The sequence below is a fragment of the Rhizobium sp. BR 317 genome (assembly GCF_047445835.1).
GTDB lineage: Bacteria > Pseudomonadota > Alphaproteobacteria > Rhizobiales > Rhizobiaceae > Rhizobium > Rhizobium paranaense.
In genome coordinates, this window is sequence record NZ_JARWLB010000031.1 from 1 (window position 1) to 46,982 (window position 46,982).

A 46,982-nucleotide genomic window follows, 5' to 3' on the forward strand; every position below is an offset into this window, starting at 1 on the left:
TCGCCGTCATAGGTGACGGATGGAACCTCTTGTTCCGTCACATAGGTCCTGACTTCTCCGGGAATAACCACCGTCGTGCTGCTTTGAGCAAAAGCTGTCCCGGATGCGAAGAGTGCCGCGCTCACGGCAACGAGAATCCTTTTCATCATAACCTCCGTTGATCCAATGGAATTCCCTAACTGTCGCCGGCCGCGAAGGTTCCTGAGTCGGGCGCGCTCGGTGGCGCACGGGTAGACGGGAATTCGAAAGGATGGCTCCAGCCACCTGCGCGACGGTTCCCTGATGCATCGAAGCGAGGAGCGACTGAAGGGTGGTAGTTTCGCATACTTGCTGGATCGTTCTGATCTCAAGAATTCCGTTGGAACTATTTGGCATTTTGCAGCTTTTTTCAGCACGCCTTTGCCGGCAGTGAAAGGCTCAAAACTACGCCGTCTATGCTTGGCTGAAGAAGCGGGAGCATGTCTTTGACTGAGACGACGGAGCGACAGGGGGCGATGGCAGGAAATGGGATCTTTCGCCGGTTCCTAAAGATTTTGGGACCGGGCTTTATCACCGGTGCTTCGGATGATGATCCCTCCGGAATAGGAACATACAGTCAGGCGGGGGCTCAACTTGGATATGGCATCGGATGGACAATGCTGCTGACATATCCGCTGATGTCGGCAATTCAGGAGATTTGCGCGCGGGTCGGACGCACGACCGGACATGGCATCGCCGGAAATGTATGCCGGCACTACCCGGCTTGGCTGCTCTACTTCATTGTGGGACTGCTTTTCATAGCGAACGCGATCAATATCGGAGCCGACCTCAGCGCGATGGCCGATGCGTTGCAACTTTTAATCGGCGGGCCTGAGACGCTTTATGTCGTCGGTTTCGGAAGCGCTTGCGCGATTGCCAGCGTTTTTGTCGAGTATGATCGTTATTCCGCCGTGCTCAAATGGATGACGCTCAGCCTTTTTGCTTATGTTGCCGCCATGTTTGCGGCCAACATATCCTGGGGCGAGGCAACGGCGGGCCTTTTCGTGCCCAAAATCGTCTGGAATGCTGAATTCTTCACGACCATCGTCGCCATATTGGGCACGACGATTTCACCCTATTTATTCTTTTGGCAGGCTTCCCAGGAAGTCGAGGATGAGCATGTCAATGGCGACAAACATCCACTGGTCGAAGCGCCAAGAGAAGCGCCCGCCGCGCTCAGACGCATCCGCGCCGACACTTTGATCGGCATGGGGTTTTCAAACATTATAGCTCTTGCGATCATCGCGACAACTGCGGCAACAATCCATAAGACCGGTGTCGCCAATATCTCATCCTCGGCGCAGGCAGCCGAAGCCTTGCGGCCAATCGCGGGCGATGTCGCGTTCATCGTGTTTGCCGTTGGCATATTAGGCACCGGGTTGCTTGCGGTTCCGGTACTTGCTGGCGCAGCCGCCTACGCCGTCGGTGAGGCTTTCAAGTGGCCGGTCGGCCTCTCGAGAAAACCAAAACATGCAAAAGCATTTTTATGCGACCTTGAGCATGGCCTGTATTCTCGGAATGGGCATATTGTTCACGCCCGTCAATCCTATCTCGGCCCTGTATTGGAGCGCGGTAATCAACGGGGTCGTAGCCGTGCCGGTGATGACAATCATGATGCTGATKACTGCGAAAGAGCAGGTCATGGGAAAGTTTATGGTTACCGGCTGGCTGCGCTGGCTTGGATGGACGTCGACGGCAGTCGTGGCCGCATCCGTTCTTGGGATGGTGGCGACGTGGTTTTTTTAGCGCGGACTTCGATAGTGCGGTGTGATGAATGATGCTTGCTTGAGCACGAACATCCAGCTCCGCTTCAAAATCAAGCTACGGCAAATTTTAAATGTCTTCCGGTGGTCGCGGGATGTGCCAGTCCAAGCCGCGCTGCAAGTGCCTTTGCATCCGCAGGGGCTCGCACTTTCACGTCGTTATCGAAATAAACATAGACGTCGCGGCCATTGCGMGCCGGCTTCAGCGGCTCAAGCACGCGGTTGCCGTTTGCCGGCTCGCGGCCATGTGCCCAGGCATCGATCCTGCCCGCCCAGATATCCAGTGCCTTGTCGTCATAGCCGCTGATATAGAGCTCTTCAGAGCCGTGGAGGCGGCAATAAACGAAGTCAGCCGTCACATCCATCAGCAGCGGCCATTCGACGGTATCAGCACAGACGAGCCCGATTTCATGCTCGCGAAGCAGGTTGATGAAATCTGCGTCGACGAAGCTTTCGTGGCGGATTTCGAATGCATGGCGGATCGGCCTCTTGCCATCGGCCTGCAGCCAGTCGCGACCGTTCAGCCGTTCGTCGTGCCGCGCGGCAAGCTTTGATGCGGCGGTGGTATCTTTCGGCAGCATGCGCATGAAAGCGGCAAACAGATCGCGATCGAAACGTTGTCTTGCCGGAAACTGCCAGAGGATTGGTCCAAGCTTCGGACCCAGGCGCAAAACGCCAGAGGCGATGAAATTGGCGAGCGGGGTTTCCACCTCGCGCAGCCTGCGCAGATGGGTGATGTAGCGGGAGCCCTTGACCGCGAAGACAAAATCGTCCGGCGTCTCGTCGCACCACTTGGCAAAGACTTCTGGCCGCTGCAGGCCGTAAAAGGTGCCGTTGATTTCGATGGAAGGGAATTGCTGCGAGGCATAGGCCAACTCACCTTTCTGCGCCACGTCATCCGGATAGAAGACGCCGCGCCAAGGGGCGTAAGTCCAGCCCGAGATACCGATACTGATTGTGCCTGTCTTTGCCATTCAATAGGAACCACGCGGCTGGTGACTTGTTCCTCAACCTTAAAAAACCACGCATCATCAAGCGTATCTCGACGGAACCTTGGAAAAATTCAGGCGTTTGCGTTTCGGTGGGGCGAAAGCGACAAGGACCTGTCGGAGCACGATCGGCTGTCGGAAACAGAGAGGAGCAAGCGGTTCTGCCATGTCGCCGAAAGCCGAAGATATGCGGTTGGAAGGTATTGCGGCAAGAACAGCCTTTCTTATCAATGGCAGTGCCTATTTCTCTCGGTTGGCCCACATTTTGCGCCATGCGCGAAAGCGGATCTGGATCATCGGATGGGACTTCAATCCCGATATCCGCCTGCAGCCTGAGAATTCCAAGGAAACGCTGGGTGATCTTCTGCATGCTCTGGCGGATGCCAATCCCGATCTTGAGGTCCGAATTTTGATCTGGGCTTTGGGACCGCTCTATTCCGACAAATCCTTGAAGGTGTTGCGCAAGCAAAACTTTCCGAAGAACAGTCGCATCGATCTTCGCTTTGCCATCCAGCCCGCCATACGCGGATGTCATCATCAGAAACTCGTCTGTATCGACGATTCCGTGGCATTCATCGGCGGAATCGATCTGACATCGCGGCGCTGGGACACCTGGGGCCACAGGGTTCGTGACAAGCTGAAGCGTGATTCCGAAGGCTTGTTCTACGAGCCCCTTCACGACCTGCAAGCCATGGTGACGGGGGATGCGGCAAGGCTTATCGCCTCTGTGGCGAGGCGACGATGGATGGATGCCGCCGGCGAGGATTACAGGGCCTTGCCAGCGCAGGCGGCCGTTGGCTGGCCGAACGATCTCGTCGCATCGCTGGAGAATGTGCCCGTCAGGCTCGCGACGACCGAACCGGCGACCTTCTTCAGGAATGGCCTGCATCAGGGCATTGCCATGACAAAGGACGTGATCGCCAAGGCAAGACATCAGCTTTATATCGAAACGCAATACCTTGCCTCCTTTAATGTCGCGGAGGCCATTGAAGCTCGCCTGCGGGAAGGCAACGGGCTGGAGGTCGTCATCGTCTGCACGCACAAATCCCATGGCTTGATCGAGAACTTTGTCATGGGAAGGAATCGCGACAGGATAATCCGGCGTCTCATGGATGCGGACAGTCATGGTCGGCTGCGCGTCTTCTACCCCTTGGTTCCCGATGGTGAAAAGCAAGTCGAACTGCTCGTTCACTCGAAACTGCTGATCGCCGATGACAATGTGCTTCGCATCGGCTCCTCCAATCTCAACCACCGGTCCGAGGGGCTTGATACCGAATGCGATATTCTCTTTCAGGCACTTAAGCCCGCTCACCGTTTGGCGATCGGTGAGCTGCGCAACACGCTCATAGCGGAATATCTAGGCTGTGCGGCCGGTGCCGTTCGAAATGCTTTTCAACGGACCGGATCGCTGATCGAGGCGATCACCGAGCTGAATGTCGGGGCCCGGTGCCTCAAGCCATTTGCAACGACCTGCGAAAAGACGGAGCCGATTGTGGGGACCGCGCTGCTMGATCCCGTCCGGCCGCTAGGACGACTGGGTTCTCGTCGTCTGGTCGGTCACCTTCTCCGCATTCTTCGCTCGAGCTGAGCGATGCCGAAACGCCAGTTCGCTGGTGATCAGAAGGGTCGTTCCCAGCACGAGCGGGATGAGGAAATAGATGCAGCGAAAGGCGATCAAGGCGCCGATGGAGGCCGCGTCCGGCACGCTATAGGCGACAGTCGTCTCAAGGATGCCGAGGCCGCCCGGAACCTGGGTTGCCAGCACGGCGGTGTTGGCCAGCACGTAGGCCGTGACCGATCGGAAGAAGGCGACGTCCGCGAAAGCCGAAAGCAACTCGTGCAGGCAGCCGAGGCGCCGAAACAGAATGTTCAACAGCGAGTTCCTGATGTCATCAAAGCTGTATTGGTGGAGAATGCGATACAGGAGCCAGAATGCCAGGCATATCGCTGCGATGAGCAGGCCATTCCAAATCAGGCGTTTCAACCTCATCCGCGATCCTTCTCCAGGGGTGTGAAACACAGTCCCAAGGATGCGGAACGATCGGGCGAGTTCGGTGTTCCCAGGCAATGCCCTACGGAAGATCGATCAGAATTCTGACTTATAACGTGCACAGTTGCATTGGTACGGATCGCAAGATCGACCCTGCCCGGATCGCCGCGGTTATCGCGGAGGCGCAGGCAGACATCGTGGCATTGCAGGAGATCGATGTTCGCCGCCACAGAACTGGCGGCGTCGATCAGGCGAGCATGATCGCCTCTCTTCTGAAGATGGAGGCGCATTTCAATCCGGCCCTGACCGTAGCCGACGAGCAATATGGAGACGCGCTCATAACGGCTCTGCCGACAAAGGCGATCAAGGCTGGGCCCTTGCCTTCGCTGGGCGAGCCGCGTGGGGCGCTTTCCGTCGAGGTCATGATAGGAGACAGGCAATTGCACCTCGTCAACACACATCTCGGCCTTCGGGGGCGCGATCGCGTGCAGCAAATGTCGGCGCTTCTCGGGCCAGCCTGGCTCCCGGCGGGCGGCAAGGACCTAGCCTCGACCATTCTCTGTGGGGATTTCAATGCTGTCCCGGTTTCCGCAGCCTATCGGCTTGCCACCCGCGTCTTGAAGGACGTCCAGCTCTCAGGCAATCAGCCGGCGAGACCGACTTTTCCGTCACGCTATCCGCTGATGCGGCTGGATCACGTCTTCGTCAGCGCCGATCTTGCGGTCCTCGGCGCGAGCGTGCCTCGAAATCGTCTGACGAGCCTGGCTTCCGACCATCTTCCATTGATTGCAGAAATCGGCCTCGGCGATTAGCTTCATCCTGGCAACAACGAAGCGGCCCAAATCCGCAAGGATGCGAGAGGCCAATATCGTCGGCTCGACGATGCAAAGTGAACAAGAAGACGCCCGGCGAGAAGAGACCGGAGACGGACCGAGATTTTGAAAGCCTCTAGGGAACAAGCTGAAGGCAGGGCCGTTTGTCACTGGATGCGAAAAACGCTTGAGGAGGTTTGACGGGGTTCAGGTGCTATCGCGGCAACTCGTTCAATAAATTGTTGGAATGATCCGACCCGGCATCCGCAAGGTGCCGAGCCGGTAACCGTTTGCACTTGCGGGGCGATGCAAACATCGCGTCAATGACGCGGTTGGAAGGAGAGCGTTGTGTTCGACACGTCCCGATCTGCCGACTTAGAGGCGGAAATCGTCAATCTCATTCCCGCTCTTCGTGCTTTCGCCAGGACCTTTCACAGGAACTCTGCCGATGCCGACGATTTGGTTCAGGAAACCTTGACCAAGGCGCTCGCCAATCTTGGACAGTTCGATCCAGGTACACGGCTGAAATCCTGGCTGTTCACCATCATGCGCAACACGTTCTGCACAAAGTTTCGCATAGCCAAGCGCGAGTCGCCCGGCAGCAAGAAGTGCGTCTCGGGCTTTGGCGTGGAAGCGCCATCGCAGGAGTGGACGATCCGCGCCAAGGAGCTGGAACGGGCCTGCAACCTGTTGCCGRAGCCTTACCGGGCGGTGCTGGAATATGTGGTCATCGAAGGCCGCTCCTACGACGACGCGGCAGAAAAATTCGGCTGCGCGATCGGCACGGTGAAGAGCCGCATCAACCGGGCGCGCCAGCAGCTCGCCGCACAGCTCGATGAGGACTTTAGCTGACATCGTCCAAACCGTCGCGGCGCAATTCCAGTCACTTAGTGGGCGTCGAAGCTTTAACAAGTTTCATCGACGGCTTTCGCTTTCAGACACGCAACGTGCCGAGTGACGAAGATGTTTTCGAGGTCATGGTACGGTGCCGAAGAAGCACAAAAAGCCGCCCGTTGAGCGGCTTTTTGTGAGACCTGCCTAGGTTTCAGGCGGCCTTGCCCTGAGGGTTGGCGGCGGACTGCGCAAGTTGCGTCAGCTTCTTGTCCGTGGCTTCTTCTTCAGCGAGGCTCGCCTGAAGGAGCGGCACGGCGTCCTTGAGGCCAAGCTGCTTGGCCCATGCGATCAACGTGCCGTAGCGCGCGATCTCATAATGTTCGACCGCCTGTGCGGAAGAGATCAGCCCAGCGTCGAGAGCCTTCGTGCCCTTATACTCTTCCATGATCTCTTCACCCTCGGCGATGATGCCCTGGATCGCTTCACAGGTTTTGCCGCGGGCTGGCTTGCCCAAAAGTTCGAACACTTGATCAAGGCGCTCGATCTGGGCCTGTGTCTCGTCACGATGCTTGATGAATCCTGCCTTGCCTTCCTCAAGCTGGGCGGCGCGGGCCATTTTCGGCAAAGCCTTCAGGATTTGTTTTTCGGCAAAATAGATGTCCTTGACCGTGTCAAGGAATAAGTCGTTCAGCGTTTTCTCGGTAGCCATTGGATCCTCCTGGCGCCTGATTGCGTCGTCACCGAACATGGAGAGTCCCTGAATGTTCCGGGAGGTGCCTCGGGTCAGAGCGTTGCAAGCCTTGGGAGAGGGCGCTCGCATGTGACGGCGCGCCTTCGGCTGGCTTTCAAACCGTACGGCGGTCCGTGACCAGCAGGTCTTCCTCCTCGTCACGTTGCATTCCACCGAGAGCGGCGGCCGCCGCGGCGATGAACGCCCCGACACGTATTCTCCGATCTGGACCGGATCCTTGTTGTTGACCTTGAATTCCAACCACGCGCTTTCGATCGGTTCTTCAAGTAATCGATTGAGCAGAGCGCATGGGTCGTGAATCGGCACTGTGGGTCCTCTTTTATCTCCCTCATATCAGATTCGGCCGTTCCAGAACCTCGTGGTGGGAAAACTTCAAGTGGAAACAAGGCGATGGCGCGAAGACAAAGACGCGGATTTTTATCCGCGTTTTGTTGAATTGCGCGCAACATCGCTCCGCCGATGCAGAAATTAAGTCGCCTGGTTATATCCTGGTTTTATCAAAATTCGGAAACAACGTTTAAATCCATATCAATGAAAACAATCGGATAGCAGCCAAATCAAGGCACCAGTTATATCAGGCAAAGAACGGAATGGCCGACGAGTGGCCGGGTATTCTGCTCCACCCCGATTTCGATCCGGGCTTCAGCGGCATCATCGAAGAAAACATGGTGTTGAACGTCGAAAGCCTGACTGCGGAGGAAGGATCCGAGAGCATCAAGCTTGAGACACAGGCTCTTGTCATCTCGGCAGGTGCCCAAAGACTTGATAGTTTCCCCTGGGAAGAGTGTTGAGCGAAGCCATAAAGACGCTTCCGACGTTTAAACGTCCCTTCGGCCAAAGGGTTCGTTCTGGGGCGCTCGCAAGCGCCCCAGAAGCTCGGCTTTAGCCAAGGCCTCGGCGAGCGGCACGGCAGACGCTGGGCTCTGGCCCATCATCAGGACGCCATCGACCACGACATTCGGTTCCCAATTCGCCTTGCTCTGGTAATTGGCGCCACGGTTCTTGAGCTCATCCTCAAGCGAGAACAGCAGGTGGTGGAGCAGTTCGATTTCGGTGTCTTCGGCATTCTTGAAGCCGGTGACGTTCAGGCCCTTCACCAGATACTGGCCATCGTCCTTCTTGACGTCGCGCAGGATGGCAGGTGCATGGCACACCATGGCGATAGGACGACCCGCCTTGTGGAAGTCGCGGATCAGCTCGCCGATACACGGATCGCTTTCTCGAAGCTGTGGATCAGCAGTTGGTCGTCGGTATTGATATTGTTGAAGCTTGGCGGCAGGTCTTTCGCGTTGCTCTGCAACGCGACGGAAGAATGTGCTTATGCGGCGCTCGCAGCGACGGCGCAGGATTTGGCCGGTGAGGTTCTGGACGAAGTGCAACGCTTCTTCCTGCTCGGAATCGATAAATCGACGAAGGCAGGGTTATCTCGAAACAGCGCATTGCAGGTGCTTGCTACGCTGGAAGGCGCGATGCTGACGGCAAATGTTCTCGAAAATCCCTCCTTGTTCGACGACGGAACCGCAGCTCTTGCCTCGCCGGTAGGAAGTTTCGCCGAGGATCGCCATTTTTTGATCCCGTATGATCAAGCCATGGGTTTACCGTGGATGCCTCAATGAGCATCGCTGAGATCACCGCTGAAAGGGCGAACTTATCCACATACGACCAAACGTGGCTCAAGCATATTACAAATGACGCTCAGATCCTGCTAGTGTCATCCGGCGGGGGGCGCCAGGCGGGTAAACATAAACAATGGCAAGATCTGGGATTTGGCTTGACTGAAATTTTCGTCGCAAAACTTGAAGAGGCGTCGCTAACAGCCGAGGAAATCGCATACTGGTTATCCGACAACAAGGAGCGAGATAATCATGTCCCTCTCAACCGGGGGGCGCGCGATCTTTTTGCCTTCAGTATGCAAGGCGTCGACGGCTTTGTAGGGTGGAGTGGATCGAGCGAAACAAAGCGGGATTTCTCGGTCACCGTTGAGCGCGACGATTTCATGTTCTTTTTTGAACATTCCACCTACTGCCAACTGACGACCGGAAACATCCGTCATATCGTCTGCCCTGGTTCCGGCGTGCTGACGACGGCAGATCGGTACTCGGGAATAGAAATCGGAGAGAAGTCGATTGGGGAAGGATTCGTCGTCAGTCGAAACGCGGTGATGAGCGCACTTACCAACACTTATGAGTGTTTTGCGCCGGCAGACTTCGAATTCGTGGCGCAGCACGCCGCAGTTGACGGAGCAATGCCGCAACTTCTGACACTGATGCGATTTTTTAGAGATGAAATCTGCGCGAACCAGAATCTGAAGGCATCACCCATCGCACTGGCCAGTTTCCAGGAGGCATTGGCTTTGCTGATGGTGCAGAACCTGCCTCATTCTCTGTCTCACCGAAAATCGCCCGGATGCTCGATTGCGCCAAAACAGGTGAGAAGGGCGGTCGAGTTTGCCCGGACCCACGCCAATGCACCAATAACCCTTGCTGACATGGCTGCTGCGGCCGATGTAAGCGTTCGAGCTTTGCAGACCAACTTTCGTCGCTTCTACAACGAAACACCAATGGAGCATCTTCGACGATTGCGGCTCGAAGGCGCGCGAAACGACATAAAGAATGCACCGCCTCTTGCAACGATTGCCGAGATCGCGAGCCGCTGGGGCTTTACTCATCTCGGTCGCTTTTCCCTCCAGTATAAAGAGGCTTTCGGAACCCTGCCCTCGTTGGATTTGAGGCGCGAACGCAAGAAATAGGTTGCGTGCCGGTGCGATCAGCGTTCCCATCCGTTTTCGCCACCATCAGCACATCGCCCGAAAAGTTCCGGTCAATGTTTCCGGCGAAACGCGCTTGTAGCCGATCCTGGATCACATCTCTGCAGTTAGCTCCGAATATCTGAAGCGCGTAGTTCTGGACGCCTGTGCACTTGAGATAGAGCCGAGTGCACCTCGCGCTGCCGCCCGCTGCTTGATGAACGCGCGGCCGTTGAATAGACGTCGATATCTCTTGCTCCGGTGTATATCCCATCAAAACGACGTTGATAAGATTTACCTTTATTTCCCGATTATCGACGGGGTTGCCCTATTGGCGTTCGTTCCAAAGAGTGCGGGCGGAAAGATAGTTGATGGCCTGGGATGGGGTGTCACTGGCAAGGGTTGACTGTCGGAGGCATCAGGCTTTCCGGCAGCTAGCCGTGATTACAGCATGAGCAATCACGGAAATATGCATCAGTCATTCGTCAACAGAGGAAATTCCCTTGCGTAAGATAATTCTCTGCGGTTTTGCATTTGGCGTCCTCTCCTTCACGCCTGCAGCAGCCAGCGTATGTTCGCAGCACTATCAAAGCAGCGGCGTTCCCCTCGTCACGGCTGTGACCTACAAAACCTGGATGGAGTTCCCGTCCGTCAACCCAACGGCTGCGTTCGATAAGGTGTCGAGGGCCGTTCTTGCCGAAGGTTTCGCGGATGTGAACGTTGAGAAGCAGCTCGGCACGCTGACAGCTCAACAGGAAACGACGGGGTCGGGGCGCCCGCAGACTTTGCGCGTCGTCGTCCGGAAGAGCGGCAAGGGCAGCCGCGTGGACGCCCTTTTTATGGTGCCGCAGGGACAGGTTGCCCCCAGCATGAGCGACAATCTTTGCCGTGTCGTCAATTCGGTCGCTGAGTAAGCGCAGCTTGCCAGTTCGATGCCGATAGCTAGGCGCCCGCCATAATGACGTGCGCCTGAATTTTGGCAGCAACCTCGCCGGTACCATGTCTGGCTGCGATCGCCGACGTAGCGTAGTCGGTCGCAGCCTCTAGGCTTCCCGCCTCTCTGGCCTCGATTTCGTTGCGAAGAAGCGTTCCCTGACAATAGGCGACCGCCGGAAGACGCGGCGAGGATGCACGGCTTTGTTCGGCTCGCGTTTCGATCACCACGTGCGAGAAACCAGCGCGCTGAAGGTCGGTACGGATCAGCTCCCGGTCATGATAGCCGTGCGGCGTGCGCGCCAGAAAGCGCGGTGGATCGTTCGGGAAAATCTCGGCGAGCGCATTCGTCACATCATCCGCAAATACATTCTCCTCGATGCGATCCCACACGCTGAACAAAAAATGCCCTCCGGGCTTCAGGACTCGTCTTGCTTCACGATAAGCAGACGAGCGGTCGGGAAAGAACATCGCCCCGAACTGGCAACAAACGAGATCGAAGGCCGCATCGTCAAACGGCAGCGCCATAGCATCTGCCTGGCGCCACTGGATGCGAGCGTCGGGCGCTTGTTGCGATGCGGCGTAGTCAATCATCGGCTGGTTGAGGTCGGTTACGACATAGCTTGCGCCGGCGGACAATTTGGGCGCCAACACGCGAGTCACGACCCCGGTTCCCGCGGCAACTTCCAAAACGGCGCTTGGCGCCAAGGATGTTGCTCGTTGTGCGAGATCTGCGGCAAAAGGCTCGAAAATCAACGGAACCATATAGCGGTCGTAGTTTTCCGGAATCGAGCCCGTGAATGCCTTGTCCGCTTCCAACATCGCTATCACCCGCAATGCGTTCGATGGCTGACGAGAATAGCATGGATTGTTCAGGTCTACTATGAAAGGTTGTCGCAAGCACGCTGCGTAGTGAAAGGTGCGACCAATCTCGTTCAAGAGATTCCACGTCTAGGTTCATGCGACAGGGCGATGCCGCATGTCGGGTCATCATACCGCTCCTCACCAGATATCACGCTCGAACCAATGCACCCAAACGCGCAAATGGTGGGTTGAGATGGGAGGCAGCAATGGCTATCTGCTGCTAACCCCAAGCGGACACTTCGCGAACCACAAGGCACATCCCTGCATGATCCCAGATTTTCTCGTTACCCATTCCGGCGGCTTTCATGCCGATGAGCTTCTGTCCAGTGTTATCCTGACCCGGCTTTTCCCGAACGCTCGCCTGATCCGCAGCAGGGCGCCGGAATGGATAAGGCCCGGCGCCGATCGTATCATTTATGATGTGGGCGGTGCGTATGATGCTGCCGCGCGGATATTCGATCACCATCAACGCGGCGCGCCGCTGAGGGAGAATGGCCAACCCTATAGTTCGTTCGGATTGATCTGGAAGCACTATGGCCGCGACTATCTTGCGGCTTCAGGCCTACCTGAAGCGCATATTGAGGTGGTTCATGCGTCTTTCGATTCCAGTTTTGTGCTGCCGGTCGACCTGGTTGACAATGGCGCGCTTAGCCCTTCCATTGCCGGACCGCTGGCTGGGCTCACGCTGCCGGCGCTGCTCGAAACCTTGAAACCGGTTTTCGACGAGACGGACCCGGAAGCCGGAGATCGCGGATTCCAAAACGCCCTTGCCGTTGCCAGAAGTTTCGTCGAGGCGAGGATAGCGCAGAGCGCCGCAAAATTGCGGGCCGAGGCGCTGGTGCATCAGGCTATCATGGATGCAGGCAGTGGCCGCATTCTGGAACTCCCAATGGGAATGCCGTTCCGCCCAGCCATCGTGAAGGCGGGCGCCGATCACCTATTGTTTGTCGTTCATCCGCGCGAAAATGGTTGGTGCCTGACCGGTATCCGCCGTGCGGACGAGGGGTTTGAACTCAGGGCAGATCTGCCTGCCGCCTGGGCTGGCCTGACCGATCATGATCTGGCGGCGGTTTGCGGCGTAGAGGGCGCGAGTTTCTGCCATAGTGGTCGCTTCATCGCTGCCGCCAAAACCCGCGAGGCCGCGCTCGCCATGGCCGAATTGGCGGTGGCGGAGGCTGTCTCAGGATGACGCCGGCGTGAGATGTTGAGTACTCGCTTCTCACGGATTTTGTCACGATGGTGCAACTTGTGATCATCGAGGGCAAGGCGCTGTAGGAACTTTCGGATGCAAGGCCCATTTCTCTTTCAGCTCATACGAGCCGAAAAGGAAAGGAGAATGCTATGAAAACGAAACTTATCGTCTCTGCAGCGGCCGCCTTCGGCCTTCTCGCTGGCTCAGCCTTCGCACAGTCCTCCACGGTCACAGGGGCCGCGGGCGGTGCGGTTACCGGAGCCGTTGTTGGTGGCCCGATCGGTGCCGCGGTCGGTGGTGTAGCAGGCGCTATCGTTGGCACTGCAATCGATCCGCCGCCGCAGAAGGTCATCACCTATGTGCAGGAGCAGCCGCTGCCCCCGGCCGAAACCGTCGTGCAGGATAAGATCATCGTCGGTCAGCGGCTCCCTGAGACCGTGGTCGTGACACCGGTTCCGGATAATCCGACCTATGCCTACGCGGTCGTCAACCACGAACGTGTCATCATCCAGCCAAAGACACGCAAGGTTGTCAAAATTCTCGACTAATCCTGTCGGAAGGGCCTCTGTCGAAGGTCCTTCTTTCATCCGGGCCTTTCGTCGTGAATTTGGCATTACGCCCGGGGAGGCGCGCGAGTGGTCGCTGCGGAGCGCCAATGCTCCGCCGGACGATCACCTGGCCGAGCCGCAGCCCGAGACCGAATCGGCGCGCTGGGTGGCTCAGCTCACGGGCGCCATGCCGCAACTCTCGACGCTTCGCGCCGAGCGCAAGCCATAGCCGTTCGTTAAGAGAAATGAGCATGCTTGGATGTGAGGCAAAGCCGCCGTTCCCATCTTCCGATAGCGTCCGCGCTTTCAACACCCGCTCGGGCGCCTTCCCAAATGAACAGACGCGCAAGACGCAGTTCGGCGGCTACCCTGATAACGGCTCGGACACCATTACAATCAATCGGGTTGAGGCGCCGAGGTCGTTTCGCCCTCTGAAATCTCACAGGCAAGCAGGATTGGGTCGTCGAGATCGGGCACGGGTTGCTTGTTGAGAAGAATTGCCACGGCAACCGCTGCAATCCGTTGAATCGGCTGCTTCACTGTCGTCAGGCGCGGTGTCGTCATGCTTGAGAGCGGGATGCCGTCGAATCCGACGATCGAAAGTGCTGCCGGTATCGGAATACCGAGATCATGTGCCGCCCGCATGCAGCCGATTGCCTGCTGGTCCGAGCTTGCGAAGATCGCAGTTGGGCGCTCCTTGCGTGCGCGGGCAAGAAGATAGTTTCCAGCGAGCCGGCCGCTTTCATAGTCAAAAGCCGCCTCGGCTATCAGGGACGGACTGACCGTTTGCCCGTCATCCTGGATTTGCTCCATTGCGTCCAGATAGCCCGTAAGGCGATCGTTGGCCGGGACAGACCCTTTGGGGCCTGATATGAAGCCGATGCGGCGATGGCCGAGCTTCAAGAGATGTTCGACGCCGAGGCGGACGCCGCTGCGATGGTCGGCGGCGATGCCGGAATATCCTGGCATGAGACGATCCACAACGATGATCGGCAATCCCTTCGGCAGCTTGATCGAATGGAAATCGTTGGTGGGAACGAGGATGATACCGTCCACCTTGCGGCTTGTTAGCTGTCCGATGCGGTCAGCCTCCTTGGCCGCATTGTCAAAGGATGTCATGACGATGATGTTGTAGCCATGGTTCGCTGCCGCTTGCTCTGCGGACTGGACGAGCTCGGAGAAGAAAGGATTGGTCAGGTCCGGAATGACGATGCCAATGAGGCGGCTGACCTTGCCGCGCATGCTTCTGGCGGACGGATCGGGCTGGTAGCCCAGCTCTTCGATAATGCCTCTGACACGGGCTCTTAGTTCATCCGTAACAGAGGGATGATCATTCAAAACCCGTGAGACGGTCCCGGTAGAAACTTCTGCGAGCCTGGCAACGTCTCGAATTCCAACCTTTGGCATAACAGAAACATATGTCCCTTCATCTTCGCCTTCGGGGACATTCCAAAGGCGTCTGATCCGTGCCTTCAGCTAATGGTCTCTATCGCCTTAGTCAAAGGGCTGCATCGTAATTCCGGCCACTTATCTCCCATAGCACGGTCACGGCGGATACTCAATGGAAACGGTTCATCTGTCGCAATCTGCAAAGTGATATCGATCGCAGTTGGCGTTGGCTTTTTGCCCCGATTAGGCGAGTTGACAATCTCTGGGGGCACTGTTACGCATTGAGTGCTGGAAACGGTTCATTGTTACTCGCAACTCAGTTGGAGCTGAGTTCAGGCCGTTCGGGAGGAAAGAAATGTCCAATTCTACAAAGCGTGATTCCGTCTTGATCAGTGCGCCGCGTCGTGCGGCGTTGAAGCTCGGACTTGCCGGCACGTTGATGCTCGCATTGTCCTGTGGCGTGTCGCCTGCCTTTGCCGCGGCGAGCAAGCCGAAGGTCGGCTTGATCATGAAATCCTTGTCCAACGAGTTCTTCAAGCAGATGAAGGCCGGCGCCGATAAATATGCGGCTGAAAACAAGGACAAGTTTGACTTCAAGGCCGTCGGCATGAAGGACGAGCGTGACTTCGCCGCGCAGGTCGATGCCGTCGAAAACTTCGTGACGCAGAAATACGACATCATCGTCGTCGCTCCGGCCGATTCAAAGGCTATGGCCACCCCGCTTGCGAAGGCTGTGAAGGCCGGTGTCAAGGTCATCAACATCGACGTGCCGCTCGATGCCGACGCGAAGAAGGCTGCCGGTATCGATCTGGCCTTCTTCGGGCCTGACAATCGCGAGGGCGCGAAGCTTGCAGGCGATGCGCTTGCCAAGGACCTGGGTCCCGGTGGAAAGGTTGTCATCCTTGAGGGCAACCCCGAGGCCGACAATGCCAAGGAGCGCAAGGAAGGCTTCATGGACTCCATCAACAGCGGCAAGCTGCAGCTCCTCGACAGCAAGACGGCCCATTGGGAGACGGAAGAAGCCAATACCGTCATGACGAATTTCCTGACCAAATATAAGGATATTCAGGGCGTCATGGCAGCCAACGACTCGATGGCTCTCGGCGTCGTCAAGGCTCTCGATGCGACCGGCCAAAGCGGCAAGATCAAGGTCGTCGGCTTTGACAATATTCCGCCGGTGCAGCCGCTGATCAAGGACGGCAAGATGCTTGCCACGGTCGAGCAATACGGCGCTGAAATGGCCGTCATGGGCATCAAGTATGGTCTGCGCGAACTTGCCGGTGAAAAATTCACTGGCTGGGTCAAGACGGATGTCAAGCTCGTCACCGCCAAGGACCTCAAATAGTCGACTGCCGACTGTAAGGTTAAAGAGAGGTGCCGGCCAAAAGCCGGCGCCCACCACCACAAACCGTTTTCCACGTTGATCACGCTGGCGAGGTCGTTTCAGGCCTCGGGAATATGTGTTCGTGGAGGCTAGCCATCTCCCATTGAAATAGACCACGCATGAGGTGGACGTGTCAGAACCATCAGATGATTTCATCCTGACGCTGGAAGGAATAGGCAAACGCTTCCCGGGTGTCGTGGCGCTCAGGGATGTCTCCATGCAGCTTGCCCGAGGCAAGGGCCATGTTCTTCTTGGTGAGAATGGTGCCGGCAAATCCACGTTGATCAATCTGCTCGGCGGCGTATTCAAGCCCGATGATGGCCACATCCTGTTTGACGGGGAAAGCTATAGCCCAACCTCGCCGCTGGAGGCGTTCAAGGCGGGTATCCGCGTCATCCACCAGGAACTGCACCCTCTCTCCAATCTCACCGTCGCCGAAAATCTGCTTTTTGAGCACCTTCCGCGTCGATATGGCCTGGTGAACTTTAGGGAAATGAACAAGAGGGCGGCCGAGCTGCTGGCGGAAGTGGGCCTCGATGTCGCCCCGACCACGCCGGCCAATCGCCTCAGCGTCGCACAGCTCCAGTTGCTCGAAATCGCCAAGGCGCTTTGTTATGAAAGCAAGCTGCTTGTTCTCGATGAACCGACGGCAACCTTGACCTCCAGGGAGGTCGACCGCCTGTTCGAAATTCTGAAGCGGCTGAAAGCGCGCGGCGTCACGACGCTTTACATATCCCACAGACTGGAAGAGATTTTTGAAGTCGGTGACAACGTCACGGTGTTGCGCGATGGTCAGCATGTGATCACGCGTCCGCTGGAGGGATTGGCCATTCCTGACATCGTCGAACTGATGGTTGGACGAACGCTTTCGGATCATGGCGTTTTTCGCAGTGACAGCGCCGTGTTCGGGGAGGCGCTTGGCGTTTCCGGCCTGAAGGTGACACGCAATAGCCCGGAATTGTCGTTTTCCGTCGCCAAGGGAGAGATTGTCGGCATTGCCGGCCTCGTGGGCAGCGGTCGGACGGAGGCGGTGCGTGCTATATTCGGCGCCGACGACAAGGCTGCCGGCGAAATTCGCATCAACGGAAAAGAGGTCGAGATCAACTCGCCCAAGGATGCCGTCGCCGCAGGGCTTTGCCTCGCAACGGAAGACCGAAAGCTGCAGGGCCTAATGCTCGACATGACCTGCGCCGAAAACACGACCATAACGGACCTCGGCAAGATCTCCCGCAACGGGTTGATACGCCAAAGAGCGGAAGACGATCACTCGCAGCGCCTCGTGCATGAGCTGCGCATAAAAACGCCATCCATCCGCCAGGTAGTCAGGACGTTTTCCGGCGGCAATCAGCAAAAGGTGGTCATTGCCAAATGGCTGTTCCGCGGACCCAAGGTGCTGATCTTCGATGAGCCGACCCGAGGCATTGACGTTGGTGCCAAGGCGGAAATCTACGAACTCCTGTGGAAGTTTGCCGCTGAAGGAAAAGGCGTCCTGGTCGTGTCGTCCGACCTGCCGGAACTGATCGGCATTTGCCATCGCATCATCGTTTTCTCGGACGGCAAGATAGCCGGAGAGATATCTCGAGACCAATTTGACGAGCGCAAGATTCTCTCACTCGCTTACAAGGAGTACAGTCGTGTCCGGCAACATTGAAATGACGACTGAGGTCAAAAAGGCCGGCGTATGGGACAAGTTTATTCGGATTTCGATGAAGGAAGCCGGTGTCGCCATCGCCCTTGTCCTGATCCTGATCTTCTTCTCGGCGACGGCGCCTTATTTTGCGACGCCGGAAAACTTCCTGAAGATTTTCGTCCAGATTGCCATCAACACCGTGCTGGCGTCCGGCATGACCTTCGTCATCCTGACCGGCGGCATTGATCTTTCGGTCGGCTCGCTGCTTGCGCTTTGCACGGTCATCGGCGCAACCATCATGATCGACCCCCGGCTTTCTCCCTGGCAGGCGATTGTTCTGGCCTCGCTGGCGTCGATGGGTACGGGCGCTGTGCTCGGCGCAATCAACGGATGGGTGTGCGAGAAGTGGAAGCTTCCGTCGTTCATCGTCACGCTCGGCATGCTGAATGTCGCAAGCGGCTTGGCGCGTGTCGTCAGCGACAACTCCACCATCACCGGTCTGCCGCAGCCGTTCGTGGATTTCGGGAACCTGATCTTCTTCGGCGTATTCCCTTCGATCTTTCTGATCGCGATCGTCGTTGTTCTGATCGGCTGGTTCGTATTGCGCTACACCGTATTCGGGCGCTTCGTCTTTGCGATCGGCACCAATGAGGAGGCGGTCCGTCTGTCGGGTCACGAGCCTAAGAGATACAAGATCGCCGTTTTCACGATCTCCGGATTGACAGCGGGCATAGCGGCCATGGTCTATCTGCTCCGCCTCAATGTCGGCAGTCCGGTTGCGGGCATTGGCTATGAACTGAATGCCATCGCCGCCGTCATTATCGGTGGGACCAGTCTCTCCGGCGGTAAGGGCTCGATCATCGGCACGCTGGTGGGTGCATGCATTCTGCAGGTTTTATCGACCGGACTGCAGCTTTTGGGCGCCGACGACAACATCAAGCCGATCGTCATCGGTGCCGTGATCGTGTTAGCGGTTATCCTGGATAGCTATCGCGGCCGACTGATGCGGATATTGGAAACGCGGTGATTGATCGCAACGATCAAAGGCGCAACTTGATTAGTTGCGCCCTTGTTTTTGTCAGCGTCAGCCCGCTGATATCGATGTGTGCCGTCAACTCAAATTACTGATCAGTGTTTCCTGATCTCTGTACGGCAGTCTTCAGCATATCTTTCTGCAAATCCGCCTCATCGGCAAGAATGGAGGCGGCCTCGTTCAGCAAGACGTCCTTGACGTTCTTGCGGGCATTCTCAATGGCGAGATCGGCACTGAGGCTACGCTCGTTTGCCTGCAGGCCATCATCGTCTCCAGCATCGACACCATCGTTGAGCTGATCGCCCGCTTTGTGACGACTTGCCTGGGCAAGCAGTTCATTGCGGCGTTCGGTTTCGTTGAGGGAGACAATCCGCTTTTCGCGCTGCGCCTTCAGTGCCGCGGTGTCCGCTACAAAGCGTTGGAAATCCGGATTGCTCTGCACCCGAGCATCGTGGCGGCTTTGCAGTTGCGGCAGGAGCGCTTGTATGTCCCCCGAAGGCTTATAGTTCGCGGGCTTGACCTGGGTCCACGGCAAGGCGTTGTCGTAGCTTGACTCGCCGAAAGTCGCCAGGTCAGAAAGACCCGGCAGGCTGATATCAGGCGTGACGCCGCGCAACTGCGTCGTGCCGCCATCGACACGGAAAAACTGGGCGACCGTCACTTTCAGCTCACCGAATTTCGGTTTGAGATTGTGGGCCACCTGGTCAAGATTGACCACGGTTTGGACCGTACCCTTACCGAAGCTTGGTTCGCCGACAATCACGCCTCGGCCATAATCCTGTATCGCTGCGGCAAAAATCTCAGAAGCCGACGCCGAGCCACGATTAATCAGCACGCTAAGGGGACCGGTCCATGCGGGCATGGAGAGGTCATCTTTCTCCACCTCCACTTGTCCGTCAGCACTGCGCTGCTGGACGACCGGACCCTTGCCGACAAACAGGCCCGTCATATCGATCGCTTCGGACAATGAACCGCCGCCATTGTCACGCAGGTCGATCAGAACCCCGTCGACCTTTTCTTGATTCAGTTCGCCAAGGAGCTTGGCAACGTCGCGGCTGGCGCTTCGGTAGTCCTTATCGCCCTTCCGCCGCGCTTCGAAGTCTTCGTAGAAGGCGGGCAGCGTGATCACCCCGATCTTGCGGGTGGCATCGCCATCCTTTACCGACAGGATCGTCTTCTTGGCGGCCTGTTTGTCGAGGCTGATCTTGTCGCGCACCAGGCTGATGACGTGATGCTTGCCATCCGGTCCGGCATCCGCCGGCAAGATGTCCAAGCGTACGACGGAACCCTTTGCGCCGCGTATCATCTGCACGATTTCGTCAAGACGCGTACCGACGACTTCCTTTATCGGGCCGTCCTTGCCCTGGCCGACGCCGATGATGCGGTCTCCGACGGCGAGCTTCCCGGACAGTTGTGCCGGGCCGCCGGCGACGAGTTCGCGGATCGCCGTGTAGTCGTCTCTTTCCTGCAAGACCGCACCAATTCCAACCAGCGAAAGCTTCATTGAAATATCGAATTCAGCGGAAGCGGCCGCGCCGAAATAGTCGGTATGCGGGTCGATCGACCTCGTATAGGCGTCCATGAACGTCTGGAAAACATCATCGCTCTTGTATTTGTAGGCGCGTTCCAGGGAGTTTTCGTAACGTTTGTTGAGCGTGTCGCGAATGCTGGCATCGTCTTTGCCTGCAAGCTTCAGACGCAGCCAATCACTCTTGACGCGCTTGCGCCACAAATCATCGCTTTCCGCTTTGGATTGCGGCCAGGGCTCCTTGTCGCGGATGAGTGGATAGTCTTCTTGTACGCTGAAGTCGAACTTTTGGTTGAGCAGGCTCCGCGCATAGCTCATGCGATCGACCACGCGCTGCTCATAGACGTTGAAAATCGAAAATGGGATCTGCAAGTCTTCCTGATTGATGGCGTCATCGATCTTGGCGCTGTCAGTCATGAACTTGTCGATATCGGCCTGCAGGAAGAGGACACGATCCGGATCCAGAGATTTGATAAACCGATCCATGATCTTGGCCGACAAGGCATCATCAAGCGGAACCGGCTTATAGTGGAAGCGCGTTAGAAATTGTGCACTCAGGTGAGCAGCTTGCTCTTGTTGCTGCAGCGGCGCCAAAACTGGCGGTGTGCCGGTTTCCAGAGCGTATGCCGATGGGGCAATTGCAAGGAACGCACAGAGGAAACCGTATTTTATACGCATCAAGCTTAGATCCAATTCTCAACGTTGAGTCTTTAATGTGAGATGTTCGTGGAACAATTATGGTTTTTTGGCAACTAAATGGATTCAGTCTGTCTGAATACCGATTTTGCCAAGTTCCCAGCTGCGGATTTCAGTAGGCCGATCGCAATTTGGCCGACGTCATGTCGGCATCGGTTTTATCTCTGAGCAATCGCTGAGGCCGCCGGCATCAATGCGAGGGCCGTGTGGTAATCGGGACACGTTCCGTCGCAAGGTGCCGGTCAGGAACGCGGAATCTGGTGGTACTTAGATACTGGAATTTGATTGCGTCAACGGGAGAGGCGCATGGTTTCAGGAAATGCACCTAAGGTGATCGGGCGCGTTTTGGTCGCGGAGCGCAATCCACTCGTCATTGCAGCCCTTCGCGGACTGTTTGAAAGTAAACCCGGTTTCTTGATCGTCGATACCGCACAGAATTCGGCTGAGCTGTTTCAGAAGCTCGCCGACGTCGAGGTGGATTGCCTGCTGCTCAGTTGGCAACTCGAAGACGCTGACGCCCCCGATGTGCTGACAGAGATTGGCAAGCTCGGTTTCGATCCGCGCGTCGTCCTCTTTGCCGACAAGAACGATCCCGCTGTGATCCAAGAGACGATCCGGCTGGGCGTCAACGGCCTTTGCTATCAGTTCGAGGATCCGGAAATCCTCTTCGCGACCCTTACCGCCGTCATAAAGGGGCGGATCTGCATTCCCTATACGATGCTCTCGAAGATCTCGAATACACCCTTCCAACAGCTCACGTCGCGCGAGACGGAGTTGCTCGGCATGCTCTCCCATGGCTGGTCCAACACCCAGATCGCAAGCCGCACCGGAATTTCCGAAAACACGGTGAAATACCACCTCAAGAATCTCTACGATAAGCTCGAGGTGCGCAATCGCGCCATGGCCGTTGCGCTTTACGCCAGGGAACGCCGCAAGGTTGGCTGACCTACCCGCCGGGTAGTCCCGGCCTGCCCACCACAAGAACCAACCACCCGCCCGGGCCACAAATGCGCTGCCCATCCGGCATAATTTTCTGTCTGAAGGGGTGTGGCGGAACGATCGTCCCAAAGGCAGTCTTGGCGTCGAGGAAATGTTCGTCCTCGGACCAGCATGCATCGGAGGAACCATGGCAGGCTTCAATCATCTCTTCATTCCCGGCCCCACCAATATTCCCGAACAGGTTCGCCAGGCGATGAACCTGCCGATGGAAGACATGCGCTCGCCGCGCTATCCCGAATTGACACTGCCGCTCTTCGCCGACGTGAAGAAGGTGTTCAAGAACCACGATGGCCGCGTGTTCATCTATACGTCTTCGGGCACCGGCGCCTGGGAAGCCGCGATGACAAACGTGCTTTCGTCGGGCGACAAGCTGCTGATGAGCCGCTTCGGCCAGTTCTCTCATCTCTGGGTCGACATGGCCGAGCGCCTCGGCTTCGAAGTCGATTGCCTTGACATGGAATGGGGTACCGGCGTGCCGGTCGAGCTTTATGCCGAACGTCTCGCGGCCGACAAGGCGCACAAKATCAAGGCCGTGTTCGTGACGCATAATGAAACCGCGACCGGTGTGACGTCTGATGTCGCCGCGGTCCGCGCGGCACTCGATGCCTGCGGTCACCCGGCGCTGCTCTTCGTCGATGGCGTCTCCTCGATCGGCTCGATCGATTTCCGCCAGGACGAATGGGGTGTCGATTGCGCCGTCTCCGGCTCGCAGAAGGGTTTCATGCTGCCCGCTGGCCTAGGCTTCCTCTCGGTCAGCCAGAAGGCGCTGAAGGCTGCCAAGACTGCGCGCCACATGCGCTGCTACTTCTCCTTCGAGGACATGATCAAGACCAACGACACCGGCTATTTCCCCTATACGCCGCCGACGCAGTTGCTGCACGGTTTGCGCGCCGCACTGGATCTAATCTTCGAGGAAGGCCTGGAAAACGTCTTCGCGCGCCATCATCATCTGGCAAATGGTGTCCGTGCTGCGGTTTCCGCCTGGGGGCTCAAGCTCTGCGCGACTGAGCCGAAATGGCATTCGGACACCGTATCGGCCATCCGCCTGCCCGAAGGCATTGATGGCGTCGAGGTCATCAAACACGCTTACCGCGCCTACAACACCTCGCTCGGCAGTGGCCTAAGCAAGGTCGCCGGCAAAGTTTTCCGCATCGGCCATCTCGGCTCGCTCAACGAAGTGATGGTGCTCGGCGCGCTCGGCGCCGCCGAAATGACGCTGCTAGATTGCGGCGTAGAGATCGAGGCCGGCTCAGGCGTGGCGGCGGCGATCAATCAGTTCCGCTCTGCTGCAGCAACTGCAGCCGCCAAGGCAGCCTGAAAAGACACGACCGGGAGACCATCATGAGCCACACCATCAACCACCTCCGCCGGCTGCGCCTGCAGCGCAGCGAGCTTGCCGTACCGGGTTCCAATCCTGATATGATCGAGAAGGCGGCCAATTCGGACGCAGATTATATCTTCCTCGATATCGAGGATGCCGTGGCGCCGCCGGACAAGGAGCGTGCCCGCACCAATATCGTACAGGCGCTGAACCAGATCGACTGGCGCGGCCGCGGCAAGACAATCTCGGTGCGCATCAACGGGCTGGATACCCATTATATGTATCGCGACGTCGTCGATCTGATGGAACAGGCGGGCGATCGCATCGACACGCTGCTCGTTCCGAAAGTCGGCGTCCCCGCCGACCTCTACATGGTMGAGGCCATGGTCAACCAGATCGAGATCGCCAAGGGCTACAAGACCCGCGTCGGCCTCGAGGCGCTGATCGAAACGGCGCTCGGCATGGCCAATGTCGAGGCCATTGCCTCTTTCGGCGGCCGGCTGGAAGCGCTGCATTTCGGCGTCGCCGACTATGCTGCAAGCCTCAAGGCCCGCACCGTCAATATCGGCGGGCTTAATCCGGACTATCCCGGCGATCAGTGGCATTTCGGCCTGTCGCGCATGACGGTGGCCTGCCGCGCCTACGGCCTGCGCGCCATCGACGGTCCGTTCGKAGATTTCTCCGATCCTGACGGCTATAGGGCCGCCGCTCGTCGGGCGGCAGCGCTCGGCATCGAGGGCAAGTGGGCGATCCACCCCAGCCAGATCGCGCTCGCCAACGAGATATTCTCCCCGCCTGAAAAGGAGGTCGATCGCGCCCGCCGCATCATCGATGCACTGAAGCTCGCTGAGAGCCAGGGCAAGGGCGCGGCATCGCTCGACGGCAAGATGATCGATGCCGCCTCCGAGCGCATGGCCCGCAATGTGCTCGCCACCCATGACGCCATTGCGGCCGGAACCAGATAAGAGGAGGAAGACATGGATATTCACGAATACCAGGCCAAGGAACTTCTTTCCCGCTACCATATCCACATCCCGCGTGGCGGCCTCGCCTACAGCCCGGAACAGGCAGCTTACCGCGCCAGCGAAATCGGCGGCGACCGGTGGGTGGTGAAAGCCCAGGTCCATTCCGGCGCCCGCGGCAAGGCCGGCGGCATCAAGCTCTGCTCATCCGACCACGAAATCGTCGAGGCCGCCGACGCCATGCTTGGCCGTAAGCTGGTGACCCACCAGACCGGGCCACAGGGCAAGCTCGTCAGCCGCCTCTATGTCGAGGAAGCGATGGACATCGAGCGCGAGATTTACCTTGGTTTCGTGCTCGATCGCAGATCCGAGCGCATCATGATCGTGGCCTCGTCCTCAGGCGGCATGGAGATCGAAGAGATCGCCGAGGCCGAGCCGGATTCGATCATCCGCGCAACTGTCGATCCCGGCGTCGGAATGCAGGATTTCCAGGCCCGCGAGATCGCCTTTGGGCTGGGCATCGACAATTCGCTCATCGGCCGCGCAACGCAGACACTGCTTGGCTGCTATCGCGCTTTCGTCGACTACGACGCCTCGATGCTGGAGATCAATCCGCTTGTCGTCACCAAGCGCGGCGATCTCGTGGCGCTCGACGCCAAGATGAGCTTCGACGAGAACGCGCTCTTCCGTCGGCCGCATATTTCCGAAATGCGCGACAAGAGTCAGGAAGATGTGCGCGAAACCTATGCTTCGGATCGCGGCCTTTCCTATGTCGGTCTCGACGGCAATATCGGCTGCATCATCAACGGCGCGGGCCTGGCCATGGCGACCATGGACATGATTAAGATCGCCGGCGGCGAGCCTGCGAACTTTCTCGACATCGGCGGCGGTGCCTCGCCCGAGCGCGTGGCAAAGAGCTTCCGCGCCGTGCTCCGCGACAGACAAGTCGAAACGATCCTCGTGAACATCTTTGCCGGCATCAACCGCTGCGATTGGGTGGCCGAGGGCGTGATCAAGGCGCTGCGCGAAGTCGGCGTTCCGGTCCCGCTCGTCGTGCGCCTCTCCGGCACCAACATGGAGGAGGGCCGTCGCATCCTCGCCAAGTCCGGCGAGAACATCATCGTCGCGGAGACGCTGGCGGAGGCTGCCGACAAGGCTGTCAGTGCCTGGCGTTCCTACACCGCAAACAAGGCTGCTTGAGGGAGGATCACGCCATGGCCATTCTACTTGACAAGAACACCCGCGTGATTGTGCAGGGCTTCACCGGCAAGATCGGCAGTTTCCACGCCGAGGATATGAAGCGCTACGGCACCAATGTCGTTGGTGGTGTCACTCCCGGCAAGGGTGGGCAGACCCATCTCGGCATGCCGGTCTTCAATACGGTAAAGGGTGCGATGCAGGAAACTGACGCCGAAGCCTCCATCGTCTTCGTGCCGCCGCCCTTTGCCGCCGACTCAATCATGGAAGCGGCGGATGCCGGCATCCGGCTCTGCGTCTGCATCACCGATGGCATTCCCTCCCAGGACATGATCAGGGTCAAGCGATATATGAGGCGCTACCGCTTCGAGGATCGCATGACCCTGATCGGGCCGAATTGCGCGGGCATGATCACGCCCGGCGAAGCGCTGATGGGGATCATGCCGGGTTCGATCTACCTGCCCGGTCGGATCGGCATCGTCGGTCGTTCCGGTACGCTCGGCTATGAAGCCGCAAGCCAGATGAAGGCGCTCGGCATCGGTGTTTCCACATCGGTCGGGATCGGCGGAGACCCGATTAACGGCTCGTCCTTCAAGGACATGCTCGAACTGTTCGAAAAGGATCCGAATACCGACGCCGTGCTGATGATCGGTGAAATCGGCGGGCCGCAGGAGGCGGAAGCCGCGCTCTGGGCGCGGGACAATATGAAGAAGCCGCTGATTGCCTATATTGCCGGTCTCTCCGCCCCGAAGGGCCGCCGCATGGGCCATGCCGGCGCGATCATCTCAGCTTTCGGAGAGTCGGCCCAGGAAAAGGTCGAGATCCTGAAGGGCGCAGGCGTCACCATCGTGCCGACGCCTTCGAGCTTCGGCGAAACGGTAGCCGAAGTGCTCTCAGCAATGAGCAAGGCCGCCTGACCCAACTCCCGAGAGCGAGATAAAAGCCTCATTGAGGCGGGTGCGGTTATCCGCACTCGCCATGTCTCGCAATCTGCCGATTTGATGCAGCGACGAGCGCGCAATTTTGCGCGCTCGTCGTCGTTATTGAGAAATCATCCAACCGCTCCCGACGGCACAAGTCGATCAATGTCGAGACGATCGGCAGCCTGACGGTGCAGCACCACGTCGAGACGCTTTGAGAAAAGGATCGCCTGATTCCGGAATCGGTTTCTGATATCTTCATGCCTACGGGGAGGATCGATCCAGGCCCTTTGGGAGCTGAGCGTCAGGGCGATCGACGCCGATCACTGTGAGTTCACCAACCACGTTCGATCTAGGGCCACGAAAGAGCTCAAGACCTTCCTCGACAGGCAGAAAATTCCGTTCGACGTTTTTCGTGCGCAACGGCAGCCGATGTCGATTGCTCACAACAAGGGTGAACCGCCGCTACTTGCGGCCAGCATCGAACGGGCAGCGTTGCGCAACTAGGCGCGCGCGCCCGGCAACTCGTTGGAGATTGAAAATGTCACAGCCAAACTATGCGAGGGAGTCCACAGCTCGGCTTTTGCCCATACCAGTCGTTGTCGAGGAGGCCGTGTCATGAACCCGTCGACCATAAGCAGTGCGGCGACAACCCAGATGGATGTCGTCGATCAGGAGAGGCGTGTCCTCATCGCCACCGCAGCGGCGAGCGTGGCTGTCGCCGGCCTCGCCAGCGTCTTTCCCATCACGCCGGCGCACGCCGCCACTGAGGAAGCGATCCGTCCCTTCCGCGTCGATATTGCTGAAGACGAGCTTGTGGAACTCCGTCGGCGGCTGAAGGCCACGCGCTGGCCGGATCAGGAGACCGTGCCCGATCAATCGCAGGGCATCAAGCTCACCAAACTCAAGCCGCTCGTTGAATATTGGGGCACTGACTATGATTGGCGAAAGGCGGAGGCGAAGCTGAATGCTTTTCCGCAGTTCATGACCAGGATCGACGACGTCGACATCCATTTCATCCACGTTCGCTCGAAGCACGCCAACGCACTTCCGGTCATCATCACGCATGGCTGGCCGGGATCCGTGTTCGAACAATTGAAGATCATCGGTCCGCTGACCGATCCGACCGCACATGGCGGGCGCGCCGAGGATGCTTTCGACGTCGTCATTCCTTCGCTGCCGGGCTATGGCTTCTCCGGCAAGCCGACAGAGACGGGCTGGAACCCGGATCGGATCGCTAAGGTCTGGGCAGAACTCATGCAGCGCCTCGGCTATACCCATTATGTCGCTCAGGGCGGCGATTGGGGTTCGCCCATATCCAGCGCCATTGCGCGGTTGGCGCCGGATGGCCTCGCCGGTATTCATATCAACCTGCCGGCAGTCGTGCCGCCAGATGTCGCTGCCGTGCTCGCCGTCGGCGGGCCGGCGCCCGCAGGGTTATCGGAACAGGAGCGTGCCACCTTCGATGCGCTCAGTGCCGGTGCCAAGAGCGGCGCTCGCTCTTACGCCATCATGATGGGCACACGCCCGCAGACGATCGCTTACGGGCTGTCGGATTCCCCGGTTGGCCTAGCCGCATGGCTGCTCGGCCACCCCGGCTTCTTGCGCTGGAGCTACAGCAAGGACGATCCGGAAAAGTCCGTGGATGATGTCCTCGATGACATTACGCTCTACTGGCTKACGAATAGTGCGGCGTCGGCAAGCCGGATCTATTGGGAGACGGGCGGCAGCAGCCCGGCCTTCTCGGGGCCGCAGAAGACCTCGGAAATTTCGCTGCCGGTGGCGATCACGGTGTTTCCGGATGAAAGCTATCGGGCGCCGGAAACATGGGCTCGCCGCGCCTATCGTAACCTCAGCTATTTCCACGAGGTCGACAAGGGCGGCCATTTCGCTGCCTGGGAGCAGCCGGAACTGTTTTCCGTTGAACTCCGCGCAGCATTCCGACCGCTGCGTGCCTGATACATTCTCAACCGCCTGCCGCCACCAGCCACTACGGGCGGCGGCGCAATCAAGAGCAAAGAAAGAGGTTTATCATGTCCAGACTTGCGATTATCGGCGAAATGGAAGCTGCTCCGGGCCGGCGAGATGAACTGCTCGCCATAAAAGAAGCCACAGATTTCCGCGGCGCTAGAGTTGCTGGGCAGGCGCCTGAATTTCCGTCGTGCGGCGCTTTGAGCTTTTGACGGAAGGGACGACTTCCTTATCTTCCTCGGCGTCCTCCTCGTCATGATCATCCGCCACACGAACCTCGTCCATGCGATGCTTGATCGCCAGAGCATAGATTGTGTCGAGCACATTCCTATCCGTCAGGTGAGGATCGGTAAGTGCCAAAAGCGATGCGCGGACGATCTTCTTGCTGGAGGTTTTCGGACAACGCTTCAAAACGAATTCGTATAAGGCATTTCCACTCAGACCCTCAGTTGCCCCATCGACGAGAGCCTCATAAATCTTCTTACGCTTGTCACCCATCGATTTCTCCTTCTCCTCGGCGACAATAGTCACTAAGCTGTCATAAACAAGGCTGCTGGACCTTTGCTCTCGAAGGAATGCGGTTTTCGTTCGGCCTTATTCTTGAGCATATTCGTTAAAAAGACGGTGGAAGCGACGATGACAATCGAACTCGTCCACGGCTGGACGCGGAATGATCACTTCGAATTGGCAACGCCCACACGGCAGATCGCGCAGGCTGGCGCCATCTGTTTGCGACAGCACGGTGAGTTCGGAGAGACCGAAGTTCTCCTGATCTCCAGCCGCAGCCACGGTGGCTGGGGCATCCCGAAAGGACATATCGAACCAGGTGAGACGTCATTTGAGGCGGCCCAAAGAGAGGCTTTCGAGGAAGCGGGCGTCATTGGCGAAGTGACGAAACAGAGGATTGGTTCGTTCTCTTACCACAAGGACAAGGAAGGGCGTCTCTTAAGATATGCAGTCGCCGTTCATCTCCTGTCCGTCCAGGATACGGTCATCGACTATCCCGAGAAGAATTCCCGTGAGGTGAAGTGGATGCCGATAACAACCGCCGGAAAAGAGTTGGCCTATAGCGGGCTCCGGGAAGTCTTCGATAAGGTGATCGCTCCGGTCTGCCCGTGAGCGTGGGTTCACACCCGTTCAAGAGCTTGACGAGTGACCTACACTCAGATGCAGAAATCATTTCCACATCTGAGTGGTGCTCGTTGAGGTGAAGCAAACGCGGTATCTCAAACGAGGCGGTCGCCCGAGAGCAAGTGCCAAATATGGTATGCAGGTGCCGGGGTTGCCGGCACCTGTTGGGAGGGAGAATTATTCGTGTGTTTTGCCTTCAAAGTTCAAAGCCCCACCGAGCGGTACGTATTCCCGGCCATCGAACTGGTATAGCTGGAGTGCTTCCACAGGGTAGATGTCGGATCCTTCCTTGGTCGTCATTGTGATGCCCTCTTGGAGCAATGGGTTCTTCCATCCGTTCATGTTGTGAACGACTTTCATCAGCTCTTCGCGGGTGGGGTCCTTGAGCTTTTCGAGGGACTGGATGAGCGCGTCGCCGATTGCATATCCGGTCTGGCCGATCGTGTTGGCGAAGACGAAGTTCACCTTGGCTGCTTTGATGGCGTCGAGATAGTGATCGACGCCTTCGTCGCCGGACTTCTGATCGCTGGTTATCGGCTTCAGGAAGTCGGAGGTGATGATACCCTTGGCATTTTCCAGGCCGACTGACTGGAGAACCGGATACGCCGACGACAAGTTGGTGACCAGTGTCAAAGGCTTCCAACCGCTTTCGGATTGGAAGCGGATGGCTTCGCCCCCCTGGCGCGGCGCGGCGATAATCACCAATGTATCGGCGCCGGAAGCTTTCAGAGTGTTTAGCTGGGTCTCGACAGTGGGGTCCTGCGATGTCACCGGCTGGCGTTCGATCACCTTGATGTTCGTTCCGTCGATTGCGCTATCGAAGGCCTTCATGAAGGTTTGGCCCGTCTCCGTGTTCAGATACAGGAAGGCCACCTTTGCGTCGGGCTTGTTGATCTGAAGGTATGCAGCAAATGAGTCTGCTTCGGTTGAAAACGACGGTACGAAGCCAACCTCCCATTCGGGTGCGTTCAGGGAGACGACACCGGAATACATGAAAACGTTCGGCACTTTCTTCTGCGTGATGTAGCGGCCGATCGCCAGATTGTTTGGCGTCGCGGCTGTGCCGACGAGAGCAAATACCTGATCTTTTTCGACCATCTTGCGGACATTCGCCAAGGTGCGCTGGGGATCAAGGCCATCATCTTCGATGACGAGATCGATCTTGCGGGTTTTGCCGTCGCCCATCTTGACGCCGCCTTCGGCGTTGGCCTGTTCGACCCGCGCCCGAATGCCTTCGGCGACGCCGCCGACGACCGCGACCGGTCCAGTCAGCGGTCCTGTGACACCAATTTTAATGGTGTCGTCGGTGACGCCCGGCGACGGTTCCGCTGCATTGGCATTGCTTGCCACGAGCAGTGCCGCGACGGCCAGCGGCATCGCGCATCCTTTCAGTACAGAGATAAATCTCATATCAGTTCCTCCCTTGTTTCAATTTGGCGTCGGCTACTCGCCATCCTCCGAAAAGTCATCGAGAGCCATTTTTCGATGAAGCCAGTKACCCCATTGCGCGCGACCATCATGATCAGGATCAGCGCGAGGCCGTAGATCAGGTTGCCGAGGCTCAGGTTGATGTCAGATGCCCAGGTCGGGACGAAGACCATGAACAGACCGCCGAGAAACGCTCCGACGATACTGGTGACGCCGCCGACAATGCTGCCGATCACGATGTTGATGGACAGGATTGCCAGGAACGACTCCGGGCTGATGAAACCGCTGATGATACCGAACACGCCACCGCCGAGTCCCGCGAGCGCCGAACTTGCGGCAAATGCCCAAAGACGGGTGCGTGTCAGGTTGATGCCGAGCGCCTGAGCAATTTGTGGATTATCCCGCTGTGCTCTAAGGGCGCGCCCGTTGTCGCCGAAGAGCATCAGCGAGACGAGCAGGGCACCGACACCCGCGCACGTAAGCGATATGATATAGAGCCACAGTTCGGGGCGATCCGAGAAGAAACTCGGAGCTTCGGGGGCGTCGATCGAAAGCCCCGATACGCCGCCGGTCAGGCTTTTCATCTTTAGCAGCAGTTGCGGGAACGCGGCCGCAATGCCGAATGTAACGATGGCCAGTTGCAAGCCCTGAAGCCTGAGTGCTGGAAGGCCGATGACCAGCCCAATCGCGGCTGCCACCGCGGCTGAGGCAGGCAGCGTCACKAGCGGCGAGACGCCGTAGGTGGCGTTGAGGATCGCGGTAACGTAAGCGCCGACACCGAACAGCGTTCCCTGTGCAAGGCAAATCTGCCCGGCGAACCCCATCAGTAGATTCAAACCGAGAATGGCGATGGCGTAGGCAATGGCAATCGCCACCTGTTGCAACGCATATCCCGGCGCAAAGACTGGGATCAGGATCGCGACGATCGCGAAGAGACCGAACTTGAGAGTGGCCGCGCGGACTCCATCATTCATAGCTTTGTCACCTTATAGGAACCGAACAGGCCAACGGGCTTCACAAGCAGGATGACCAGGGTGAGGGCGATCGGCACTGCGATGCGCATGTCGGCGCCGATAAATGAGAGGTAGCTGGCACCCAAGCTCTCGGCGACGCCGACGGCGAGGCCGCCGACGATCGCGCCAAGCGGACTGTCCCAGCCGCCGAGCGTCGCTGCAGCGAGCCCGTAAAAGAGGATTGGCGTCATCATTGTCGGGCTGAGGAACAGGCGGGGGGCAATGAGGATGGCGGCAAGCGCCCCGATGACAGCGGCAAAGCCCCATCCCAACATCAGCATGCGTTCGACGTTGACGCCGACCAGCACGCTTCGAGCATGGTCGAAGGCGGCCGCGCGCATCGACAGGCCAAGCCTGGTGAACCGGAAGATGATGCCCATTGCCAAAGCAATAACAAGAAGGATCGTCAGCGTGCCGATGGCGGAAGAGAGCACGCGAACCCCACCGATATTGAAGCCGCCGTCAGGGAAAAGGCTTGGGAACGAGAGCTGTTCGGCGCCCCACATCCACATGCACGCGGCTTGGAAGAGAACGAGGATACCAAGGGTGATAACGACGATTGCCTCCACCGGAGCGCTCATCATCGGCCGGATAATCAAGCGGAAAGTTACAATCCCAATAGCAAACGCCACAATGAGACTCGCGAGGAGGGCGAGCCAGAGCGGCGCACCCCAGTGCATCAACTGCCAGGCGACATAGGCGGAAAAGGTCGCCATCTCGCCCTGGCCGAAGTTGACGACGTTGGTTGCCCTGAAGATGAGGACGAGCGCCAGGGCCAGCGCGGCGTAAATTGCGCCCGTGGTCAGGCCGCTGACGACGAGCTGGAAGAAGAGGCTCATCAGGCAACTCCCAGGTAAGATTTCTTGATGTCTTCGTTGCCGATCAGCTCCTTTGCCGCACCGCTCGCGACGATCTGGCCGGCCTCGATGACGAAGGCCCGGTCGGCATATAGAAGGGTGATGTCGACATTCTGCTCGACCACGAGCAGCGTCATGCCGTGATCCTTGTTGAGCGTCTTGAAAATCGCCAGGATTTCCTGGGTGATCGAAGGGGCGAGCCCGAGCGATGGCTCGTCGCACATCAGAAGCTTCGGTCGGGACATGAGCGCGCGTGCCACAGCCAGCATCTGCTGTTCTCCGCCACTAAGGTTTCCCGCAAGCTGGTTGCGCCTTTCGCGCAGACGCGGGAATGTCTCGTACCAGCGTTCCTTGTCCTCCCTCACTTGGGATCGGTTGGACACGATCGTCGCTCCGAGCGACAGGTTTTCATCGACCGTAAACTCGGAGAAAGTCCCTCGTCCTTGGGGTATGTGCGCGATGCCGAGCGCGAGGCGCTTCTGCGCCACGATCTTGTCGAGCGCTTTTCCAGCAAAGGCAACCGAGCCCTTGAATGGGAGCAGTCCCGACACGGCGCGCAGGAGCGTTGTCTTCCCGGCCCCGTTGGAGCCGAGCAGGGCGACAAACTCGCCTTCGCCCACTGAGAACGAACAGTCGAACAGCGCCTGCGTCTTGCCGTAGAATACGGAGAGATTCTTGAGATCCAGCGTCATGCGGCCTTCCCGAGGTAGGCGGCAATCACCGCGTCGTTGGACTTGATTTCGGAAGGGGTGCCCTCGGCCAAGTTGCGGCCCAGGTGCAACACAACGATCCGGTCACAAAGGCTCATGACCAAGCCCATGTGATGCTCGATGAGAAGAATGGAGAGGTTCCGTTTGCGTCTGATACCGTCGACGAGCGATCCGAATTCGTGGACTTCGCCGTGCGTCAGCCCGCCGGCGGGTTCGTCAAGCAGAAGAATTTCAGGCTCGGCAGCAAGCGCGCGAGCAATCTCCATACGCTTTTGCAGGGGATAGGGAAGCGATCCGGCGGTGCGCGGGGCGAGCTCGGCCATGCCGACCTCTTCAAGCACCGCCATTGCCTTTTCGCGCGCGGACCGCTCCACAGCCCTTGCTCGGGATGGAGCGAAGATCGCTTGAGCGAATTTGCCGCCAAACTGATGATGTGCCCCGAGCATGACATTCTCCAGAACGGTCATCGAGGCATAGATACCAAGGTTCTGGAAGGTCCTCGCGATGCCCATTCCGATCATCTCGCGCGAAGCGACGCCCTCGAGCGGCTGACCGCCCAGCATGATCGATCCGCTTGTGTAATTAACAAGCCGGGTCGCCGCGTTGAGAAAGGTCGATTTGCCTGCGCCGTTCGGCCCGATCAAGCCACAGATTTCTCCTGCCTTCACGGAAACCGACACGTTGGTTAGGGCCTTGACGCCGCCAAATTGCACGGAGACATCCCGCGCCTCAAGCACAAGGCGCACCTCGGCGATGCTGCTGTTGCTCACTGATTTCCTCCCTTCCGAAGCGGTCTCTCCACGGCCTGTCCATTTCTCTTGTTGACAGCCAATCCCGCTTTGGATACCTATCAGTATCCGAAGACGTTTCGGTATGTCAAGCATCAATCGCGTGGCGATTGCTCCAAAAGGAACGTCCTGAGAATGCATGCCGTCGGGTTGGAGAACATGGCGGCGGGATTGGCGAAAACCTTGCGAAGCAGGGTGAGGGAGGAATTCAATGACGGGAACGAACACCGAACTGACGGGCGAAAATCTCTATAGGGACCCCTATCCCGTCTACGCGAGGCTACGCGCGGAGGAGCCTGTGGCCTTCTTCGAAGGGACGAAAGAATATTTCATTACGCGGTTCGACGACTGCCGGACGATCGGCGGCAACGACAAGGTGTTCGGACCGTCGGGCTCGGCGGACCGTCCGGAAGCCCGCGTCATGGGCATGCCGAACGTCCTGACCATGTCTGGCGAGGATCATCAGTGCCTCCGCCAGGGTATCGACGAGAATCTCACGCAGGAACGCGTGCGCTCGTTCGTCGAAGGTCTGACACGCCCGGTCGTGCAGCGTTACATCGACTCCATCAAGAAGAATGGTGAAGCGAACCTGACGACGGAACTCTTCGAGCCGATCTCGGTGCGGTGCATTGGCGATGTCATCGGTCTGACGGAGACGCCAAACGAAACCCTCGTCGAGTGGTTTCATGCGATGGCGCTGGGTCTGCAGAACGTCAGCAATGATCCGGCCATATGGAAGCGACTGGACGACGCGCTCGCCGACATCGACAAGCAGATGGGCGATCTTTACCAGGCGTGCCTGGCGAAGCCCAACCACTCGCTGCTCAGCCATGTCATGTATGGCGGCATGCCCAAGGGCGAGGTTCGCAGTTGGGAGGAGATTTCTCCGACCATGCGCGTCATCATCCTCGGCGGCCTTCAGGAGCCAGGCCATGCAGCGGCGAACGCCTGCACGGGTCTTCTTTCGAATCCCGATCAGGCGAAGCTTATGGCGGAGCAGCCGCAGGAAAACGCGATGCGCGCCTTCGACGAGGGTCTGCGCTGGATCGCCCCGATCGGCGTAACGCCGCGCATCGCCAAAGAGGATTTCGAGATCGCCGGCACGGTCATCCCCCAGGGGTCATCCGTCGCCATCGTCATGGGGTCGGCCAACCGCGACGAGACGCGTTTCGAAGATGCCGACCGCTTCGATATGTTCCGCAAGAAGAAGCAGCACCTGTCGTTCGGTTTCCGTCCGCACTTCTGTTCCGGCCACTTCCTGTCCCGTGCGATGGGCGAGATTGCGCTTACCGAGGTGTTCCGGCAGTTGCCCGATCTTCGTCTCGATCCGTCGCGGGAGGTCAAGGGCAAAGGCTGGCGGTTCCGTGGCATATCCGACCTCCCCGCGAAGTGGAATGCGTGATGTCGCTGATCATCGATTGCCACGGCCACTTCACGACCGAACCGCCGGAGCACCACGCCTTCCGCGCGACGCAAGTCGCCTATGCGGAAGGAAAGTCTTGCGAGCTCCCCGTCTATCCCGGAATCGCCGACAAGCAGTTGCACGATATCATTGAGGCGAACCAGCTTAAAATTCAGCGCGAGCGTGGTTCGCATGTGACGCTACTCAGCCCCCGTGCTTCCGGCATGGGACACCATGTACCGGGGCTGTCGGTCGCCAAGGAGTGGTCGCGCCTATCGAACGACAACGTTGGCCGGATCGTTGACATGTTCCCGGATAATTTCGCGGCGGTCTGCCAGCTTCCTCAGACAGTCGACGGCGACCTGTCTGATGTCATCGAGGAGTTGGAGCGCTGCGTCGAAAACGGTTTCGTCGGATGCAATCTCAACCCCGACCCATCAGGCGGGCGTTGGAGTGCGCCACCGATCTACGATCCATGGTGGGATCCCATGTGGGAGGCCATGGTCGCTCTCAGGGTCCCCGCGATGATCCACGTTTCGAGTTCCTGTGAGCGCTGCCTTCACATGACGGGCGCACACTACATTAACGCCGATACGGCGGTGTTCATGCAGTTGATTCAGGGAGACCTCTTCGAGCGCCATCCGGAACTCAAGCTCATCATACCGCACGGAGGCGGGGCCGCGCCTTATCACTGGGGCCGCTATCGCGGCCTGTCGATCATGCTCGAAAAGCCGGGCCTCGACACGCACCTCATGAACAATGTGTTCTTCGACACCTGCGTCTATCACCAGGCTGGCATCGATACGCTCTTCCGCGTCGTCGACACCAAGAACATCCTGTTCGGTTCCGAGCTGCTGGGCGCTGTGAAGGCGACCGATCCGGAGACCGGGCACCCGTTCGACGACACGAAGAGATACATCGACCATCTCGCCCTCGATGATCATCAGAGACAGGCGGTCTTCGAAGGAAACGCGCGACGGGTCTATCCGCTTTTGGACGAAAGGCTGCGCGGGCGCGGACTTTGAAGCCCAGAGCAGTTCCAGGAAAAGTGCGCAGCGGTTTTCCGTCCGGAATGCGTAAAAACAAAGGGATAGAGCGGGAAAGCGTTTCCGTGAAACGCTGACCGCTCTGGCGAATATCAGGGAGAAATCATATGGCTTCCAGCCAACATCTAAGCCTCGCAGGCGGGGCGCAAGGGTTCAACTGGCTCCCGGTCTTCGTGGCCGAAGAGCATGGAATTTTCGCTAAGCACGGGCTGGTGATCGAGTACAAGAAAATGGGCACCGTCGACAAGGCGACCACCGCTGTTGTMGAAGGCGAGGCCGATCTCGCGATAACCCCACCTGAAGGTGCCGTCTCGAACTTCGTCAAAGGCGGCGAGCTCAGGGTCATCGCCTCGAATTCCAATCGCCTGCCGATGTCGCTCGTCGCTCAGCCTTCGGTCAAGACGATCAAGGACCTCAAGGGCAAAAAGGTCGGCACCTCGTCACTGACAGAGGGCACGGCGATCTACACTCAAATGCTGCTGTCGAAGGAAGGCCTGCGGTATCCCGGCGACTACGAGTTCGAACTTGCCGGCATCCACACCAAGCGCTGGGAAGCCCTGCAGGCGGGGGAAATTGCCTGCGCCCCGCAGCCCGCGCCATGGAATTTCCTGGCCGAACGCGAAGGCTACAACCTGATCGGCGAGATCAACGATGTCATTCCCGAGATCGTCTTCGCCGCTGTCATCGGCCGCAAAAGCTGGTTGGACGGTAACCGCGATGTGGTCGGCCGTTTCCTCAAGGCGCTGTTCGAGGCCTATGCAATAACAAACGACCCGAGCCGTGACGACATCACGCTTCCGATTTTCCAGCGAATTACCACGAAAGACGACAGCGAACTCGCCTCACGCGGCCTTCACTACATGCGCGACATGGGCATGTGGCCCGGCGATCTTTCCATTCCGCAAGCTGCGATGAATGCCACGGTCGACTTGATGATCCGCGCCAACCTGCTTGACGAAGCAGCCAGATCGAGCGCCGCAGGCGTGTTCGAGCGCAGCTTCCTCCAGGGCGCGGTCGGCTGGTTGAAATACGTTTGATTGCATCTCGGGAGGCTCCCAATGAAGGTAATGACCAAGACACCGCGGACGGATCGCGAGATATGCGAAGCCCTGGGCAAGCTGGGTGTCGCCACAGTCCATGAAGCGCAAGGCCGCAAGGGATTGCTGGCCCCGCATCTGCGCCCCGTGATCGAGGGCGCGCGCATCGGCGGCACGGCGCTCACATGCGAGGTGCCACCGGGTGACAACTGGATGATCCATGTCGCCCTTGAGGTGGCGCAGCCCGGCGACATCCTGGTCGTCACACCGACCTCGCCGTGCACGGACGGATATTTCGGCGATCTTCTCGCGACATCCTGCAAGGCTCGCGGAATTCTAGGACTCGTGATCGATGCCGGCGTACGCGATGTCGCCGACCTCAGGTCCATGAACTTTCCCGTCTGGTCGAAGGCGATATCGGCCCAGGGCACCGTCAAGGAGACGTTGGCAAACGTTCAGGTCCCCGTGGTCTGTGCCGGAGCCTATATCGAGCCAGGCGATGTCATCGTCGCCGACGACGACGGAGTGTGCGTGGTCAAGCGCGACGAGGCCGCGACGGTCCTCGAAAAAGCGCGCAAACGCCAGAAAATGGAAGACGAAAAGCGCGGTCTCTACGAGTCGGGCCAACTGAGCCTCGACATTAACAACATGCGTCCGCAGCTTGAGGCGAAAGGCCTGATCTATGAATAGGGCAACGGAACTGCGCATACCCCGGCGCGTCGTCACAGGGATTAGCAACGGCAAGTCGGTGTTCATCAGCGACGGCCCCGCACCCAATGCCCACGCATACGCTTCTGTGCCGGGCCACCTTACCTCGGTCCTTTATGCAACTTCGGCGAAACCCAGCCTTCCGCAGGGTCATGCGGAGCAGGCGCCGCCGCAAATCCTGATCACCCCCGAACCGGGTGAGACGAAGCTGATGATCGTCGTCTTCCCGCCGGACTCGGTGTTCGCGACCGTCGATCCGGCGGCCGCCTTCAAGGAACAGGCGGTGCATATCCCCGGCCTGATCCAGGCGTTCGAGCCCGACACACCCGGTATGCACACCACCAACACAGTGGATTACGACATTGTCCTCGATGGCGAGGTCTGGCTCGAACTCGATGACGGCGCCGAAACGCTGCTGAAGCAGGGCGACGTCGTCGTCCAATGCGGCACGCGCCATGCCTGGCGCAACAAGGGCGACAAGCCCGCGACCATGTGCTTCGTCCTCATCGGCGCTGAAAGAAAGTCATGACAATGACGCGGGAGGACAACAATCGCTTCTTCGACTGCATCATCGTCGGCGGCGGGCACGGCGGCGCGCAGACAGCGGCAGCGCTCAGGCAGTCCGGGTTCGGTGGGACCATTGCGCTGATCAGCGCCGAGCCGGAAGTCCCCTACGACCGCCCTTCGCTGTCGAAGGAATATCTCGCAGGCAAGAAATCCTTCGAAAGGATGCATCTCAGGCCGCAGGATTTCTGGGCCTCGCGACAGGTGGAACTGATGCTGGGCCAGCGTGTAACCACCGTCGATGCGGCAGCCCATGTCGTCGTCACGGACCTCGGCGAACGCTTCTCCTATGGCAAGCTCGTCTGGGCGGCCGGTGGCGAACCGAGGAAGCTTTCCTGCCCCGGCAGCGAGCTGGCCGGAATCTGCTATATCCGCAACAAGGCGGATTGCGACGCGCTCGTCGAAGTCCTGCCTGACGCCGAAAGGATCGTGATCGTCGGCGGTGGCTATGTCGGTCTCGAAGCGGCAGCGGTATTCCGAGAGATCGGCAAAGAGGTCACTTTGGTCGAGGCGCTCGACCGCGTACTCGCGCGGGTGGCCGGGGAGCCGGTATCGAGGTTCTACGAAGCCGAGCACCGCGCACATGGCGTCGACATTCGCCTCAACTGCGGTGTCGGCTCTCTGGAGGGGGCCAGCGGCCGCGTCAAGAACGTGGTGCTTGCGAACGGCGAGAAAATCCCAGCCGATATCGTCGTGGTCGGTATAGGCATTATCCCTTCAGCCGGCCCGCTGATCGAGGCGGGCGCGGAAGGCGCAAACGGTGTGGATATCGACGAGTTTTGCCAGACGTCTCTGCCGGACATTTACTGCATCGGAGACTGCGCCCGGCTGAGACAAGGCCGTGGCATTCGCATTGAATCTGTGCAGAACGCGACGGATCAGGCGACGACCGCTGCGAAGGCTATCTGCGGCGAACTCAAGCCATATGATGCGACGCCCTGGTTCTGGTCCAATCAATACGATTTGAGGATGCAGACAGTTGGTCTGAACTACGGCTTTGACAGCGTGGTGACACGCGGTAATCCCGCTAGCCGGAGCTTTAGCGTTATCTACCTGAAGGACGGGGCGGTGCTGGCCCTCGATTGCGTCAATGCATCTCGCGACTACGTGCAAGGACGAAAGCTTGTCGACAGCTCGGCGAGGATCGACCGCGACGCGCTCGCAGACACATCGAAACAACTCAAGGAACTTAGCCTCGAAGCGCTGTGAGGCATTCGAGGGCAGGAATGAAAGTGGAGGAAAAAATGTCTATGATTTCAGTGCGTACGCGGGACGGAGAGCTGCACAGTTTCGAGGGAAGAGTGGGCGCTTCGCTGATGGAGAATATCCGAAACGCGGGCTTTGATGAGCTGCTTGCAATGTGTGGCGGGTGTCTTTCCTGTGCTACCTGCCACCTCTACGTCGAGGAATTGCCAGAGACCGCAAGCCTGGCAGCGCCCTCGATCGACGAGAGCGAGTTGCTGGAGGGCTCCGACTACCGCCAAGAGAACTCGCGGCTTTCCTGTCAGATCCCCTTTGACGAGACTCTCAGTGGAATCGTCGTTCGCATTGCCCCCGAAGAATAGCAGCAGATCGTCTCGCATCAGGGGCGGATCTCGAGGATCATACGCTGAGCGGCGAGCCAAAATCACCGTTTAGTCGCACTCGAAATGGATGCTCCGAACGACAGTCGAGCGACTTCCGGCAGTCAGATATTTCATGGCTGAATTTCGGGCTGAAGAACGCATCAATAAGACTCCGTCCGCGCCCATGGCACTCCTAGCCATGGGGCGTTGCGTCATTCCGCTCATTTATTCGATAACACAGGTCACCTTCTAGTTTGCAGGCGATCTCGCTATCTGACACAAACCGTTCGAGCGGCCTTAGCCGGATGTGGACGGGTCCGTCTCCACAACCTATCGCGCGCTGATGTGGTCGGGCGACCGAATGAACTATCCAGAACGCGCAAAGGCAGCCTGCCGGTGAAGGTCTTATGGCTGCCGAGGAACGCGTTTCTTTGAGAACATTTCTTCAGTTGGTGGCGGCACTCATCATCGAACTTAGGCCAGCCTCGGAAGCAGGCCGTTGACCGACTCTTTGGCGTCGCCGTAGTACATGCGGGTGTTTTCCTTGTAGAACAGTGGGTTCTCGATCCCGGAATAGCCGGTACCCTGGCCGCGCTTGGAGACGAAAACCTGCTTGGCCTTCCAGACCTCGAGCACGGGCATGCCCGCGATCGGTGAGTTCGGATCTTCCTGGGCGGCCGGATTGACGATGTCATTCGAGCCGATGACGATGACGACATCGGTCTCGTGGAAATCGTCGTTGATCTCGTCCATCTCCAACACGATGTCGTAGGGCACCTTGGCTTCCGCGAGCAGAACGTTCATGTGGCCAGGCAGGCGGCCTGCAACCGGATGGATCGCAAAGCGCACGTTCTTGCCGGCTGCGCGCAGCTTGCGGGTGAGTTCCGAAACCGCACTTTGAGCCTGCGCGACCGCCATGCCGTAACCTGGAACGATGATGACCGAGTCGGCGTCGTTGAGCGCCGCGGCAACGCCTTCGGCATCGATGGCAACCTGCTCGCCCACGACTTCCATTGCCGGCCCCGAGGCATTGCCGAAGCCGCCGAGAATGACCGACAGGAACTGGCGGTTCATTGCCTTGCACATGATGTAGGACAGAATCGCGCCCGACGAGCCGACGAGCGCTCCGGTTACGATCAAAAGGTCGTTGCCGAGGAGGAAGCCCGTCGCCGCCGCCGCCCAGCCGGAATAGGAGTTGAGCATCGAAACGACCACCGGCATATCGGCACCGCCGATGGCCATKACAAGATGAGCGCCGATAACAAAGGCAATCAGCGTCATCAGGTAGAGCGACCATGAACCCGCGCCATTCATGTACACGATCATCAGCGTCAGCGACACGAGCACCATCATGATGTTGAACATGTGCCGACCGGACAGGATGAGTGCCTTGCCGCCGATGTGGCCGGAAAGCTTGCCATAGGCGATGATCGAGCCGGTGAAGGTCACCGCACCGATGAAGACGCCTAGGAAGATTTCCGCTTCATGGATGATCTTTTCCGCATTGGTGGCGAACTCATGCGCCGTCATGTCGGAGTTGAGGCCGATCAGCACGGCAGCAAGGCCCACGAAGGAGTGTAGCGCTGCCACGAGCTGCGGCATGCCGGTCATTTCGACGCGCTGCGCTAGTAATGTGCCGACGACAGCACCAACGACGAGCATGATGATCAGGACGACGGAAAGCCCGACGCCTGGCCCGAGGATGGTCGCGAGTATGGCTAATGCCATGCCGACGATGCCGTACCATACGGCGCGCTTGGCGCTTTCCTGACCGGAAAGGCCACCGAGCGAAAGGATGAAGAGAACGGATGCGGCGATGTAGGCCGCGGTCTGGATACCGATAGACATGATTCTGATCCCCGGCCGGCGTCACGACTTTTGGAACATGTTCAACATGCGCCGGGTGACCATGAAGCCGCCGACGATATTGATGGTGGCGATCGCCACCGAAACGGCGGCAAGGGCTGTCACCAGCCAGCCGCCCGCTGTGATCTGCAGCAGCGCACCGATGATGATGATCCCGGAAATCGCGTTGGTCACGGCCATGAGCGGCGTATGCAACGAATGACTGACGCCCCAAATGACCTGGAAGCCGACGAAGCAGGCAAGCGCAAAGACGATGAAATGGCCCATGAAGGCCGACGGCGCATAGGCGCCGATAAGTGCCATGAGAAGGCCGCCGACGACGAGCAGGCCGACCTGCTGGCGCGTCGCCGACTTGAAGGCGGAAGCCTCAGCGGCACGGCGTTCTTCCGGCGTCAGCTCCTTGGCCTTTTCTTGTCGTTTCTGGGCTGCAATTGCCTGGATCTTTGGCGGCGGCGGCGGATAGGTGATCTCGCCTTCAAAGGCCACAGTGGCCCCGCGAATAACATCGTCTTCCATGTTATGGACGAGAACGCCATCCTTCTTCGGGGTCAGGTCCGTCATCATGTGACGGATATTCGTCGAATAGAGGGTCGAGGCCTGCGCGGCCATGCGGCTTGGGAAATCGGTGTAGCCGATGACGGTGACGCCGTTCTCAGAAACGATCTTCTGATCCGGAATGGTCAGGTCGCAATTCCCGCCGCGTTCGGCCGCAAGGTCGACCACCACGGAGCCCGGGTTCATCGCAGCGACCATGTCGGCGAGCCAGAGCTTCGGCGCGTCGCGGCCTGGGATTAGCGCAGTGGTGACGACAATGTCGATGTCCGGTGCGATCTCGCGGAACTTCCTCAGTTGCGCTTCGCGGAATTCCGGGCTCGATGGGGATGCATAGCCACCCGTTGTCGCGCCGTCCTGCTGCTGTTCCTTGAAGTCGAGGAAGACGAATTCCGCACCCATCGATTCGATCTGCTCGGCCACTTCCGGGCGAACGTCGAATGCGTAGGTGATGGCCCCGAGCGAAATGCTGGTGCCGACGGCGGCAAGACCGGCGACGCCAGCGCCTATGACCAGAACCTTGGCCGGCGGGATCTTGCCGGCTGCGGTCACCTGGCCGGTGAAGAAGCGGCCGAAATTATTGCMGGCTTCGATCACGGCGCGATAGCCTGCGATGTTGGCCATGGAGGACAGCGCGTCCATCTTCTGGGCGCGCGAAATGCGCGGCACCATGTCCATGGCAATCACGTTTGCGCCGGTCGCCTTCGCTTGCTCAAGAAGCTCCTTATTCTGCGCAGGATAGAAGAAGGAGATCAGCGTCTTGTTGCTCGAAAGCCTTGCTATTTCGCTTGGCTCCGGCGGGCGCACCTTGGCGATGACGTCTACGCTTGCAAAAAGCGCTTCAACGCTGTCGACGATCCTGACGCCGGCTGCGCGATAGGCGTCGTCGGAGAAGCCGGCAAGTTTGCCGGCGCCGGTTTCGATGGCACATTGATATCCGAGTTTCTGAAGCTGGGTGGCGCTGTCCGGCGTCATCGCGACGCGTGCTTCCCCCTCAAGCCGTTCTCGTGGTGATCCAATGATCATGTAATTCCCCTCTTAGAAAGTTGCTGATCGTCAATAGACGACAACACCTCTGACACTCTCGCCGGAATGCATGAGCTCAAAACCCTTGTTGATGTCTTCGAGCGGCATGGTGTGGGTGATCATCGGATCGATCTGGATCTTGCCTTCCATGTACCAGTCGACGATCTTCGGCACATCGGTGCGGCCACGGGCGCCACCGAAGGCCGTGCCCATCCAGCTACGGCCAGTGACGAGCTGGAACGGACGCGTCGAAATCTCCTGGCCGGCACCGGCAACGCCGATGACCACCGACTTGCCCCAGCCGCGATGGCTTGCCTCCAGCGCCTGGCGCATCACCTTGGTGTTGCCGGTGCAGTCGAAGGTGTAGTCGGCGCCGCCGATCTGGTCGGCACCACGCTTCGTCATGTTGACGAGATAAGGAACGATGTCGTCGCCGACCTCCTTCGGATTGACGAAATGTGTCATGCCGAAACGTTCGCCCCAGGCCTTCTTGTCATTGTTGAGATCGACGCCGACGATCATGTCGGCACCGGCAAGCTTCAGGCCCTGGATGACGTTAAGGCCAATGCCGCCGAGACCGAAGACGATGGCGGTTGCGCCGATCTCCACCTTGGCGGTGTTGATGACCGCACCGATGCCGGTGGTGACACCGCAGCCGATGTAGCAGATCTTGTCGAAGGGGGCGTCCGGGTTGACCTTGGCAACGGCAATCTCCGGCAGCACCGTATAATTGGCGAAGGTCGAGCAGCCCATATAGTGATGGATCTTGTCCTTGCCGATCGAGAAACGCGAGGTGCCGTCCGGCATCAGACCCTGGCCCTGGGTGGAGCGGATCGCGGTGCAGAGATTGGTCTTGCGSSWSAGGCASGASGGGCATTCGCGGCATTCGGGCGTATAAAGCGGAATGACGTGATCGCCCTTCTTCACCGAGGTGACACCCGGTCCGACGTCGACGACGATGCCGGCACCTTCATGGCCGAGGATCGCCGGAAACAGGCCTTCCGGATCGGCGCCTGAGAGCGTGAAATCGTCGGTATGGCAGATGCCGGTTGCCTTGACCTCGACCAGCACTTCGCCGGCCCTTGGGCCTTCGAGCTGAACGGTMATGACTTCCAGCGGTTTACCGGCGGCAACGGCGACGGCGGCGCGTACGTCCATGGATTTGCTTCCTTCCCTCATAGTGTTAGGTGGTTCACATATTTCGGACAGACCGGCCCCTAAGCGGGCCGGTCGCCGACGATCACCACGTCAAATTTCGACTTCGCGTTCACGCAGATCGCCGGCGTCGGTCATTCCGATATCACAGCGCCTTTTCGAGTTCGGGCAGTGCCTCGAACAGATCGGCGACAAGGCCGTAGTCGGCGATCTGGAAGATCGGCGCCTCTTCGTCCTTGTTGATGGCGACGATGACTTTACTGTCCTTCATGCCGGCAAGATGCTGGATGGCGCCGGAAATGCCGCAGGCGATATAGAGCTGCGGCGCCACCACCTTGCCGGTCTGGCCGACCTGCCAGTCGTTCGGCGCATAACCGGCATCGACGGCCGCGCGCGAGGCGCCAACCGCCGCACCAAGCTTGTCGGCAACCGGCAGGATGACTTCCTTGAACTTTTCCGCCGAGCCGAGGGCGCGGCCACCGGAGATGATGATCTTTGCAGACGTCAGTTCCGGACGATCCGAGGTCGACAGTGCGTCGGCAACGAAGGTCGACAGACCGGGATTGGCGACCGCCGCGATCGCCTCGACGGTGGCCGAGCCACCTTCGGCTGCCGAGGCGAAGGAGGCGGTGCGTACAGTGATGACCTTCTTGGCGTCGCTTGCCTGCACCGTCTGGATGGCATTGCCGGCATAGATCGGCCGCTTGAAGGTATCGGAGGACACGACTTCGATGATTTCCGAGACCTGGGCGACGTCGAGCAGGGCTGCAACCCGCGGCATAACGTTCTTGCCGACCGAGGTGGCGGCCGTGATGATGGTGTCGTAGCTTGCCGCCAGCGACACGATGAGATCGGCAAGCGGCTCGGCGAGATTGTTGGCAAGCTCGTCGCTTTCCGCGAGCAACACCTTGGAGACGCCGGCAAGTTTGGCCGCCTGCTCGGCCGCCGCCTTGGCGGCCTTGCCGGCGACGAGAATATGGATATCGCCGCCGATCTGGCTTGCTGCCGTCAGCGCCTTGGCGGTCTGGTCGGAAAGGCTTTGATTGTCGTGGTCAGCCAGAAGAAGAATGGCCATGGTGAAGTTCTCCCTTTCCTATCCTTTAGAGCACGCCGGCTTCGGTCTTCAGCTTCTCGACCAGCTCGGCGACCGACTTGACCTTGACGCCGGCCTTGCGGCCGGACGGCTCCTCGGTCTTCAGCACCTTCAGCCGCGGCKYSGTCGASACACCGAAGTCGGCCGGKSYCTTCTTGTCGAGCGGCTTCTTCTTCGCCTTCATGATGTTCGGCAGCGAGGCATAACGCGGCTCGTTCAAGCGAAGGTCTGATGTGACCACGGCTGGAAGCTTGACCTCGATCGTCTGCAGGCCGCCGTCGACCTCGCGGGTCACCCTTGCTGTACCCTCTGGCGCCTTGCCGTCGCCGATCTCGATCTTCGAGGCAAAGGTCGCCTGTGCCGAACCCAGCAATGCTGCCAGCATCTGGCCGGTCTGGTTCGAGTCATCATCGATCGCCTGCTTGCCGACGATGATCAGGCCCGGCTGTTCGGCATCGGCCACACCCTTCAGGATCTTTGCGACAGCCAGCGGCTCGACCTGATCGTCGGTCTCGACCAGGATGGCGCGATCGGCCCCCATGGCAAGCGCGGTGCGCAGCGTCTCCTCGGC

Annotated in this window: 42 protein-coding genes and 4 pseudogenes; 28 read left to right on the forward strand and 18 right to left on the reverse strand. The window is 58.8% G+C overall.

Annotated features, from left to right (window positions below; genetic code table 11):
• Nucleotides 1-494: 494 nt before the first annotated feature.
• Nucleotides 495-1,764: pseudogene (locus QD357_RS29415) on the forward strand (NRAMP family divalent metal transporter).
• 70 nt (nucleotides 1,765-1,834) lie between these two features.
• On the opposite strand, the gene QD357_RS29420 reads toward QD357_RS29415, so the two are convergent.
• Complete coding sequence (locus tag QD357_RS29420) at nucleotides 1,835-2,755, reverse strand: DUF72 domain-containing protein (protein WP_183941043.1); 921 nt, start codon at nucleotides 2,753-2,755, stop codon at nucleotides 1,835-1,837.
• Nucleotides 2,756-2,936: 181 nt separating this feature from the next.
• On the opposite strand from QD357_RS29420, the gene QD357_RS29425 reads away from it, so the two are divergent.
• Complete coding sequence (locus QD357_RS29425; RefSeq protein ID WP_183941041.1) at nucleotides 2,937-4,358, forward strand: phospholipase D-like domain-containing protein; 1,422 nt, start codon at nucleotides 2,937-2,939, stop codon at nucleotides 4,356-4,358.
• Here the strand turns inward: QD357_RS29425 and QD357_RS29430 are convergent.
• Nucleotides 4,296-4,616, reverse strand: a pseudogene (locus QD357_RS29430) (UPF0104 family protein); the annotation flags it as partial. The gene QD357_RS29425 and the pseudogene QD357_RS29430 overlap by 63 nt on opposite strands.
• Nucleotides 4,617-4,837: 221 nt before the next feature.
• On the opposite strand from QD357_RS29430, the gene QD357_RS29435 reads away from it, so the two are divergent.
• Nucleotides 4,838-5,572: an endonuclease/exonuclease/phosphatase family protein gene (locus QD357_RS29435; protein WP_414125654.1), complete on the forward strand. Its 735-nt coding sequence runs from the start codon at nucleotides 4,838-4,840 to the stop codon at nucleotides 5,570-5,572.
• 348 nt (nucleotides 5,573-5,920) lie between these two features.
• On the forward strand, nucleotides 5,921-6,424 hold the full coding sequence (locus QD357_RS29440) for a sigma-70 family RNA polymerase sigma factor (protein WP_414125655.1): 504 nt from the start codon (nucleotides 5,921-5,923) through the stop codon (nucleotides 6,422-6,424).
• A gap of 193 nt (nucleotides 6,425-6,617) precedes the next feature.
• On the opposite strand, the gene QD357_RS29445 is transcribed toward QD357_RS29440, so the two are convergent.
• Nucleotides 6,618-7,115 (reverse strand): ferritin-like domain-containing protein, encoded by a 498-nt coding sequence (locus QD357_RS29445; protein WP_183941035.1) that lies wholly within the window; start codon nucleotides 7,113-7,115, stop codon nucleotides 6,618-6,620.
• A gap of 626 nt (nucleotides 7,116-7,741) precedes the next feature.
• Between QD357_RS29445 and QD357_RS29450 the strand changes: the two are divergent.
• Nucleotides 7,742-7,948: pseudogene (locus QD357_RS29450) on the forward strand (aminopeptidase P family protein); the annotation flags it as partial.
• Between the two features lie 27 nt (nucleotides 7,949-7,975).
• On the opposite strand, the gene QD357_RS29455 reads toward QD357_RS29450, so the two are convergent.
• Entirely contained in the window at nucleotides 7,976-8,536 is a 561-nt protein-coding gene (locus tag QD357_RS29455; RefSeq protein ID WP_246451655.1) for a DJ-1/PfpI family protein, read from the reverse strand.
• On the opposite strand from QD357_RS29455, the gene QD357_RS29460 reads away from it, so the two are divergent.
• The 3 genes from QD357_RS29460 to QD357_RS29470 all read left to right on the forward strand — a co-directional run bounded on the left by QD357_RS29460 (nucleotide 8,417) and on the right by QD357_RS29470 (nucleotide 10,817).
• The gene (locus QD357_RS29460; protein ID WP_414125673.1) at nucleotides 8,417-8,773 is read left to right on the forward strand and encodes a hypothetical protein; all 357 of its coding nucleotides are present in this window, start codon (nucleotides 8,417-8,419) and stop codon (nucleotides 8,771-8,773) included. The genes QD357_RS29455 and QD357_RS29460 overlap by 120 nt on opposite strands.
• A complete protein-coding gene (locus QD357_RS29465) occupies nucleotides 8,770-9,906 on the forward strand; it encodes a helix-turn-helix transcriptional regulator (RefSeq protein WP_246451650.1) in 1,137 nt (378 codons plus the stop codon). The genes QD357_RS29460 and QD357_RS29465 overlap by 4 nt, the downstream gene beginning before the upstream one ends.
• Nucleotides 9,907-10,406: 500 nt before the next feature.
• Nucleotides 10,407-10,817: a hypothetical protein gene (locus tag QD357_RS29470; RefSeq protein ID WP_183941033.1), complete on the forward strand. Its 411-nt coding sequence runs from the start codon at nucleotides 10,407-10,409 to the stop codon at nucleotides 10,815-10,817.
• Between the two features lie 28 nt (nucleotides 10,818-10,845).
• On the opposite strand, the gene QD357_RS29475 is transcribed toward QD357_RS29470, so the two are convergent.
• Complete coding sequence (locus QD357_RS29475; protein WP_183941031.1) at nucleotides 10,846-11,658, reverse strand: class I SAM-dependent methyltransferase; 813 nt, start codon at nucleotides 11,656-11,658, stop codon at nucleotides 10,846-10,848.
• A 307-nt stretch (nucleotides 11,659-11,965) separates the two neighbouring features.
• On the opposite strand from QD357_RS29475, the gene QD357_RS29480 reads away from it, so the two are divergent.
• Nucleotides 11,966-12,889, forward strand: a complete 924-nt coding sequence (locus QD357_RS29480) for an MYG1 family protein (RefSeq protein WP_414125671.1) — start codon at nucleotides 11,966-11,968, stop codon at nucleotides 12,887-12,889.
• 152 nt (nucleotides 12,890-13,041) lie between these two features.
• Nucleotides 13,042-13,440, forward strand: coding sequence for a DUF1236 domain-containing protein (locus QD357_RS29485; RefSeq protein WP_183941027.1), 399 nt, complete (start codon nucleotides 13,042-13,044; stop codon nucleotides 13,438-13,440).
• Between the two features lie 396 nt (nucleotides 13,441-13,836).
• Here the strand turns inward: QD357_RS29485 and QD357_RS29490 are convergent, their stop codons facing one another.
• Nucleotides 13,837-14,847 (reverse strand): LacI family DNA-binding transcriptional regulator, encoded by a 1,011-nt coding sequence (locus QD357_RS29490; protein WP_183941025.1) that lies wholly within the window; start codon nucleotides 14,845-14,847, stop codon nucleotides 13,837-13,839.
• Nucleotides 14,848-15,184: 337 nt separating this feature from the next.
• Here QD357_RS29490 and QD357_RS29495 point away from each other — a divergent pair, with 337 nt between their 5' ends.
• The 3 genes from QD357_RS29495 (at nucleotide 15,185) to QD357_RS29505 (ending at nucleotide 18,870) form a co-directional block, all read left to right on the forward strand.
• On the forward strand, nucleotides 15,185-16,174 hold the full coding sequence (locus QD357_RS29495) for a sugar ABC transporter substrate-binding protein (RefSeq protein WP_183941023.1): 990 nt from the start codon (nucleotides 15,185-15,187) through the stop codon (nucleotides 16,172-16,174).
• Nucleotides 16,175-16,343: 169 nt separating this feature from the next.
• Complete coding sequence (locus QD357_RS29500) at nucleotides 16,344-17,864, forward strand: sugar ABC transporter ATP-binding protein (protein WP_414125656.1); 1,521 nt, start codon at nucleotides 16,344-16,346, stop codon at nucleotides 17,862-17,864.
• The gene (locus tag QD357_RS29505) at nucleotides 17,848-18,870 is read left to right on the forward strand and encodes an ABC transporter permease (RefSeq protein ID WP_183941019.1); all 1,023 of its coding nucleotides are present in this window, start codon (nucleotides 17,848-17,850) and stop codon (nucleotides 18,868-18,870) included. Before QD357_RS29500 ends, QD357_RS29505 begins: the two co-directional genes overlap by 17 nt.
• Before the next feature lie 94 nt (nucleotides 18,871-18,964).
• Here the strand turns inward: QD357_RS29505 and QD357_RS29510 are convergent, their stop codons facing one another.
• Nucleotides 18,965-21,082 (reverse strand): carboxy terminal-processing peptidase, encoded by a 2,118-nt coding sequence (locus QD357_RS29510; protein WP_183941017.1) that lies wholly within the window; start codon nucleotides 21,080-21,082, stop codon nucleotides 18,965-18,967.
• A gap of 324 nt (nucleotides 21,083-21,406) precedes the next feature.
• Between QD357_RS29510 and QD357_RS29515 the strand changes: the two genes are divergently transcribed.
• From QD357_RS29515 to QD357_RS29545, 7 genes and pseudogenes are all read left to right on the forward strand, one after another.
• Entirely contained in the window at nucleotides 21,407-22,045 is a 639-nt protein-coding gene (locus QD357_RS29515) for a response regulator transcription factor (protein WP_183941015.1), read from the forward strand.
• Between the two features lie 181 nt (nucleotides 22,046-22,226).
• Entirely contained in the window at nucleotides 22,227-23,417 is a 1,191-nt protein-coding gene (locus tag QD357_RS29520; RefSeq protein ID WP_414125657.1) for an aminotransferase class V-fold PLP-dependent enzyme, read from the forward strand.
• A 23-nt stretch (nucleotides 23,418-23,440) separates the two neighbouring features.
• Nucleotides 23,441-24,385 carry an HpcH/HpaI aldolase/citrate lyase family protein gene (locus QD357_RS29525; protein ID WP_414125658.1) on the forward strand — a complete coding sequence of 315 codons (945 nt, stop codon included), beginning with the start codon at nucleotides 23,441-23,443 and terminating at the stop codon, nucleotides 24,383-24,385.
• Nucleotides 24,386-24,397: 12 nt separating this feature from the next.
• Nucleotides 24,398-25,582, forward strand: a complete 1,185-nt coding sequence (locus tag QD357_RS29530; RefSeq protein WP_183941009.1) for a malate--CoA ligase subunit beta — start codon at nucleotides 24,398-24,400, stop codon at nucleotides 25,580-25,582.
• Nucleotides 25,583-25,596: 14 nt separating this feature from the next.
• On the forward strand, nucleotides 25,597-26,496 hold the full coding sequence (gene sucD / locus QD357_RS29535; RefSeq protein ID WP_414125659.1) for a succinate--CoA ligase subunit alpha: 900 nt from the start codon (nucleotides 25,597-25,599) through the stop codon (nucleotides 26,494-26,496).
• Nucleotides 26,497-26,648: 152 nt separating this feature from the next.
• Nucleotides 26,649-27,006, forward strand: a pseudogene (locus QD357_RS29540) (hypothetical protein); the annotation flags it as partial.
• Nucleotides 27,007-27,156: 150 nt separating this feature from the next.
• Nucleotides 27,157-28,458: an epoxide hydrolase family protein gene (locus QD357_RS29545; RefSeq protein WP_414125672.1), complete on the forward strand. Its 1,302-nt coding sequence runs from the start codon at nucleotides 27,157-27,159 to the stop codon at nucleotides 28,456-28,458.
• Nucleotides 28,459-28,626: 168 nt separating this feature from the next.
• On the opposite strand, the gene QD357_RS29550 is transcribed toward QD357_RS29545, so the two are convergent.
• The gene (locus QD357_RS29550) at nucleotides 28,627-28,968 is read right to left on the reverse strand and encodes a hypothetical protein (RefSeq protein ID WP_183941003.1); all 342 of its coding nucleotides are present in this window, start codon (nucleotides 28,966-28,968) and stop codon (nucleotides 28,627-28,629) included.
• A 138-nt stretch (nucleotides 28,969-29,106) separates the two neighbouring features.
• On the opposite strand from QD357_RS29550, the gene QD357_RS29555 reads away from it, so the two are divergent.
• On the forward strand, nucleotides 29,107-29,589 hold the full coding sequence (locus QD357_RS29555; protein WP_414125660.1) for an NUDIX hydrolase: 483 nt from the start codon (nucleotides 29,107-29,109) through the stop codon (nucleotides 29,587-29,589).
• Nucleotides 29,590-29,778: 189 nt separating this feature from the next.
• On the opposite strand, the gene QD357_RS29560 is transcribed toward QD357_RS29555, so the two are convergent.
• From QD357_RS29560 to QD357_RS29580, 5 genes are read right to left on the reverse strand one after another with little or no spacing between them, the layout of a single operon-like run.
• Nucleotides 29,779-31,011 (reverse strand): ABC transporter substrate-binding protein, encoded by a 1,233-nt coding sequence (locus QD357_RS29560; protein ID WP_183940999.1) that lies wholly within the window; start codon nucleotides 31,009-31,011, stop codon nucleotides 29,779-29,781.
• On the reverse strand, nucleotides 31,008-32,003 hold the full coding sequence (locus tag QD357_RS29565) for a branched-chain amino acid ABC transporter permease (RefSeq protein ID WP_183940997.1): 996 nt from the start codon (nucleotides 32,001-32,003) through the stop codon (nucleotides 31,008-31,010). Before QD357_RS29565 ends, QD357_RS29560 begins: the two co-directional genes overlap by 4 nt.
• The gene (locus QD357_RS29570) at nucleotides 32,000-32,881 is read right to left on the reverse strand and encodes a branched-chain amino acid ABC transporter permease (protein ID WP_414125662.1); all 882 of its coding nucleotides are present in this window, start codon (nucleotides 32,879-32,881) and stop codon (nucleotides 32,000-32,002) included. Before QD357_RS29570 ends, QD357_RS29565 begins: the two co-directional genes overlap by 4 nt.
• Nucleotides 32,881-33,591: an ABC transporter ATP-binding protein gene (locus QD357_RS29575; protein WP_183940995.1), complete on the reverse strand. Its 711-nt coding sequence runs from the start codon at nucleotides 33,589-33,591 to the stop codon at nucleotides 32,881-32,883. Before QD357_RS29575 ends, QD357_RS29570 begins: the two co-directional genes overlap by 1 nt.
• Entirely contained in the window at nucleotides 33,588-34,625 is a 1,038-nt protein-coding gene (locus QD357_RS29580; protein ID WP_414125663.1) for an ABC transporter ATP-binding protein, read from the reverse strand. Before QD357_RS29580 ends, QD357_RS29575 begins: the two co-directional genes overlap by 4 nt.
• Here QD357_RS29580 and QD357_RS29585 point away from each other — a divergent pair.
• From QD357_RS29585 to QD357_RS29615, 7 genes are all read left to right on the forward strand, one after another.
• Complete coding sequence (locus QD357_RS29585) at nucleotides 34,609-35,799, forward strand: cytochrome P450 (protein WP_183940991.1); 1,191 nt, start codon at nucleotides 34,609-34,611, stop codon at nucleotides 35,797-35,799. The genes QD357_RS29580 and QD357_RS29585 overlap by 17 nt on opposite strands.
• Nucleotides 35,799-36,824 (forward strand): amidohydrolase family protein, encoded by a 1,026-nt coding sequence (locus QD357_RS29590; RefSeq protein ID WP_414125664.1) that lies wholly within the window; start codon nucleotides 35,799-35,801, stop codon nucleotides 36,822-36,824. The genes QD357_RS29585 and QD357_RS29590 overlap by 1 nt, the downstream gene beginning before the upstream one ends.
• A gap of 128 nt (nucleotides 36,825-36,952) precedes the next feature.
• Nucleotides 36,953-37,882, forward strand: a complete 930-nt coding sequence (locus tag QD357_RS29595; RefSeq protein ID WP_183940989.1) for an ABC transporter substrate-binding protein — start codon at nucleotides 36,953-36,955, stop codon at nucleotides 37,880-37,882.
• Between the two features lie 21 nt (nucleotides 37,883-37,903).
• Nucleotides 37,904-38,572 carry a 4-carboxy-4-hydroxy-2-oxoadipate aldolase/oxaloacetate decarboxylase gene (locus QD357_RS29600; RefSeq protein ID WP_183940987.1) on the forward strand — a complete coding sequence of 223 codons (669 nt, stop codon included), beginning with the start codon at nucleotides 37,904-37,906 and terminating at the stop codon, nucleotides 38,570-38,572.
• The gene (locus QD357_RS29605) at nucleotides 38,565-39,119 is read left to right on the forward strand and encodes a cupin domain-containing protein (protein ID WP_414125665.1); all 555 of its coding nucleotides are present in this window, start codon (nucleotides 38,565-38,567) and stop codon (nucleotides 39,117-39,119) included. The genes QD357_RS29600 and QD357_RS29605 overlap by 8 nt, the downstream gene beginning before the upstream one ends.
• Nucleotides 39,116-40,363: an NAD(P)/FAD-dependent oxidoreductase gene (locus QD357_RS29610; RefSeq protein WP_414125666.1), complete on the forward strand. Its 1,248-nt coding sequence runs from the start codon at nucleotides 39,116-39,118 to the stop codon at nucleotides 40,361-40,363. The genes QD357_RS29605 and QD357_RS29610 overlap by 4 nt, the downstream gene beginning before the upstream one ends.
• A 35-nt stretch (nucleotides 40,364-40,398) precedes the next feature.
• The gene (locus QD357_RS29615) at nucleotides 40,399-40,719 is read left to right on the forward strand and encodes a 2Fe-2S iron-sulfur cluster-binding protein (RefSeq protein ID WP_112400461.1); all 321 of its coding nucleotides are present in this window, start codon (nucleotides 40,399-40,401) and stop codon (nucleotides 40,717-40,719) included.
• A gap of 474 nt (nucleotides 40,720-41,193) precedes the next feature.
• Here the strand turns inward: QD357_RS29615 and pntB are convergent, their stop codons facing one another.
• From pntB to QD357_RS29640, 5 genes are all read right to left on the reverse strand, one after another.
• Nucleotides 41,194-42,567: a Re/Si-specific NAD(P)(+) transhydrogenase subunit beta gene (gene pntB, locus QD357_RS29620; RefSeq protein ID WP_183940984.1), complete on the reverse strand. Its 1,374-nt coding sequence runs from the start codon at nucleotides 42,565-42,567 to the stop codon at nucleotides 41,194-41,196.
• A gap of 21 nt (nucleotides 42,568-42,588) precedes the next feature.
• Nucleotides 42,589-44,163 carry a Re/Si-specific NAD(P)(+) transhydrogenase subunit alpha gene (locus tag QD357_RS29625; protein ID WP_414125667.1) on the reverse strand — a complete coding sequence of 525 codons (1,575 nt, stop codon included), beginning with the start codon at nucleotides 44,161-44,163 and terminating at the stop codon, nucleotides 42,589-42,591.
• A gap of 30 nt (nucleotides 44,164-44,193) precedes the next feature.
• Nucleotides 44,194-45,321, reverse strand: coding sequence for an S-(hydroxymethyl)glutathione dehydrogenase/class III alcohol dehydrogenase (locus tag QD357_RS29630; protein WP_414125668.1), 1,128 nt, complete (start codon nucleotides 45,319-45,321; stop codon nucleotides 44,194-44,196).
• 142 nt (nucleotides 45,322-45,463) lie between these two features.
• Complete coding sequence (locus tag QD357_RS29635) at nucleotides 45,464-46,393, reverse strand: electron transfer flavoprotein subunit alpha/FixB family protein (protein WP_414125669.1); 930 nt, start codon at nucleotides 46,391-46,393, stop codon at nucleotides 45,464-45,466.
• Between the two features lie 25 nt (nucleotides 46,394-46,418).
• On the reverse strand, nucleotides 46,419-46,982 hold a 564-nt coding region (locus tag QD357_RS29640; RefSeq protein WP_414125670.1), incomplete at its 5' end, for an electron transfer flavoprotein subunit beta/FixA family protein.

Excerpts from the sequence above, each read along its gene's own strand:
- QD357_RS29465 (WP_246451650.1), top strand. The coding sequence starts at position 8,770 with ATGAGCATCGCTGAGATCACCGCTGAAAGGGCGAACTTATCCACATAC.
- QD357_RS29495 (WP_183941023.1), top strand. The coding sequence starts at position 15,185 with ATGTCCAATTCTACAAAGCGTGATTCCGTCTTGATCAGTGCGCCGCGT.
- QD357_RS29610 (WP_414125666.1), top strand. The coding sequence starts at position 39,116 with ATGACAATGACGCGGGAGGACAACAATCGCTTCTTCGACTGCATCATC.
- QD357_RS29490 (WP_183941025.1), bottom strand. The coding sequence starts at position 14,847 with ATGCCAAAGGTTGGAATTCGAGACGTTGCCAGGCTCGCAGAAGTTTCT.
- QD357_RS29510 (WP_183941017.1), bottom strand. The coding sequence starts at position 21,082 with ATGCGTATAAAATACGGTTTCCTCTGTGCGTTCCTTGCAATTGCCCCA.
- QD357_RS29600 (WP_183940987.1), top strand. The coding sequence starts at position 37,904 with ATGAAGGTAATGACCAAGACACCGCGGACGGATCGCGAGATATGCGAA.
- QD357_RS29445 (WP_183941035.1), bottom strand. The coding sequence starts at position 7,115 with ATGGCTACCGAGAAAACGCTGAACGACTTATTCCTTGACACGGTCAAG.
- QD357_RS29480 (WP_414125671.1), top strand. The coding sequence starts at position 11,966 with ATGATCCCAGATTTTCTCGTTACCCATTCCGGCGGCTTTCATGCCGAT.
- QD357_RS29615 (WP_112400461.1), top strand. The coding sequence starts at position 40,399 with ATGTCTATGATTTCAGTGCGTACGCGGGACGGAGAGCTGCACAGTTTC.
- QD357_RS29605 (WP_414125665.1), top strand. The coding sequence starts at position 38,565 with ATGAATAGGGCAACGGAACTGCGCATACCCCGGCGCGTCGTCACAGGG.
- QD357_RS29555 (WP_414125660.1), top strand. The coding sequence starts at position 29,107 with ATGACAATCGAACTCGTCCACGGCTGGACGCGGAATGATCACTTCGAA.
- QD357_RS29435 (WP_414125654.1), top strand. The coding sequence starts at position 4,838 with ATGCCCTACGGAAGATCGATCAGAATTCTGACTTATAACGTGCACAGT.
- QD357_RS29570 (WP_414125662.1), bottom strand. The coding sequence starts at position 32,881 with ATGAGCCTCTTCTTCCAGCTCGTCGTCAGCGGCCTGACCACGGGCGCA.
- QD357_RS29585 (WP_183940991.1), top strand. The coding sequence starts at position 34,609 with ATGACGGGAACGAACACCGAACTGACGGGCGAAAATCTCTATAGGGAC.
- QD357_RS29475 (WP_183941031.1), bottom strand. The coding sequence starts at position 11,658 with ATGTTGGAAGCGGACAAGGCATTCACGGGCTCGATTCCGGAAAACTAC.
- sucD (WP_414125659.1), top strand. The coding sequence starts at position 25,597 with ATGGCCATTCTACTTGACAAGAACACCCGCGTGATTGTGCAGGGCTTC.
- QD357_RS29485 (WP_183941027.1), top strand. The coding sequence starts at position 13,042 with ATGAAAACGAAACTTATCGTCTCTGCAGCGGCCGCCTTCGGCCTTCTC.
- QD357_RS29590 (WP_414125664.1), top strand. The coding sequence starts at position 35,799 with ATGTCGCTGATCATCGATTGCCACGGCCACTTCACGACCGAACCGCCG.
- QD357_RS29635 (WP_414125669.1), bottom strand. The coding sequence starts at position 46,393 with ATGGCCATTCTTCTTCTGGCTGACCACGACAATCAAAGCCTTTCCGAC.
- QD357_RS29515 (WP_183941015.1), top strand. The coding sequence starts at position 21,407 with ATGGTTTCAGGAAATGCACCTAAGGTGATCGGGCGCGTTTTGGTCGCG.
- QD357_RS29560 (WP_183940999.1), bottom strand. The coding sequence starts at position 31,011 with ATGAGATTTATCTCTGTACTGAAAGGATGCGCGATGCCGCTGGCCGTC.
- QD357_RS29575 (WP_183940995.1), bottom strand. The coding sequence starts at position 33,591 with ATGACGCTGGATCTCAAGAATCTCTCCGTATTCTACGGCAAGACGCAG.
- QD357_RS29550 (WP_183941003.1), bottom strand. The coding sequence starts at position 28,968 with ATGGGTGACAAGCGTAAGAAGATTTATGAGGCTCTCGTCGATGGGGCA.
- QD357_RS29530 (WP_183941009.1), top strand. The coding sequence starts at position 24,398 with ATGGATATTCACGAATACCAGGCCAAGGAACTTCTTTCCCGCTACCAT.